Source organism: Xanthomonas sp. 3793 (assembly GCF_024806835.1).
Lineage (GTDB): Bacteria > Pseudomonadota > Gammaproteobacteria > Xanthomonadales > Xanthomonadaceae > Xanthomonas > Xanthomonas arboricola_F.
Genome location: NZ_JANTYU010000001.1, coordinates 517,088 through 574,758 on the forward strand (window position 1 = coordinate 517,088; position 57,671 = coordinate 574,758).

Genomic DNA, 57,671 nt, shown 5'->3' on the forward strand with positions numbered 1-57,671 from the left:
TGCCGGCTTCCTGCTAGACTGCAGCCTAACGCCTGGTTTGCCGGGTGCCGTTCCCCGTCACGATGTCCGAAGACGACAGTAGCCATACCTCAGAACCCTCCGAAAAACGCCGCAGCTGGCTCGAACGCCTGAGCGCGGCCTTCTCCGGCGAACCCCACACCCGCGACGAACTGGTCGCGTTGCTGCGGACTGCCGAGCAAGACGGTCTCATCGCCGCCGACACCTTGCGCATGATGGAAGGCGCGATTTCCGTGTCCGAGCTCACCGTGGGCGACGTGATGATTTCACGCTCGCAAATGGTCTCGCTGCCGGTGGAAGCGCGCTTCATCGACCTGATGAAGCAGGTGGTCGAATCCGGCCATTCGCGCTTCCCGGTACACGGCGAGAACAAGGACGAAGTGCTCGGCATCCTGCTGGCCAAGGACCTGTTGCGCGGCGTGGTCGCCGACAACGGGCCTGGCAACGTGCGCGAGCTGCTGCGCCCGGCGGTGCTGATCCCCGAATCCAAGAAGCTCAACGTCCTGCTCAAGGAATTTCGCCTGTCGCGCAACCACATGGCGATCGTGGTGGACGAGTACGGCGGCGTCGCCGGCCTGGTCACCATCGAGGACGTGCTGGAGCAGATCGTCGGCCAGATCGACGACGAGCACGACGATGCCGAAGAAGAAAATTCGCTGATCGCGATCCAGGCCGATGGCCGCTACGTGGTCGATGCGCTGACGCCGATCGAAGACTTCAACGAGCGCTTCGGCGCCGAGTTCCCGGACGACGAGTACGACACCGTCGGAGGGCTGGTCACCGATGCGATCGGGCACCTGCCGGAGACCGGCGAAGAGCTGACCCTGGGCCGATTTGCGTTCCGCGTGGCCAAGGCCGACGCGCGCCGCGTGCACGCCTTCCACGTCACCATCCTGCCGCCCGACCCGCAGGACGACGCTTGAACCTCGCACGCCGTTCCGCCACGGTGCGCTACCGCCGTGGCGCCTGGCAATGGGTCGCGTGCTGGGCGCTGCTCCTGCTGACACTGCTGGTAGCACCGCTTGCCTCGGCGCAGGCTCTGCCCACTGCTGTGCCGACCAGCGCACCGCCACCGCGCGTCGGCGTGGTCACCATGCAACCGGGCGAGGTGTTCTTCGAACGCTTCGGGCATGACGCCATCGTGGTAGTCGACCCGCTCACCCAGCAGGCCACCTCGTACAACTTCGGCTTCTTCGACCCGAGCGAACCGGACTTCGTGCCGCGCTTTGCGCGTGGCGAAATGATGTACTACCTGGTGGCGCTGCCGCTGCAAGAAGACCTGTCGCAGTACCGCAACGTTGGCAGGGGCGTCAGCATCCAGTGGCTGGATCTGCCGCCGGAGCAGGCGCGCGCGCTTGCCGATGGGTTGGCGGTCCGCAGCCGGCCGGAAAACGCCCGGTATCACTACGATTATTTCGAAGCCAACTGCGCCACCATGGTGCGCGACACCCTGGACCGTGCGATGGGCGGCGCGCTCAAGTCGCAACTGGCCGGGCGCTCGCGCGGCAATACCTTCCGCAGCGAAGCGGTGCGCCTGGCCTCCCCTGCCCCGTGGATGTGGCTGGGCTTCGACCTGGGGCTGGGGCCGTATGCCGATCGCCCCTTGTCGCGCTGGGAAGAAGCCTTCGTGCCGATGCGCTTGGCCGACAGCCTGGCCCAGGTGCACAACAGCGCCGGCCGCCCCTTGGTGCAAGCCACACAGGTGCTGCTGCCGCATCGCATCGCGCCGGAGCCTGCCGAACAACAGCGCCATTGGTGGCCGTGGTTGTTGACCGGGCTGATCGTTGCCGCCGGCGTGCTGGCGCTGCGCCGCAAACCCCGATTACTGGCCGGCCTTGCGCTGCCATTCTGGCTACTGTGCGCCATCGGCGGCGGCTTGCTGGTGTATCTGTGGGGCTTCACAGCGCATCAGTCCGCATGGGCCAATCGCAATCTGTTGCTGGTCAATCCGCTGTGCGCGTTGCTGTTGATCGGCAGCCTGCAGTCGCTGCGTGGTCGCCGGCCCGGACGCTGGTTCGATGGGCTGCGCTGGGTGGTGGCTGCCGGGGCGTTGCTGGCTCTGGTCATTCACTGGCTCTCATTCCAGGCGCAGGACAACCTGCAATGGGTGATGCTGCTGTTGCCGATCCATGTCGCGCTCGCGATCGCTCTGCAGCCGCGCGACTTGTCGCTGCGTACGCGCTGATCCAGGATGCGCCCATGAACAATCACGGTCGCCATCCAGACAACCCGTCCTGCGTCATCACCTGCGCCTACTACGACGGCGACGGCAAGCGGCACGACATCAGCCTGGAGCAGATCAGCGATGTGCTGCAGCGCCCGGACGGCTTCGTCTGGGTTGGCTTGTACGAGCCGCAGGAGTCGGTGCTGCACAAGCTGCAGGAGGAATTCGGCCTGCACGACCTGGCCATCGAGGATGCGCTCAAGGCGCATCAACGCCCCAAGGCCGAGAGCTACGGCAATTCGTTGTTCGTGGTGGTCAACACCGCGCAACTGGTCAACGAACGCATCCGCTACGGCGAAACGCATGCGTTTCTGGGCGCACGCTTTTTGCTCACCGTGCGCCACGGCGCGTCGCTGTCTTACACGCCGGTGCGGCACCGGGTCGAACGCGAACCGGCGATGCTGCGCATGGGCGCGTCGTTCTGCCTGTACGGCGTACTGGACTTTGTGGTCGACAACTATCTGCCGATCATGGACGAGTTCCGCGACACGCTGGAGGGCCTGGAAAAAGACATCTTTGCCGACAATTACAAGCGCGAAACCGTGGTGCGCCTGTATGAGCTCAAGCGCGAACTCAACAAGATGCGCCTGGTGGTCGCCCCGCTGCAGGACGTGTTGTCGCACCTCAAGCGCAATCCGGGCTCGCTGATCCATGACGAGGTCGGCATCTACCTGCGCGACGTGCTCGATCACGCCGTGCGCATCAACGACGCCATCGATACCTTGCGCGAGATGCTGGGCACCGCCTTGAGCGTCAACCTGTCGATGGTGACGCTGGCACAGGGCGAAACCGTCAAGCGCCTGGGCGCCTGGGCCGCCCTGCTCGCCGCTCCCACGCTCATCACCAGCTGGTACGGGATGAATTTCACCCACATGCCCGAACTGGACAAGCCCTACGCCTACCCGTTGCTGGTAGGCGGTGTGGTGGCCTCGTGCCTGGTGCTGTATCGCCTGTTCAAGCGTGCGCGGTGGCTTTAGGCCGCTTTGCGGCCCGGGATTCGGGAGTGGGGATTCGGGATTGGTTAGAGCGGGTTACTGACTGCTGATTGTTGTTTTGGCACTGAACTGCTCGAGGTTCCCGCACTGCAAGGGCGCGCCAGCTCTGTACTGGCTGATTTGAAGGCATCGGCATCATCGTGTGCTGCCCGTGCCCTCATCCGCCCTTCGGGCACCTTCTCCCGAGGGGAGAAGGAAGGCCTGCTCTTACGAATCCCCAATCCCGAATCCCCAATCCCCGCCCTCAAGCCACATAGATCGTCTTGATGTTCATGAACTCGTGGATGCCGTGATCGGCGAGCTCGCGGCCAAAGCCTGAGCGTTTGATGCCGCCGAACGGCAGCCGTACATCGCTCTTGACCACCGAATTGACGAAGGCGGCGCCGCACTGCAGTTGCTGCGCCACGCGTTCGCCGCGCTTGGCATCTGCGGTCCACACGCTGCCGCCCAGGCCGAAGGTGGTGTCGTTGGCCACGCGTACCGCGTCGGCTTCGTCGGCCACGCGGATGATCGAGGCCACCGGGCCGAAAAATTCTTCGTCGTACGCCGGCATGCCGGGGGCGACCTGGTCGAGGATCGTGGCCGGGTAGCCCGCATGCGAGCCCGATACTGGTTCGCCGCCAAGCAATACCTTGGCGCCCTTCTGCACGCTGGCCTGCACCTGCTTGTGCAATTCGTCGCGCAGGTCGGCGCGTGCCATCGGTGCGAGCGTGGTGCCTTCCTGCTGCGGGTCGCCGAGCACGCGCTTGGAGGCAGCGGCGACGAAGCGTTCGATGAACTGGTCGGCGATGGCATCGACCACGATGAAGCGCTTGGCTGCGATGCAGGTCTGCCCGCTGTTGTCGAAGCGCGACTGCACTGCCGATTGCACGGTGTGCTCAAGGTCGGCGTCTTCCAGCACCACGAAAGCATCGCTACCGCCCAGCTCCATCACGCATTTCTTCAGCTGATCGCCGGCATTGGCGGCCAGCGAGCGGCCAGCACGTTCGCTGCCGGTCAGCGTGACTGCAGCAATGCGGTCATCGCGCAGCACATCGGCGGCCTGATCATTGTCGATGTGCAGCACGTCGAACACGCCCGGCGGGATTCCGGCAGCGTCGAGCACCTGCTTCATTGCATCGGCGCAACGCGGCACGTTGCTGGCATGCTTGAGCAGCGCCACATTGCCGGCCATCAGACCCGGTGCAATAAAGCGAAACGCCTGCCACAGCGGGAAATTCCACGGCATCACCGCAAACACGCAGCCCAGCGGTTCGTAACGCACATAGCTGGACTGCGCTTCGGTTGGAATCTCGCGCGGCGCCAGGTACGCGGCGGCATGCTCGGCGTAATACGCGCAGGCCTGCGCGCACTTGTCGACCTCGGCCAGCGCCTCACCGCGCAGTTTGCCCATCTCGGCGGTCATGATGCGCTGCAGATCGTCGCGCCGCTTGGTCAACTCTTCGCCGACCCGGCGCAGCAGTGCACCGCGCTCGACCAAGGGCAGCGCTGCCCACTGCGGAAACGCCTTGGCCGAAGCAGCAAGACGCGCCTCGATGGCGGCGGCGTCCAGCGTCTGCTGGGTGTGTTCGACCTGGCCATTGGCCGGGTTGACGGTGTCGTAGGACATGATGGTCTCCTGTTACAGACCCCTCATGCTAGTCGCCGGGAAGTTGCAGCCGCGTCACAACTCCCTGAAATCTGTGCAACGCTGTGTTTACCGGCGCCGCGACGCAATGCCGCACCTCCAGCGCGCAGCCCGCGCACGAACAGCAGCGGGGATCACACTCCGGACAAGGCCATGAAAACCGCCCTGCCCTGTTCCAACGGTCCAACGGTCCTACGGTCCAACGGTCCAAGATGCTCTAGCATTGCGCAGTGGCATAGCTATTCATTCATGGAAGACCACCACGATGCGCAGGGATCTCATTGTTCTGGTTGTACTTGGCAGCAGCGCGTGCCTGCCTGGATGCGCCGCCTTCCAGGACCTGTTGCGTGGCCCGCGTCCCGGCCCGGCTGGGTTTGTCACTGTGAGCTGCACCAGCCTGCAGGCCGATCCCGCGCAACCCTGCGAGGACGAAGCACTGCGTGCGTGCTCGGACACGGCCATCCGCCAACTCATCACCGCGCAGTCGTCGCCGAACTTGGTCACGATCTTTCCAGATAAGCGAAAGTCCAAGGACGACAACAAGAACGACCGCAAGGACCGCGCCGACGAACAACCCCGAGTCGAGCAACACGGCTATGACATCCGGGCCGAATATCAGTGCTACCTGACCAAACCGGAGCCCTGGGACAACGGTTACACGCCACCAGCCAGGTAAGAGCCGCACATCGAATTGTTGCGCGCATCGGCCAGCAGACACGTCGAGCGGCCTGACGCGACGTGCAGCCTTCGCACACGTCGGTGGCTCAAGCGTTTGCGTCTATCCGGCAGCGGGCCTCCGCGGTTCATCGGCAGGCTGGCGCTGGCGCGCGCTCAGGGAATAGCTTGCTGCGCCAGTTGCGCATCGCGCTGCCGGCGTTTTTCGCTGCGCGCCAGCAGCCACCACCCGATGACCGCCGCAACCGACACCGCCAGCACCATGACCGTGGCCAGTGCGTTGATCTTGGGGCTGATGCCCAGCCGCACCGAGGAGAACACCTTGATCGGCAGCGTGGTGGAACTGGGCCCGGCCAGGAAGCTGGCGATCACCACATCGTCCAGCGACAGCGTGAACGCGAGCAGCCAGCCTGACGCCAGCGCGGGAGCAATGATCGGCAAGGTGATCAGGAAGAACACCTTCAGTGGGGTGGCACCCAGATCCATCGCGGCTTCTTCCAGCGAGCGATCCAGCTCCTGCAGGCGCGAGGAAATCACCACGGTGACGAACGAGACGGTGAAGGTGACATGCGCCACCCAGATCGCCACCGCACCGCGCGGGGCGATACCGAGCACGCCGCCCATCGAGACCAGCAACAACAGGATCGACAAGCCGATGATCACCTCCGGCATCACCAACGGTGCGGTGATCAGCGCGCCGAACAACGTCTTGCCGGGAAACCGTCGCATGCGCACCATCGCCATCGCCGCCATCGTGCCCAGCACCGTCGACGCACAGGCGGTCCAGAACGCGACTTCCAGGCTGACCCAGGCCGCCTCCAGCAACTGGCGGTCGCGCAGCAGCTCGCCATACCAACGTGTCGAAAATCCGCCCCACACCGTGGCCAGGCGCGAGGTGTTGAACGAGTACACCATCAGCAACAGGATCGGCAGATACAAAAAGCCGAACCCCAGCGCGAGCACGCTGCCGCCCAGCACGCGCCCACCGCGCGAGGCGCGCATCATGTCAGCCGCCCTTCCAGCTCGCGCTGCTGGTAACGGTGGAAGATCACGATCGGCGCGAGCAACAGCACCAGCATGACGGTGGCCACTGCAGCAGCCACCGGCCAATCGCGATTATTGAAGAACTCGCCCCACAGCACGCGGCCGATCATCAAGGTGTTCGGGCCGCCCAGCATCTCGGGAATCACGAACTCGCCCACCGCCGGGATCATCACCAGCATGCAGCCTGCCACGATGCCGTTGCGCGACAGCGGCAAGGTGATGCGCACAAACGCCTGCCACGGACGCGCGCCCAGATCGTAGGCCGCTTCCAGCAAGCGGTTGTCGTGCTTGACCAGATTGGCGTACAGCGGCAACACCATGAAGGGCAGATAGCAGTAGACGATGCCGATGTAGGCGGCGATGGGCGTATACAGCAACTGCAATGGCTGCTTGATCACGCCCAGTGCCAGCAGCGCCTGATTGAGCAGGCCGTTGCCATCGAGTATGCCGATCCACGCGTAGACGCGAATCAGGAACGAGGTCCACGACGGCAGCACCACCAGCATCATCGCCACGTTGCGCGTGGCCAGCGGCAGGCGCGCGATCACATAGGCCATCGGATAGCCTAGCAGCAGCGCCAATGCGGTGGAGATGGCCGCGATCCTGATCGAGCTCAGGTAAGCGGCCACGTACTGGCTGTCGCGCAGCAGTGCCAGGTAATTGCCCAGATGCAGCTTGACGCTGACTGCGCCATCGGCCGCATACGCGAACAGCGGCGTATACGGCGGCATCGCAGTGGCGCGTTCGGCAAACGAAATCTTCAGCACGATCAGGAACGGAATCGCGAAGAACACCAGCAGCCACAGGTAGGGCGCGGCGATCACGCCCCAACGCGCACCCGGCAAGCCGCGACGGAAAAGACGCGGCCTCATGCGGTGAGCACCACGCCATCGTCCTCGCCCCACCCCACCCACACCGCATCGCCCCAGGTCAGCGCTTCGCTGGCCCAGCGCTGGCGATTGGCGAAGTTGGCCATCAGCTTGACCCCACTGGGCAGGCGCACGTGGTAGACCGAATGGCTGCCGAAATAGGCGATATCTTCGATCACGCCCTGCGCCTTGTTGCAGGCCTGCGCAGGCTCGTCCTTGCCGATGGACAGTTTTTCCGGGCGCAGCGCAAACGCCACCGCCTGTCCTTCGAACCCGGTGATGCCGTGGCCGATGCGGATACGGGCGTCGAAGGCCGGCGTCTTCAAGGTGACGTAGTCGGGCGCGTCTTCGGCGATGACGGCGTCGACCAGATTGACCGAGCCGATGAATTCGGCGGCAAAGCGATTGGCCGGTTGTTCGTAGATTTCATCGGGCGTGCCGACTTGCTGGATCCAGCCCTGATCCATCAGCGCGATGCGTGTGGCCATGGTCATCGCCTCTTCCTGGTCGTGGGTGACCATCACGCAGGTAACGCCGGAGGTTTCGATGATGTTGACCAGTTCCAGTTGCATCTGCGAGCGCAGTTTCTTGTCCAGCGCGCCCATCGGTTCGTCCAGCAGCAGCAGCTTGGGCCGCTTGGCCAGCGAGCGCGCGAGCGCAACGCGCTGCTGCTGGCCGCCGGAGAGCTGATGCGGCTTGCGCCTGGCCAACGCGCCCAGCTGCACCAGCTCCAGCATCTCGCCAACGCGCGTGGCGATGGCGGCCTTCGCCAAGCCTTCCTGCTTCAGGCCGAAGGCGATGTTCTGCTCCACGCTCATGTGCGGAAACAGCGCGTAGGACTGGAACATCATGTTGATCGGACGCTCGTACGGCGGCAGCGCGTCGATCGGCTGGCCATCGAGCACGATGCGCCCCTTGGTGGGTCGCTCGAAGCCGGCCAGACAGCGCAGCAAGGTGGATTTGCCGCTGCCCGACCCGCCCAGCAACGCGAAGATCTCGCCCTTGCGGATCTGCAGGCTGACATCGTCCACCGCGACAAAACCATCGAACTCCTTGCGGACCTCGCTGATGGACAGGTAGCCGGCATCCACAGGGCTGGACAGGGGCGGCAGGGCGTCGGTCAGTGACATGGTTCCTCTCGATGACGGCGAGCGCAGACTCCGGGGCCAGAGCCTGCGCGCCATGATGGCAAAAGCGTGTGTCGGCTGCCGGGCGCGTACAGGTCTGCGCGTCTACGGCTGAGAGTGACGGTCAGGCGGCATTGCGGCAAGAGCACGTGACTGTCTCGCTGGTGCCCTGCTTCGATTGCCGCAGACATCGACGGGCATGCCAGTCAATCAAGCGCAGCCAGCGCTGAAGTTGGTCTGATCAACCGCCTGTCCGGATGCAAACCGCACGCCGTCCGAGCCTATGGCGATGCGCAGACCGGCATGTAGGTCGTCATCGTCCGTGCGTGTTTCACTCCAGCAACGTCCAGGCCCAACCACTGATTGACGCGGCGTCTGCCCCCCCATCAACCGACGGCATCCGTGCGACCAAAGACCGCACTGTCGACCGCACGCGCAACCATCACGGACGGGCGGCAATGGGTTTGGGAGCGCAGGCATCCATGCTGGAGCGCTTCATCGACAATCGGCACTCAAGGCGTCTGCTCCGGCGCCTGGCTCCAACCCAGGCCCAGGCTCTTCTGTAGCGCGACATAATTGACCAGCAACTGCACCTGCGCCTGCGCGGCCGCGTCCTGCGCGGACAGTTGCTGGCGCTGTACGTCGAGCAGATCGATCGACGACGTCGCTCCGGCATCGCGCCGTTGTTGCATCAGCCCGGCCGAGCGCGTGGCCGACGCTTCGGCCTGGCGTGCGACCACCAGTTGCTTGCGCGCCGAGCCGAAACGCGACAGCGCGGAGTTGGCGTCCTGCAACGCCGCCAGCACCGCACCCTCGTAGGCCGCCTCGCGGCCGGCGTTGCCGGCACGCGCCTGCTCCACCTGCGCGCGGGTCTTGCCGAAATCGAAGATCGACCAACGCAGCATCGGCACCGCCAGCGTGGTCAACGCGTCGGAGTTGAAGTCGCTGGGCGAGCCGGCGACCCAGCTCAGGCCGCCCAGCAAGGTCACCTGCGGGAAATAGCCATTCAACGCCTCGCCGATCTGCGCGCTGGACGCCGCCAGCTCGCGCTCGGCCTTGCGCACATCGGGGCGGCGGCGGATCAACGCGCCGGCATCGTCCACGCGCACGTCGGTGGGCAACATCGGCAGCGGCCGCACCGCAGCCAGTTGCGCGTCCAGCGCACCCGGCTCGCGGCCGACCATCAAGGCGAGCTGGTCCAGCGCTTCCTGCAACTGCATGTCCAGCGGCAGGCGCTGGGCTTGCTGCTGCTGCACTTGGGTGGCGATCTGCTCGACCTGCAGGTCCGAGGCCGCACCGCGCTCGCGGCGCTGCCGGGTCAGCGCCAGCGATTGGCCGATCTTGTCCAGGTTGGCATCGGCAATGGCCAGCCGTGCCTGCAGCCCGCGGTAGTTCAGATACACCTGCCCCACTTCGGCAGCCAGTTGCACCTGCGCATCGGCCAGCTCGGCTTCGGAGGCCTGCGCTTGCGCCAGCGCACCTTCGGCGGCACGACGGCGGCGGCCGAAGAAATCCAGCTCCCAGCTGGCATCGAAGCCGGCGCTGTAGATCTGGGTCTTGTCCAGATCCAGCGCCTCGCTGCCCTGTGCCGGTGGCTGGCCGTTCTCACCGTTCTGCAAGCCGCCCAACGTGTCGACGATGGTCTGCGGCGGCTCGGCATACGCATACACCGCGCTCGCGTTGAGCTTGGGCAGACGCTCTGCACGGCGCTGGCTGGCCAGTGCACGGTTGGCGCGCAGCCGTGCCTGCGCCGCACGCAGGTTGGGACTGTCGGCCAGGGCCTGGGTCACCAGCTGGGTAAGCTGCGCATCGTTGAGCTGCTCCCACCAGTGATTCAACGGCGCGGCGGCAACCACGTCGGCGCCACCGGCGCGATGCAATGCGGGCGCCTGAATCGCCGCATCGGCCACGGGCGGTGCCTTGGTGTAGTTGGGGCCGAGCATGCAGCCGCCGAGCAACACGGCGCTCAACGCCGCCGCCAGCGGCATGCGGACCAGGCGCATGGAATCAGTGCATTGCAAGGTGCGCCCCCTTGGGTAACGGCTTGAGCAAAAAGGCCAGCGGAATCGTGCAGACCACGATCACGCCGAAGATCCAGAACAGGTCGCTATAGGTCATCACCAGCGCCTGCTGCTGCACCAGGCGCGCCAGCTGCGCGACCGAGCGAATGGCCGCCTCGCCGCCGGCGCTGCCCTGCATCTGCGCAGTCAGGCCGGACAGAAACTCCTGCGCGCGTGTCGCATTGGCGGTGATCGCGCTGCCGATGGTTTCGGTGTGAAAGGTCATGCGGCGCTCCTGGAAGGTGGAGATCAACGCAAGCCCCACCGAGCCGCCCAGGTTGCGGCCGGCGTTGAACAGGCCTGACGCATCGCCGGCCAGCTCCGGCGGTACCGAGGAGATGGCCGCCTGGTTCAGCGACATCATCGCCAGCGCCAGGCCGCAGCCCTGCAGCAACTGCCCGGCGACAAAATGCGTGCCGACGGTGTCGGCGGTCAGCGACAGGTTGACGAAACAGGCCGCGGCAAAACAGATCAGCCCGGCGATCACCAGGATGCGTACGTCCACCACCTCCAGCAGCTTGGGCATCATCGGCATCAGCAGCACGGTCGGCAGACCCGAAAGCAGCAGCACATAGCCGGCCTGCTCGGTGTTGTAGCCGGAGATCACCGCCAGGAACTGCGGAATCATGTACATGACGCCGAACAGGATCATGCCCACTGCCATGATCATGATGAACACTGCGCCGAAACTGCGGTGCAGCAGCAGCGACAGGTGAATCACCGGCGGCCGCTTGCGGAACTGGCCGATCACCAGGGCGATGAAGCCGCTCAAGGCGATCACGCTCAGCATGTTGATCTCGCTGGATTCGGACCAGCGCTCGCGCTGGCCTTCTTCCAGCACCACGGTAAGCCCGCCCAGGCCGGCGGTCAGGCCGTAGATGCCCAGCCAGTCCGCATTGAGCAGGCCGGCCCAGTCGCCTTTTTCATGCTTCAGGCCGAGCAGCAGCAAGGCCACCAGGCCCACGCAGATCGGCACGTTGATGAAGAACGCGTAGTGCCAGCTGACGTTCTCGGTGAGCCAGCCGCCGAGCAGCGGGCCGATCACCGGGCCCATGATCACGGTCATGCCGAACAAGGCCGTGCCCATGGTCTGCTGGCTCGGCGGCAGCCGGGTCGCAACGATGGTCAGCGCGGTGGGAATCAGCGCGCCACCGGCCAGGCCCTGCCCCACGCGGCCGATGATCATCATCGTCAACGAGGTCGACAGCCCGCACACCACCGAAAACGCGGTGAACATCACCGCGCAGATCAGCAGAAAATTACGCAGGCCCAGCGTGCGCACGAACCAGCCGGTCAGCGGGATCATGATGATCTCGGCCACCAGGTAAGCGGTGGAGATCCAGGTGCCTTCGGTGCCGCTGGCGCCGACCTCGCCCTGGATGGTCGGCAGCGCCGCGTTGACGATGGAGATATCCAGCGTCGCCATGAACGAGCCGATGGTGCCGGCCAGCACCGCCAGCCAGGCGCCCGGCTCGGCCTTCTCGCTGGCAGCGCTGCCGCCAGCGCTCTGGCCGGTGGCTGCCGCTGCACTCACTGCGCGCGCTCCTGCTCCTGCACGCGGTCGGATTCTGCTTCGGCCCGCTGCTTGGCGTCCTTGGCCGAGCGCGTATCCACCGTCACCTCCACCGACATGCCCGGCACCAATACCTTGCGCGCCTCTTCGCCGGCCAGCACACGAATGCGCACCGGCACGCGCTGCACCACCTTGGTGAAGTTGCCGGTGGCATTTTCCGGCGGCAACAGCGCGAACTGCGAGCCGGTACCGGGCGAGAGGCTTTCGACCTTGCCGTGCAGCTTCACGCCGGACAGCGCATCGACCTCGATTTCGGCCGGCTGGCCGGGACGCATCAGGCCGACCTGGGTTTCCTTGAAGTTGGCGATCAGGTACAGCGATTCCTGCGGCACGATGGTCATGGTGCGGGTGCCTGCGGCCAGGAACTGCCCAACCTGCACGGTCTTGTCGCCGACGCGGCCGTGGATACGACTGGTCAGGCGGGTGTCTTCCACCGCGATGCGGGCCTGGTCGGCGTCGGCGGTGGCCTGCTTCACGCCGGCCTGGGCCTGCTCCAGCTGCGCGGTGCTGGCCTGGATCTGACTCTGCGCTGCCTTGGCCTGCGCCTGGGCGGCGTCGTACTGGGCGCGGGCGCGGGCCAGGTCGTGCTGCAGGCTTTCCTGGTGCTCGTGCGTGTCCGCGCCGGAGGCCGCCAGCGGCGCGAAGCGCTTCACCTCGGCCTGGGCAAACGTGAGGCTGGCAGCGGCGGCAGCGACCTGGGTGCGCGCCTGCACCAGCGACGATTCCTGCGCGGACACATTGGCCGTGGCGGCAGCGATGTCGGCCTGGCGCGCGGCGATCGCGGCCTCGGCCTGCTGCAGCGTGGCCTGGTAGGTGCGGTCATCGATCTGCAGCAACGGCTGGCCGGCGTCCACGATCTGGTTGTCGCCCACCATCACCCGGGTCACATAGCCGCTGACGCGCGGCGCCACCGCCACCGAATCGGCCTGCAGATAGGCGTTGTTGGTGTCCTGCATGTAGCGGCCCTTGATCAGGTAATAGGCCAGCCAGACCACCAGCAAGACCAGCACCAGCACGCCCACCAGGATCAGCGTCCACTTGACCTTGGGGTTCTTCAAGGGTGAAGGCTTCTGCTCCTGGTCGTCGTGCGCGTCTGCGGCCTGGCTGCGGCCATCGTTGGACTGGCGGTCTTCTTGGTTGCTCAAAGGAAGCGTCCTGTAGGTCGTGGGCGAGGCGCGCGGCGACATGCCGGATCAGCGGCAGGGCGAAAGCGGCAGAACCATACAATTATTTGAACCCACCAGTACAGGTTGCGTGACGAGCCCAGTCAGCTGGTGCTGAGGCTGGCCGGACGTGCGCTATCGGTCGGTTGATTCACGTCGGCCAGCCGCGTGCTGCGCGCCGGCACGCGCTCGCAGTGCAATCGATGACGATGGCCCAGCTGCGCGCTGCCGCGACCGGGTTTACAGTCTCTCAGCCAATGATTGGCGATTGATGAAGATGCGGCCACCTGCGCCGCATCGTCGCCCCGCCCCAGCTCAACGGCCGGTCTTGATCTCGGTCCACAGCCGCGTGTACAGGCGATCGACGTCCGGCGAATTGATCGCATAGGTGAACATCTTGGCGGTCACCTCCGGCGGCGGGTAGATGGTGGGGTCGTTGCGGATCGCCGCATCCACCAGCGGCGTGGCGGTGCGCACCGGGTTGGCGTAGTGGATGAAGTTGCTGTTGGCCGCGGCCACCTCCGGCTTCAGCAGGTAATTGATGAAGGCGTAGGCGTTGTCAGGATGCTTGGCATCCTTGGGGATGGCCAGCATGTCGAACCATTGCGGCGCGCCTTCCTTCGGAATGGCGTAGGCCACATTGACGTTGTTGCCGGCCTCCTTGGCACGGTCGCGCGCCTGGATGATGTCGCCCGACCACCCCACCGCCAGGCAGGTATTGCCGTTGGCCAACGAGGTGACGTATTGGCTGGAGTGGAAGTTCTGCACGTACGGGCGGATGGTCTTGATCAGCGCCGCGGCTTTCTCGATCTCGGCCGGCACGCTGCTGTGCGGGTCCAGGCCCAGGTAGTTCAGCGCGATCGGGATCATGTCCGAGGGCGTGTCCAGAATGGTCACGCCGCAATCCTTCAGCCTGGACAGATTCTCCGGCTTGAACACCAGATCCCAGCTGTTGGCGACATCGGTGCTGCCGAAGATCGCCTTGAGCTTGTCGACGTTGTAGCCGATGCCGGTGGTGCCGATCATGTACGGCACGCCATAGGCATTGTTGGGGTCCTGTGCGGCGATGCGGCGCATCACGTCAGGATCCAGATTGGCCAGATTCGGGATCTTGCTCTTGTCCAATGGCAGGAACACACCGGCCTGGATCTGCCGGCCGAAGAAGTTGAGCGTGGGCACCACCACGTCGTAATCGCTGCCACCGGCCAGCAACTTGGTTTCCACCATCTCGTCGCTATCGAACACGTCGTAGGTGACCTTGATGCCGGTGCTCTTTTCGAACGCGGGGATGGTGTCTTCGGCGATGTAGTCGGAGTAGTTGTAGACGTTGAGCACCTTGGCCTGCGCATCGGCCTTGCCCGGGGCGCCACCGCCGCCGCAGCCGGACAACAGGGTGATGGACAGGGTCAGTGCGAGCAGTCGCAGCGTCATGTGGGTCTCCAGGGCAGCGCGATGGGGCGGCCCGGCATCGCGGCCGGTCTGCGCCCAGCCTACCCACCGCGCCCGGGTTTGCACAGCGTGCGGTGTGTGGGCGGAGGTGCACGGCGGCGATGCGCTGCAGCGTCGTGATTGGCGAAGGTCATCGCCGTCGGTGGCGCTTGCTGCGCGGCAGCTACGCGGCCCTGGGGCCGAAGGCATGCCGCCGCGGCTTACCTGCCCAAGGCCTGGGTGGTATCGTCCAACGCCGCCCAGGCCTTGTCGAACAGCTCATCGACCTGGTCGCAGGTGATGATCAACGGCGGCGACAGCAGCATCGCATCGTAGGTCGCGCGCAGGATCAGGCCCCGCCGCAGCGCGAAGTCGCGACACATCGCGCCGACCCGTCCGCGCCCGGGGAAATACCTGCCGCGCCGGCGCTTGTCCGGCACCAGTTCCAGCGCCCCGACCAGGCCCGCAATCCGCGCCTCGCCGACCAGCCGATGCGCGCCCAGCTCGGCCCAGCGCTGCGCCAGATACGGCGCGATCTGCGTGCGTGCGGTGTCCACGATGCCTTCGTCCTGCAGCAGGCGCAGATTCTCCAGCGCCACCGCCGCGCACACCGGGTGCCCGGCATAGGTGCCACCATGCGCCAACTCGCCGCCCTGCTGCTTGAGCACCCCGGCCACGCGATCGCTGAACATCGCCGCCGCCAGCGGGATGTAGCCGGAGGTGATGCCCTTGGCCAGCGTCATCACATCGGGCTGGAAGCCGAAGTAATCGGCGCCGAACCATTCGCCGGTACGTCCGAACCCGCATATCACCTCATCGGCCACCAGCAACACGTCATAGTGCCGGCAGATGCGCTGGATTTCCGGCCAATAACTGCGCGGCGGGATGTACACCCCGATCGCACCCATGATGGGTTCGCCGATGAAGGCCGCCACGTTTTCCGGCCCGATCTCGAGAATCCTGGCTTCCAGACGGCGCGCGGCAAGCAGCCCGTAGTCCTCCGGCGCCATGTCCCCGCCATCGCCGAAATGATTGGGCGGCTCGATATGCACGATGCCCGGTATCGGCAACCCGCCCTGCTTGTGCATGCCCTGCATGCCGCCCAGGCTGGCACCGCCCATGGTGGTGCCGTGATAGCCATTGTGGCGACCGATGAAGACCTGTTTCTGCGGCTGCCCCTGCACGGCCCAGAAATGCCGCACCAGGCGCAGGATGGTGTCGTTGGCCTCCGATCCGGAATTGGCGAAGAAGGCATGATTCAAGTCGCCCGGCGTCAGCTCCGCCAGCTTGGCGGCCAGATGGATGGTGGGCTCGGTGGTGCACTGGAAAAAGCTGTTGTAGTAGGCCAGCTGCTCCATCTGCCGCGCCGCGGCCTGCGCCAGTTCGGTACGCCCATACCCCACATTGACGCACCACAACCCTCCGAACGCATCCAGCAGTTTGTTGCCGTCGGCATCCCACACATACACGCCCTCACCGCGCGTGAGGATGCGCGTGCCCTTGCCCGCCAGGACCGCGTTGTCGTTGAACGGATGCAGATGATGCGCGGCATCGAGCTGCTGCAACGACCTGAGCACAGAAGAATCCACGACCTGCTCCACGCATGAGGAACCAGGAGCATACCCACGCCCTGTTGCCGGACCGTGGACGGCACTGCAGAGTGCCCCGCCAATCCCCTGCATGCCCGACAGACAGGTGGGCCACGAGAACTCGCCCTGCCACCGACGTCGCCCTCATCCGCCCTTGGGGCACCTTTTCCCCATGAAGTAGGACAATGTCCCGATGGGAGAAGGAAACGTCTGACGACGTAGGTGGCCTGCACATTTCGACTACGCTTCCGGCCTCCTGCCCGGCACTGCCTGGCCTGCGCATGGCATCGCCGCACCTTCAAGCGGCGCCAGTTGCAGCGCTTGCCTCGCCTTGCTTTGCCCTGCCCTGCCTTGCTTTGCTTGCGCTTTTCCGGGGCCCCATACCACAGCGGCAAGGCCGGCAGATACAACCCGCAGGGCGGCGCGCATGGATGCGCGACGTTTTTGTAAGGGACAGGGATGTCCCTTACAAAAATTTCTGCCGGACTTGCGCACCCGCAGCGCCGAAGGCGCGCAGGGCGCGAGGACGGGGTGTGCTTTCTTTTTGGTTACTTTTTCTTTGCACAAGCAAAGAAAATAGTGACTCGCGCCCGAAGGGCGTGAAAGCTCTGCTTTGGGTTCAACTATCCAGAACATCCCAATGGAGGTGAAGCCCTGCTCTGTTTTAAACCCCCAGAACCGCGCAAGCACACAAACCACGCCACGCTTCAACATCACCCAGCGCCGTACCCTCATCCGTCCTTCGGGCACCTTCTCCCGGCGGGAGAAGGGAAACGCCCGGCACGGGCTTCGACTACGTTGCTCACACATTCAACAACAGGAATTCGCGCTCCCAAGAGCTGATCACCCGGAAGAACGTCTCATATTCCTTCCGCTTCACCGAGATATAGGCCCGCACAAACCGTCGCCCCAACATCTCCTGCAACGCATCGCACCGCTCCAGCCCATCCAGCGCCTCGCCCAAGGAGCGCGGCAGATCGTAGCCCTGCTCCTTGCCGTTGCTGCTGATCGGCGCGGTCGGCTCCAGCTTTTCGCGGATGCCCAGCAACCCGCAGGCCAGGGTCGCCGCCATCGCCAGATACGGATTGGCATCGGAGCCGGCAAACCGGCTTTCCACCCGCATGTTCTGCGGCGCATCGATCGGCACCCGCAACCCGCAGGTGCGATTGTCGAAGCCCCACAGCACATTGCTTGGCGAGACTTCGCCGAACATCAGCCGCCGGTACGAATTGACGTTGGGCGCCAGCAGCCCCATCGCCAGCGGAATGTATTTCTGCAGCCCGCCCAGATAGTGCGCGAAGGTGTCGCTGAACCCGCCCTCGCGCTTGCCGCTGAACACGTTCTTGCCGGTGCCGGCATGCAGCAGGCTCTGGTGGATATGCATAGCACTGCCCGGCTCGGTTTCCATCGGCTTGGCCAGAAACGTGGCATAGACGCCGTGTCGCAACGCGGCCTCGCGCATGGTGCGCTTGAACAGGAATACCTGATCGGCGCGCGACAAGGCATCGGCGTGGGTGAAATTGACTTCCAGCTGCGCAGCGCCGGATTCGTGGATCAAGGTATCCACGTCCAGCTCCATCGCATCGCAGTAGTCGTACATCAGGTCCAGGATCGGGTCGAACTCGTTGACCGCATCGATCGAGTACGACTGCCGCGCGGTTTCCGGGCGTCCGGAGCGCCCGGCCGGCGGCAGCAAGGGGAAATCCGGATCGGTGTTCTTCTGCACCAGAAAGAACTCCAGCTCCGGCGCCACTACCGGTTGCAGCTTGACCTGCGCATACGCATCGAGCACGCGACGCAGCACATTGCGCGGTGCCAGCTCGTGCGGCTGGCCATCCTTGGTGTAGCAATCGTGGATGACCTGCGCGGTCGGGTCGGCTGCCCACGGCACCATGCGCACGGTGGACGCGTCCGGGCGCAGATGCATGTCCGAATCCGATGGCGAGGTCAGCGCGTAATAATCGTCTGGGAAATCGCCGGTGACGGTGGTGGCGAAGATGCCTTCCGGCAAGCGCGTGCCGTAGTCGTGCGAGAACTTGTCTGCCGGAATGATCTTGCCGCGCGCATTGCCGGTGATGTCCGGCACCAGGCATTCGACCTCGGTGATGTGGCGGTCCTTGAGCCAGCGGCGCAGTGCGCTTTCCGGCTGCCTGGGTGTGGATTTGCGCGAACGTGTGCGGATCGACATACAACCTCACTGACCGCGCTGAGCGGCATAACGGCGACAGGCCGCGCCGAAGGACTGGAAGATGGCACGGTAGAACGGATGCTGTGTGACACGCCATTCCGGATGCCACTGCACGGCAAGCAAGAATCCCGGTCCCGGGCCGCGAAAGGCCTCGATCAGGCCATCGGGAGCGGTCGCCTCGACCAGCAGGCCATCGGCCAGCGTGGCGATGCCCTGCCCATGCAGGGAATTGACCCACACCTCGGCTCCATCGCTCATCCCGGCCAGCCAGCCGCCGGGCTGCAGCTGCAGCGGATGCGCGGGGCCGTATTGCACCTCCAGCGCCGCGTTGCTGTCTTCGCGATGGTCGGCCAGTCCCGGCACCGCATGCACGCGTTGATGCAGGCGCCCGCCAAGCGCGACATTGACCTCCTGCAGGCCACGGCAGATCGCCAGCACCGGCAGGCCGCGCGCCAGCGCCTGCGGAATCAGCCCCAGGCTGGTGGCATCGCGCGCCGCATCGTGCGGGTTGCCCTCCCAGCTGGATTGGTCGCTGTAGTGGTGCGGTTCGATATTGCTGACCGCCCCGGTCAGCAACACGCCGTCCAGCCGATCCAGCCACACGCCGGCATCCAGGCTGGGCTGCAGGCTCGGCAGCAGCACCGGCATGGCACCGGCCGCGTCCACGACCGCGCGGATGTATTTTTCGCCGGCCGCCAGAAACGGATGCGGCCCTTGCGCGATGCGATCGGTCGGCAATCCGACCAGCGGTACGACAGCCATGCAGACATCCCGATGCGGTGCGTTGAACGGCAGATGCGTTCGAACTTACCGCGCCGCTGCCGCCATTGCCACCGGCCGCGCCCTTGCCTGGCCGCAAAAGATCACGCGTGCTTTGCTAGGCTGGGCGGCGACTTCGCAGGTGGTGCCCATGGCTTCCGAGACTTCCGTCGCATCGCTGCCCGCTGCCGATGCCGCCACCCTGGCGCGCATCGCAGGCTGCCACTCCGTCGACCTGTTGTTGCCCGACACCAACGGCGTGCTGCGCGGCAAGCGCGTCACTGCCGATGTGCTGCACAAGGTCTACCGCGATGGCGTGTGCCTGCCGATGTCGCTGATCGCCACCGACATCACCGGCAACACCGTGGAAGAAACCGGGCTTGGCTATGCCATCGGCGATGCCGACCGCATCTGCCGGCCGATCCCCGGCTCGCTGCGCCCGGTACCGTGGGCGCCGCAGCCGATGGCGCAGCTGCTGCTGGCGATGCACACGCCGGACGGCAGCCTGTTCGAGGTCGCACCGCGCGCAGTATTGCAGCGGGTGGTGCAAGGCTTTGCCGCACTCGGGCTGACCCCGGTGGTGGCGGTGGAGCTGGAGTTCTACCTGTTCGATGCGGTGCCCGATGCGCAGGGACGCCCGCAGACGCCGCGCGACCCGGTCACCGGCATCCGCGGCGACAGCACGCAGGTGTATGCGTTGCAGGACCTGGACGATCACCGTGGCTTTACCGATGCGGTCACCGCTGCATGCCGCCAGCAAGGCATTCCCGCCGATACTGCCGTGGCCGAGTACGCACCGGGCCAGTTCGAGATCAACCTGCAGCATCGCGCCGATGCGGTGGCCGCCTGCGACGAGGCGATCCTGCTCAAACGCACCATCAAGGCCATCGCGCAGCAGCAGCGCATGCTGGCCAGCTTCATGGCCAAGCCCTTTCCCGGGCAGGCTGGCAGTGGCCTGCACCTGCATGTCAGCCTGCTCGATGCCGCCGGGCACAACGTGCTGGCCGGCCCGGCCCAGATGCCTGCCGAGAGCCTGCGCCACGCCATTGCCGGGCTGCAGCGGCATGCAGACGCGTCGCTGCTGTTGTTTGCCCCGCACGCCAACAGTTACCGACGCTTCGTCAGCAACGCCTTCGTGCCGCTGGATGCCAGCTGGGGCTTCAACAACCGCACCGTGGCGCTGCGTATCCCGCATAGCGATGCCCGCAACACGCGTATCGAACATCGCATCGCCGGCGCCGATGCCAACCCGTATCTGGCCGCGGCCGCGGTGCTGGCGGCCATCCTGGATGGCCTGCAGCAACCCGCCGAGCCCACGCCGCCCATCAGCGGCAATGCCTATGCGCAAGAGGTCTTCGAGCCACGCACCTGGCAGGGCGCGGTCGATGCGTTCGTGTCCAGCGAGTTCATCGGCACGCAGTTGGGCACACAGTTCCGGCATGTGTTCGGGCAGCAGAAGCAACGCGAGCTGCTCGACTATCAGGCGTTGGTGCCGGACATCGATTACGCCCGGTATCTGCGGACCGTGTGATGGGCAGCCCGGCCAACCCGCTGCCGCATGCCGACACCGCGGTTGGCGGCTATCCGGACAGCTGGTACGCGCACAGCGCACCTGCCCTGCCCGCGCAGCCACGCCTGCGCGGCGCCGAACGCGCCGACGTCTGCATTCTCGGTGCCGGCTATACCGGCCTGACCGCAGCGCTTGTGCTGGCCGAAGCCGGCTACCGGGTCGTCGTGCTGGAGGCACGGCGCATCGGCTGGGGCGCTTCCGGTCGCAACGGCGGCCAAGCCATCGTCGGCTACGGCTGCGAACAGGAAACCCTGGAAGCACTGGTCGGCGATGCAGATGCGCGGCTGCTGTTCAATTTCTCGCGCGATGGCATGCGCCTGCTGCGCCAGCGCATCGCGCGCCATGCCATCGCCTGCGACTGGCGCGATGGTCATGCCCATGTCCCGCTCAAGCCGCGCCAGGTGCGGGCACTGCAGCACGGCATCGTGCGCATGGCCGAGCGCTACGACTATCCGCTGGAGTGGTGGGACCGCGCCCGCACCCGCCAGGTGCTGGACAGCCCGCTGTATCTGGGTGCGATGTTCGACCCCGCCAGCGGCCATCTGCATCCGCTGGCCTACGCCTTCGGCCTGGCGCGGGCGGCGCTGGCGGCCGGCGTGCGCATCTTCGAGGACGCGGCGGTGACCCGGCAGGACGCTGGTGCACAGGTGACGATGCACACCGCCGAGGGCAGCGTCGCCGCGGACTTCGGTGTGATTGCCGGCAACGCCCTGCTGCACGGCATCGCCGCGCCGCTGGAGCAGCGCATCATGCCGGTCGGCACCTATGTCGGCGCCACCCCGCCGCTGGGCCAGGCGCGTGCGCGTGCCCTGATCGGCAACGACATGGCGGTGGCCGATACCAACTGGGCGCTGGACTATTACCGGCTCAGCGCCGATCACCGGCTGCTGTTCGGCGGGCGTGCCAGTTATTCCTCGCGCCCGCCACCAGGCCTGCAGCGCCTGATGACCCGGCGCATGCACACCGTCTTCCCGCAGCTGCGCGATGTGGGGCTGGAGACCGTCTGGGGCGGCTATGTGGACATTTCGCGCAACCGCGCGCCGCATTGGGGGCGGCTCGCGCCGAATGTGTATTTCGCCCAGGGCTTCTCCGGCCACGGCGTGGCGGCCACGGGTCTGGCCGGCCAGGTGATCGCCGAAGCCATCGCCGGCCAGAGCCAACGACTGGATGTGTTTGCACGTATCCCGCACCGCCCGTTCCCTGGCGGGCAGCGGCTGCGCACCCCGCTGCTGGTGGCGGCCATGAGCTGGTACCGCCTGCGCGATGCGCTGTGGTGACCGCCATCGGGAGAATCGCAAGCTGCGACGAAGCGCTCAAGTTTTGACGAGCAGAGCCGTTAGCTGATCTGACGGTTCGATCCACACGGCCAGCCGATGTCCCCAGGTACCCTACATCGCAATAGTGAGAGCGCAGTCCTGCCGCAACGCGTGTTGCTGGTGGAGAACTCGCGCACGTTCACCAGCATGCTGCGCGAAGCCATCGAGCAACGTGTGGAACTGCCGGTCACGGTCGTATCGACCCTGGCCGAAGCCGCACGCGTGCTCGACGAAGAAGACGGTTGGTTCCTGGTCCTGACCGGCCTGGTGCTGGTCGACGGCGACCGCGACAAGGTGGTGGAGTTCTTCCTCTCGCGCAACCTGCCGACCGTGGTGGTCAGCGGCGTGTACGACGAGGATCTGCGCCAGCGCGTGCTGCAGCAGCAGATCATCGACTACGTGCTCAAAAACGCACCGGGCAGCATCGAATATCTGGCCTGGCTGGTGCAGCGCCTTGAACGTAATCGCCGCATCGGCGCGCTGGTGGTGGACGATTCCTTGTCTGCTCGTACGTATGCCGCCGCCCTGCTGTCGATGTACGGCTACCGCGTGGTGCTGGCCGCCGACGGCGCCGCCGGCCTGGAAGCGATCGAACGCGACCCCGGCATCCGCCTGACCATCGTCGACCAGGAAATGCCGGGCATGGAAGGCGTGGAATTCACCCGCCGGTTGCGGGCGCTGCGCTCGCGCGACAAGGTTGCGGTGATCGGCATTTCCGGCAACAGCGACTCGTCGTTGATTCCGCGCTTCCTGAAGAACGGCGCCAACGACTTCCTGCGCAAGCCGTTCTCGCGTGAAGAATTCTTCTGCCGCGTCTCGCAGAACGTGGACCAGCTGGAATTGATCGGTACGCTGCAGGACCTGGCCACCCGCGATTTCCTCACCGGCCTGCCCAATCGGCGTTATTTCCTGGAACAGAGCCAGCGGGTGATCCCGCAGTTGCTGTCGCAGGACCAGACGGTGACCGCGGCCATGCTGGACATCGACCACTTCAAGCACATCAACGACACCTGGGGCCACGAAGCCGGCGACCAGGCGTTGCGCGCGGTGGCCGCATCGGTGTCGGGGCATGCCCGCCCGCAGGACCTGGTGGCGCGTTTCGGTGGCGAAGAATTCTGCCTGCTGGTGCCGGGGCTGGATGCAGCCAATGCCACCAGCTACTTCGAAGCCCTGCGCGAAAGCATCAGTGCGCTACGTGTGCGCATCGGCGACGACACGCTGAGCATGACGGTGAGCATCGGCGTGTGCATCGCGACCGAAGGCGACCAGTCGCTGCACCACCTGTTGAACGAAGCCGACAAATATCTGTACCTGGCCAAGGCCGGCGGACGCAACCAGGTGCGCCTGGCGAGCTGAGCGCCGCACGCCCGCACCAACAAGGCCGCTGGCCTGGACGCAGGTCAAAGTGCGTCTTATCCAGCACCGCAGGAGCGCAGCGGGGCGCGACCAGGCGTTAGCGATCACCCACCATCTCAGGCCGACACCCGCGCTTACCGCAATCGCGTATCGAAGAGCATCGAGCGACGCGAACGCCGCGCCACCATCAGCGCGAGCAGGCTCAGCACCGCGGCTGCGCCAAGGTAGTAACCCACCGCCTGCACCCCGTAGCGTCCCGCCAATTGCGTGGCCACGTACGGCGCCGGTGCCGCGCCCAGGATGCTGGCCAGATTGAAGGACAACGACGCGCCGGTGTAGCGCACCTCGGTGGGATACAACTCCGCCAGCAAGGTGCCGCAGGGACCATAGGTCAGCCCCATGAAGAAGAAGCCCAGCCCAAGGAAGGCCAACACCTGCAATGGGTGATGGGCCTGGAACAACGGCGCAAACGCCAGCCCGAACGCAATGATGGCGACGCTGGCCAGCATCATCGCCAACGGTGCGCCGTGCCGATCGCCGAACCTGGCCGACAGCGGGATGCCCAGCGCAAAGAACACGATACCGGCCATCTGCAGCAGCAGGAATTGTTCCTTGTCGTAGCCCAGCGTCTTTGTGCCATAGCCCAACGCGAACACGGTCATCAGATAGAACAGCACGAAGGTGGCGAACGCGCCCAACGTGCCAATGATCAACGCCGGCCAGTGCTGCGAGATCACGGTACCCAGCGGCAGCCGCACGCGCGTCTTGCGATCCAGGGCTTGTTGAAAGTCCGGCGTTTCGGTGATGCTCAGGCGTACCCACAGGCCGGTGATCACCAACAGGGCGCTGGCCAGAAACGGCACCCGCCACCCCCATTGCATGAAGGCCGCATCGTCCAGCAGCGCGCCCATCCCCAGGAAGGTGCCGGTGGACAGCAGAAAGCCCAACGGCGCACCCAGCTGCGGAAACATGCCGTACCACACGCGCTTGCCCGGCGGTGCGTTCTCGGTGGCGAGCAACACCGCTCCGCCCCACTCGCCGCCCAGGCCCAACCCCTGACCGAACCGGCACAGCGCCAGCAGCAGCGGAGCCCAGACCCCGATCTGCGCATAGCCGGGCAACAGACCAATGGCGACCGTGGACAGGCCCATGGTCAACAGCGCCGCCACCAAGGTGGCCTTGCGGCCTACCCGATCGCCGAAGTGGCCGAAGACGGCCGAGCCCACCGGACGCGCGATGAAGGCCACCGCAAAGGTTGCCAGCGACTGCAGCATCGCCGCACTGCCGTCGCCGGCAGGAAAGAACAAGGTCGGGAACACCAGCACCGCAGCGGTGGCATAGATGTAGAAATCGAAGAACTCGATGGTGGTGCCGATCAGGCTGGCGAACAGCACGCGCGCGGGTGAATTGATGGGTGTGGCGAGCGGCGCGGCGGCAGTCATCGTTGATCGGCATCCAGACAAGACAAGACGGCCGATTCTGGCAGATCACAGCAGTGGTTTGCGCAGGCCAACCTGCCTGCAAAAAGTTACAGACGTGACCGCTTGTTTTGTCGACAGCAAGGCAATGAGATCTCGGTTGTCTTGGGGGTAATCGGAGTGCGGATAGATCACTTGCGAAGCGGATGGTCTGCGACCTGGCTGCAGGGTCCTCGTCTGCCGCCCACCATCGCGGGACCCGCCGCACGTAAGGGGCGTTTATACAAAGCAGATAGGTCACTTGTAGAGCCGATGATCTGCGGTTTGGCTGCAGGGCCCTTGCCCGCCCACCATCGCAGGACACGCTGCAAGTACGTCCTTGTAAGCTCTTACGCGGCATCCATGCCGCGTAAGGTCCCGCGACGGTGGGCGGGCAAGGACCAGTCGAGAGGGTCGGTGTGCATGGTTTCAGTAAACAGCCAGCAAACTGTCTGGCGCGGTGTCCTCACCGATTGCGGGACCGTTGGCGGCATGGATGCCGCCATCGAGCCTCCACGGACGGATTCACGGCGTGTCCCGCAAGCGGTGAGGGCATCGCGCCCTCGACGCTGTGAGTTTGCTGCAGGGCCTTCACCCGTCCACCATCGCGGGACACGCTGCAAGTACGTCCCTGTAGCTCTTACGCGGCATCTATGCCGCGTAAGGTCCCGCGACGGTGGGCGGGCAAGAGCTGGTCAAGATGGTCGGTATGCATGGCTTTCAACAAAACAGCCAGCAAACTGTCTGGTGCGGTGTCCTCGCCGCTTGCGGGACCGTTGGCGGCATGGATGCCGCCATCGAGCCTCCACGGACGGATTCACGGCGTGTCCCGCAAGCGGTGAGGGCACCGCGCCTTCGACTGACCAAGCTTTCAACCCTAGCCGCCAACGATCCCACGATGGTGGCTGGGCAACCAGCACATTGCTCAGTCGACGTTTGGCGCGTGCGCCGTCCCGCGCTGCACATGCGCTGCCAACCCAGCGGGCGTCAACACTGCAAATTGCCGCTCATTGCGGTCTTCCACCCGAATCCAGCCCGGACCGGGCTGCCCATCCAGACTGGCACTGCCCAGCCATGCCAGTGTTCGCAACAGCACGCTCATGCGCACGCCTAGCTGTTTGCACAGCCGCGCCAGCGACACGCCGTCGGGCGTGTCAGCCAGCGCGGTGAGCAACTGTGCTGTGAGCTGTGGATCAGCGGACAAGCACCGCTCCGATATCGCGCGGCGCCGCATCGGCAGTCTCGGCGCGATGCGGCAGCACGATCACCGGAATCGACTTGGAGGTGGGCGTGCGCGCTTCGTCGGCGAAGCTGGACAGCGGCACCAACGCGTTGGTTTCCGGGTAGTACGCCGCCAGGCAGCCACGCGGGATGTTGTAGTCTACCAGCAGGAAACGCCTCGCCTCGCGGCGTACGCCGTCCTCGCACAGGCTTTCCAGGTCCACCCAGTCGCCGGCCGTCATGTTCAACGCGGCAATGTCGGCGCCGTTGATGAACAGTACGCGGCGCTCGCCAAAGACGCCGCGGTAGCGATCGTCCAGCCCGTAGATGGTGGTGTTGTATTGGTCGTGCGAGCGCGTGGTGGCCAACGTGAAAACCATCTGATCGCCACGCGAACGCCGCGCACGATGGATCGGGTTGTCGGTGGGCACTGCGTGCGATTTGAACACCGCACGCTGTTCGGGCGTGATCCAGTTGCGGTCGCGCGCGGTGTTGGACAGGCGGAAACCGCCCGGCGTGCGCACACGCTGGTTGAAGTCGGCAAAGTCCGGGAACACCTGCGCGATGAGGTCGCGGATGCGGTCGTAGTCGCCCACCAGCCAGCGCCAGCGGATCGCACTGCGCGCCCCTAGGGTGGCTTCGGCCATGCGCGCCACGATCGCCGGCTCGGACAGCAGGTCCGGCGAGGCCGGCGGATTGATGCCGGCCGACAGGTGCACCATGCTCATCGAGTCTTCCACCGTCACGCCCTGCGAGCCGGCGTCCTGGATATCGATTTCGGTACGCCCCAGGCACGGCAGGATCAGCGCATCGCGTCCATGTACCAGGTGGCTGCGATTGAGCTTGGTGGTGACGTGGACGGTGAGCTCGCAGTTACGCAGCGCACGATGCGTGGCATCGGTATCCGGCGTGGCGGCGGCAAAGTTGCCGCCCATCGCAAAGAACACCTTGCCGCGCCCGTCCAGCATCGCTTCGATCGCGCCAACGGTATCGAAGCCGTCTTCGCGTGGCGGCGCAAAGCCGAACACCGACTGCAGCTTGTCCAGGAATGCGGCCGGCGGTTTTTCGTAAATCATCATCGTGCGGTCGCCCTGCACGTTGCTGTGCCCGCGCACCGGGCACACGCCTGCGCCGGGACGGCCCAGGTGGCCGCGCAGCAGCAGCAGGTTGGTGATCATGTGGATGGTGGCCACCGAGTGCTTGTGCTGGGTGATGCCCATGCCCCAGCAGGCGATCACGCGCTCGGCCTTCAGATAGATCTCGCCGGCCTTGCGCAGCGCCGCCTCGTCCAGACCGGACTCTTCGACGATGGTGCTCCAGCTTTCCGCATGCACATCGGCAGCGAATGCCTCGAAATTGGCAGTGTGCTCGGCGATGAAATCCAGATCCAGCAGACGCGGCGTGCCGTCGCGCTGGGCCTGCGCATCGCGCTCCAGCACATGCTTGATGATGCCCTTCAATGCCGCCAGGTCGCCGCCGATCTTGAGCTGGAAATAATCCGAGGCGATGCGGGTGGAGCCGTTGTGCAGCATCTCCAGCTTGTCCTGCGGGTCGGCGAACTTCTCCAGCCCGCGCTCGCGCAGCGGATTGAACGCCGCAATCGCCGCGCCGCGCTTGGAGGCCTGGCGCAATTCGCCGAGCATGCGCGGGTGATTGGTGCCGGGATTCTGGCCGAAGATGAAGATGGCGTCGGCCAGTTCGAAATCGTGCAGCGACACCGTGCCCTTGCCCACGCCGATCTGCGACCGCAGCGCGGTGCCGGACGGTTCGTGGCACATGTTGGAGCAGTCCGGGAAGTTGTTGGTGCCGAATTCGCGCACGAACAATTGATACAAAAACGCCGCTTCGTTGCTGGTACGCCCGGAGGTGTAGAAGATCGCCTCATCCGGCGTCGCCAGGCCGTTGAGATGGCCGGCGATCTGCGCAAACGCGTCGTCCCAGCTCACCGGCACGTAGTGGTCGGTGGCGGCGTCGTAGCGCATCGGCTGGGTCAGCCGGCCCTGCCCTTCCAGCCAATAGTCGCTGTACTGCGACAACAGGCTGACGCTGTGCGAGGCGAACAGTTCCGGCCCGGCCCGGCGCGCGGTGGATTCGGCGGCCACGGCCTTGGCGCCGTTTTCGCAGAACTCGAAGGTGGAGGTATGGTCGCGGTCCGGCCAGGCGCAGCCCGGGCAATCGAAGCCGTCCGGCTGGTTGGCGTGCAGCAGCGTCTTGGCGCCCTGCACCGCGATGTCCTGTTCCATCAGGTGCTTGGCCACCGAGCGCAATGCGCCCCAGCCGCCCGCGGGATTGTCGTACTGCTTGATGGTTTTCTTGCTCATGCGGGCTCTCCCACGGCAACGCCCAGATCCAGGCGTTGTGGATGGCTGTAAACGACACAATCGTGATTGCGGGCAAACCCGATCAGGGTCAGTCCCGCGCTGTCGGCCAGGCTGATCGCCAGCGCGGTCGGCGCGGAAATCGCTGCCAGCAGCGGAATCCGGGCCTGCGCGGCTTTCATGGCCATTTCGTAACTGGCGCGGCTGGTGACCACCGCAAACCCTTGCGATGCATCGATGCGCGCGCGCGCCAATGCACCGATCAATTTGTCCAGGGCGTTGTGGCGCCCGACGTCTTCGCGCACGAGCTGCACCACCCCATGCGCATCGGCCCAGCCGGCCGCATGCACCGCGCCGGTCTGCGCGGCAATCGGCTGCTGCGCATGCAACGCGTCCAGCGCACGCGCCAATGCATCGGCATCGATCTGCAGCGTCGACTGCAGCCGCGGCGGCACGCGCAGCACCGCCTCGATCGATTCGTTGCCGCACACGCCGCAACCGCTGCGTCCATCCAGGTTGCGCCGCCGCTGATCCAACGCGGCCGCGCGCTCGGGCGGGATTTCGATCTGCAACGAAGCGCCTTCCAGAAAGGTTTCCACCGCGACCACGCGCAGGTCCTGCGCATGGTTAACGATGCCCTCGCTCAATGAGAAGCCGAGCGCGAAATCCTCCAGGTCCTCCGGCGTGGCCATCATCACCGCGAACGGCACCTGGTTATAGATCAGGGCAACCGGCATTTCGGCCGCCACCATGTCCTGCACCGTGGCACCGCGACCGCCACGGTGGCGGACCACCGTGCGCACCACACTACCGGGGCGCACTGCGCGGGAAGACGGACTGGTCATCTCACCTCAATGGAACAGCACGAAGGCTTTCTGCAGCGTCACCCAGATACCGAACGCCATCGGGATGCCGACCACCAGCCAAGCGAACGCGACCAGCGCGGGATTGCCGCCATGCCCGATGCGCGCCATCTGTTCCGGCGGCAGCACCGCATGCCCGCTGCGGTCGACCTTCTCGTGCGCCAGCTGCTTTTCGCGTGCCAGTTCTTCCGGCGTCATGAAATGACGCGCGGCCACCGGGCGCACCAACAGATTGCAGATCAGGCCGAGCACGAGCATGCCGGCGAGGATGTACATGGTGGTGTTGTAGACCTGTGACGGCGGGCTGCCGTGCGCCAGCTGGTACTCGCGCATGTACCCCACTACCACCGGGCCCAGGATGCCGGCGGTGGCCCAGGCGGTCAGCAGACGGCCATGGATGGCGCCCACCATCTGGGTGCCGAACAGGTCGGCCAGATACGCCGGAATGGTGGCGAAGCCGCCGCCATACATCGACAGGATGATGCAGAAGATGCCCACGAACAGCGCAATGCCGCCCACGCCACCGGCCGACGGCGCCGCCGCATACAGGCAGATGCCCAGCACGAAGAACAGCGTATAGGTGTTCTTGCGGCCGAGCTTGTCGGACATGCTGGCCCAGAAGAAACGTCCGCCGATGTTGAACAGGCTGAGCAGGCCGGTGAAGCCGGCCGCGATCGCCGCGATGCTGGCCAGCTGGGTCGGATCCAGGCTGCCGAAGCCGATATCCACGCCGATCAGGCGGCCGCCGAACACTTCCTGCAGCATCGGCGAGGACATGCCGATCACGCCGATACCGGCCGAGACGTTCAGGCACAGCACGCCCCACAACAGCCAGAACTGCGGGATGCCCCAGACCTTTTTCACGTGCACGTGATTGGCGGTGATCATGGCGTTGTTGCTGGCTACCGGCGCGGTCCAGCCGGCGGGCGTCCAGCCGCTCGGCGGCACGCGGTAACCGAAGGCGCCGGCCATCATGAACACGAAATACAGCGCAGCCATCACCAGGAAGGTTTCCATCACGCCCACCGAGGTCGGCGTGGCGAAGTGGCGCATCAGCGCATCGGCCAGCGGGCTGCCGATCATCGCGCCACCACCGAAGCCCATGATGGCCATGCCGGTCGCCATGCCGCGGCGGTCCGGGAACCATTTGATCAGGGTGGACACCGGCGAGATGTAGCCCAGGCCCAGACCGATGCCGCCGATCACGCCCGAGCCCAGCCACAGCATCCAGATCTGATGGAAGTGGATGCCGGCTGCCGAGATCACCAGCCCGCCGCACCAGCACAGCGCCGAGACCACGCCGGCCTTGCGCGGACCGGCGCGTTCCAGCCAGCCGCCCCAGATCGCCGCCGAACAGCCCAGCAGCACGAAGAACAGCGTGTACATCCACTGCAGCTCGCTGATCTTCCAGTCGCAGGTGGTCGCCACCATGCGCGCGAACAGGCCCATGTCGGCCGGACACGCGATCGACTCGGTGATGCCCAGCGCCTTGGACAACGGCAGCCAGAACACACTGAAGCCATAGGCCATGCCGATGCACAGGTGGATCGCCAATGCAGCCGGCGGCACCAGCCAACGATTGAACCCCGGACGCGCAACGATGCGCTCCTTGGACAGCAGACCGGCGTCAGCGCCGCTGGCTGTCGCCACGGTGGACCCTTGCGTCATTCCCATTTCCCCAAATAAAAGTGCGATGAACTGCGATGAATACGATTGACGGCTGCGATGGAGTGGCGTGCTGCGATCAGGCCGGCGACAACAATCAGCCCCGACAGGCGCCGGTCTGGCGCATCATCGGCGATCCTCGCGTCATTGCAATGCTCGGCATCGCCTCGCAGCGTTCCATCGCGCTGCCACAGCCGCGCCACGCAAGCCTTCCTTGACGTTAGCGGCAGGCCTTGCGACTAATTGACTAGTTCTTATGGACTAGATCGCGCGCCCCGCCCGGCCCGGCTGGTGCGGTGCCGCGGTCGGCCAGGGTGACCGGCACCGCACAGGCTGCCGTAGAGTCGTGCCATTCCCGTCACGGAGCCCGCGATGCACGACCACCCTTCGCACGATACCGCCGGCGCGCTGGCGGCGACGTCGCAGCTGGATGCATTCTGGATGCCGTTCACCGCCAACCGCCAGTTCAAGGCGCGCCCTCGCCTGCTCGCCTCGGCCGCGGGCATGCATTACCGCGATGTCGACGGCCGGCAGATCCTGGATGGCACCGCCGGCCTGTGGTGCTGCAATGCCGGACATGCGCGCGAGCGCATCGTGGCGGCGATTCGCGCACAGGCCGGTACGCTGGATTTCGCCCCGACCTTCCAGATGGGCTCCCCGCTACCGTTCGAACTGGCGCAACGCCTGGTCGCCATCGCACCGCCCGGCCTGGGCCATGTGTTCTTCACCAACTCCGGCTCGGAGGCGGTCGATAGCGCGATGAAGATCGTGCTGGCCTACCACCGCCTGCGCGGCGAAGGCCAGCGCACCCGTTTCATCGGCCGCGAGAAGGCGTACCACGGGGTCGGCTTCGGCGGCATGTCGATCGGCGGGCTGCCCAACAACCGTAAGTGGTTCGGCCCGCTGCTGGCCGGCACCGACCATCTGCGCCACACCCTGGACCTGCAGCGCAACGCCTACAGTCGGGGGCTGCCGGCGCACGGCGCTGAGCTGGCCGACGACCTGGAGCGGCTGATCACCCTGCACGACGCCTCCACCATCGCCGCGGTGTTCGTCGAACCGGTGTCCGGCTCGGCCGGGGTGATCCTGCCGCCGGAGGGCTACCTGCAACGGCTGCGCGCCATCTGCGACCGCCACGGCATCATCCTGGTGTTCGACGAGGTGATCACCGGCTTCGGCCGCGTGGGCGAGGCGTTTGCCGCGCAGCGCTTCGGCGTCACGCCCGACATCATCACCGCCGCCAAAGGGCTGACCAGCGGCACGGTGCCGATGGGCGCGGTGCTGGTGGCCGATGCGATCCATGACGCCTTCATGCACGGGCCGCAAAACGCCATCGAGTTGTTTCATGGCTATACCTACTCCGGCCATCCGCTGGCCTGCGCGGCCGCGATTGCGACCCTGGACACCTATGCCGAGGAAGGGTTGTTTTCGCGTGCGATCACGCTGGGCCCGCAGTGGGAAGACGCGCTGCACAGCTTGCGCGGGCTGCCGCACGTGATCGATATCCGCAATATCGGCCTGATCGGTGCGATCGAGCTGGCGCCACGCGACGGCGCGCCCGGGGCACGCGGCTATGAGGTCTTCGAGCGCTGCTTCCACGACGGCGGCCTGCTGGTGCGCGTCACCGGCGATGTGATCGCACTGTCGCCACCGTTGATCGTCACCGCCGAGCAGATCGGGCAGATGGTCGAGACCCTGGCCGGCATCCTGCGCCAGGTGGACTAGTGCGGCGGCCGGCAGGAGTGCGCTGCAGCCGGTGACAGGCGGTCACTGATCGAGGCCGCATGGCCGCGTCGCACTGCTCACGGCACACGCGCCGATTTGCTGGCCAGCCCCACCGCGGCGCGTCGAGGCCGCGCCCGACGTCGCTCGCGTGTCACGGCGCGGGTACCACGTCAAGCGCGCAAAGCCGGAGCAGGCTCTCTACAATGCCGGCCCCGCACTCCCCCGCAGTTGCCCCATGAACCTCGTTGTCAAAGAAGAACTCAAGGCCTACATCGACCCGCTGACCCCCGACGAGCACGAGGCGCTGGAGCGCAGCCTGCTGGCCGAAGGCTGTCGCGATGCCTTGGTGTTGTGGGGCGATGTACTGGTGGACGGCCACAACCGCTACGGCATCTGTCAAAAGCACGGGCTGCCGTTCCAGACCGTGCAGAACCCGCGCTTTACCTCGATGCAGGACGTGCACCTGTGGATGATCGAACAGCATCTTGGCCGGCGCAGCGTGTCGGACTTCCAGCGCGGCGTACTGGCGCTGCGCAAGCGCGAGATCCTGGCCGCACGCCAGCGCAGCCAGCGCGACGCCGATGCCGCCGCCGAAGCGCCGGTGGTGGACGCCGAACAAGCCGACACCGGCCTGGACGACAGCGCGGCCCGTGTGGCCGACGACACCGACAGCCCACCGTGGGAGGAAACCTCCACCCCGGTGAGCCGCGCCGAGCTGGCACGCGAAGCGCGCCTGAGCAGCAACCAGGTGGTGATGATCGAGCGCATCCACAAACAGGCCGCACCGGAAGTGGTGCAGGCAGTGAAGGCCGGCGAGATCTCGATCAGCGCCGCGGCCGCCGTGGCCACCTTGTCGGAAGACGAACAGCGCGCTGCCGCGCAGGCCGGCAAGGCCGAACTCAAGCAGGCCGCCAAGCGCGTGCGCGATGCCAAGCGCAAGCCCAAGCCGGACGAGGTCGAAGGCGGCGAAGCCGAGCGCCGCGACGTCAAGGCCTTGCAGCGCCGCGTCACCGAACTGGAAAACGAAAACGCCGCGTTGCAGGCCAAGGTAACGGCATTGCAGGCGCAGCTGGAGCGCCTGCGCGGCTGAGCGCGCGCCCACCGGCCAACCGCATCCCGTAGGAGCGCACCTGGGCGCGACAGGCCATCCCGATAAAGCCCCTCGCGCCCAGGTGCGCTCCTACAACGGCAAGAGTCTCGTGGTCGCTCCGTTGCAAACGCAGCTATTACATCGGCGCAGCTGAGCACACCCCCGCCCGCCAACCGCATCCCGTAGGAGCGCACCTGGGCGCGACAGGCAGTCCCGATAAAGCCCCTCGCGCCCGGGTGCGCTCCTACAACGGCAAGAGTCTCGTGGTCGCTCCGTTGCAAGCGCAGCTATAACATCTGTGCGGCTGAGCGCCCCCGCCCGCCAATCGCATCCTGTAGGAGCGCACCTGGGCGCGAGGGGCAGTCCCGATAAAGCCCCTCGCGCCCGGGTGCGCTCCTACAACGGCAAGAGTCTCGTGGTCGTTCCGTTGCAAGCGCAGCGATTACATCTGTGCGGCTGAGCGCCCCCGCCCGCCAATCGCATCCCGTAGGAGCGCACCTGGGCGCGAGGGGCAGTCCCGATAAAGCCCCTCGCGCCCGGGTGCGCTCCTACAAAGGCAACAGATACCTGCTCGCCCCGTTGCGAGCGCAGCTGGAGCACAGGCACGGGATGCTCGGCCACCACCAACCGCGTGCGACCGCGCCATCTGCCGTGGACATGCCTTGGTCAAACGACTGGGTACACTTCGCGGATGGAACCCAGCCTCAGCGCTCCGCGCCCCATCGATCCCCGTCGCGCCCAGCTGCAGCGCATGAAGCTGCTGGCGGTGGCCTTGCTGCTGGCGATGTTCGCCGGCTTCGTCGTCAGTCACCTGATGGGCGAGCAAGGCATCTGGGCGTGGGTGTCGGCCTTCTGCGAAGCGGCCACCGTCGGCGCATTGGCCGACTGGTTTGCGGTGGTGGCGCTGTTTCGCCGCCCGATGGGGCTGCCGATCCCGCACACCGCCATCCTGCCGCGCGGCAAGGAACGATTGGCCGACGGGTTGGCGGTATTCGTGCGCGACCAGTTCCTCGCCCCGGCTGCGTTGATGGAAAAACTGCGCGTGTTCGACCCCGCCACCCGCCTCGGCGAATGGCTGGCCAAGCCCGAGCAGGCGCGCATGCTCGCGCAGATGGCGCGCGGCTGGATGTTGCAGGCGCTGGAGCTGCTGGACGAAGCCGCGGTACGCCGCGCCATCCAGCGCTTCGTGGTCGATCGCCTGCGTAAATGGAATGCCGCCGCCACTGTCGGCGATGTGCTGGCTTTGCTGACCACCGACGGGCGCCATCAGAAGTTGCTGGACGAAGTGCTGCTGCGGCTGGGCGAATGGCTGGACCAGGAACAGGTCAAGACGCGCGCGTCTGCATTGATCGTGCGGTATGCGCGCCGCGAGTGGCCCAAGCTGGTCGGCACGGTGAACTGGGTCAAGCCGATCGAGGAGATCGGCGACAGCCTGGCCGACCGCATGGCGCGTGCGGCCATCGAAGAACTGCAGGACATCCTCAAAACGCCCGAGCATCCAATCAGGCTCGACTACGAAGCGTGGTTGCAAGGCTACATCGCGCGCCTGCGCGACGAGCCGGACATGGCTGCGCGCGTCGAAGAACTCAAGCAACGTGCGATCGAACATCCCGCGCTGCAGGAATACGTGCAGGGCCTGTGGGGCGAGATCCGCGATGCGCTGCGCAACGATCTGGCACGTGAGGACTCGTCGATGGCCGCGCACATGGAGCGCTCCATGCAATCGCTCGGCCAGGCCTTGGCGCAGGATCCGTCGCTGCGTGACGCACTCAACCAGCATATGCTGCAGGCAGCCGACAAACTCACCACGCGCCTGCGTGCATCGGTGACCGACCATATTGCATCGACAGTGAAAAGTTGGGACGAACGTCACCTCGTCGAACAATTGGAATTGGGTGTGGGACGCGATCTGCAATACATTCGCTTCAATGGGACCTTGGTCGGTGGATTGATCGGCCTTGCCCTTCACGCATTATCGATCTGGCTGTCGTTCTGATGCATTGAGATGACGTTGATCGCCCAACAGGCCGGCATGCAGCGACTGGGGACACTGCACGCAGCAGGATGATCGTCAGGCGGTACCACGAGGTCGACGTTGCCGTCGGCCAGCACACTGGGCACGCAACAGGCAAGGCGAAGGAACGAAAATGCCGAATGGCCGCTGGGATCTGCGCAGGAAATACGGGCGCCGCGCCTTTATCAGCGCACTGGTGATCCTTACCGCAGGTTTGATCGCCGCCATCGTGACCGGTGTCTGGCTGCAGCGGCATAACGAGCTCGAGCGCGAGCAACGCTTCCAGTATGTCGTGCGTGCCCTGGCGCGTAACATCAGCGAACGCATGTACACCTTCGAGCACGGCTTGCGCGGCGCCCGCGGCGCGGTGATCGGTGCCGGCAGCGGGGTGATCAGTCGAGAACGCTTCACCCTGTACAGCCGTTCGCGCGATTACGCACGCGAGTTTCCCGGCGTACTGGGCTATGGCTATATCCATCGGGTTGCGCCTGCCGATGAAGAGGCGTTTCTGCAGACCGCGCGAGCCGACGGTGCGCCGGATATCCATCGCCGCGTGCTGGCACCGTGGGATGGGGAGCGCTACATCGTGCTGTACTTCGAACCGGAGTCCTCGGGCAACCGTCCCATCGGCCTGGACATCGCGTCAGAACCCCGCCGCCGCGCCGCCGCATTGCAGGCCGCGCGCAGCGGCGAGCCGATCATGACCTCGCCGATCTCGCTGTCGGGCTATCGCGTTCCCACCGAGAGCGGGTTTCTGGTGGTATTGCCGGTGTATCGCGAAGGCATGCCGTTGCAAACGCCGCAGCAGCGCATGGCCGCCACCAACGGCTGGGTGTACGCGCCTTTCAGCGTCGAGCAGATGGTGCAAAGCGCGCTGGGCGAACGCGACGACGTAGCGCTGGACCTGTCCGACCGCAACGAGCCCACGCATAACTTCTACCGCAGCGGCACCCCGGCCGCCGCCAGCGCGCGCTGGCGGCCGGTGGTGCAACAGTTGCCCATCTATGGGCGCACCTGGATCATCACCGCCCACCCCACGGCCAGCTTTGTGGCATCGCTCAATCAGACCTCGCCGTGGCTGGTGGGCAGCCTGGTCATGGCAGCGTCCGCCTTGTTTGCCGCGTTGCTGGGGCTGTACTTCAGCAACGGGCTGCGCCGCGAAGAAGTCTTGCGCAAGCAGATGGAGCTGGCCGCACTGGTCAGCCACTCCAGCGAAGCCATCGTGGCCGAAACCCCGGATGGCCGCATCACGCACTGGAATCCGGCCGCGGAAGCGATGTTCGGTTACACCGCCGAGGATGCGATCGACCAGGACCTGACCCTGCTGCTGTCGCCGCAACCGTATGCGATGCCGCGCATCGACCACGCCGATGAAGCGTTCCCGGCCAATCCCTCGGCTGCGCAGAGCATGCGGCACCGCGATGGTCATCACGTGCATGTGCTGGCGAGCAAGGCGCCGATCATTGAACCGGATGGCACGCTCAGCGGGCACTCGCATTTTTTCCGCGACATTTCCGAGCGGGTGCGCTCGCATCAACGCATCCTCGACCTCAATGCCTCGCTCGAACATCAGGTGGCCGAGCGCACCAGCGAACTGGTGAAGTTCTCGGTCCTGCAGCGCGCGATCCTGGCGCATGCCGGGTACGCCATCATCGCCACCGATTCCAGCGGTTTTGTCACGCTGTTCAATCGCGCCGCAGAAAAGCTGCTCGGCTATCACGCAGAGGACGTGATCGGCCGGCGCAAGGCCAGCCAGTTCGTCGAACCGGAAGAACTGCAGGAACGCGCGCACCTGCTGTCCGAGCAGACCGGGGTGCCGGTGGCGCACACGCTGGAAGCGGTGGCCGCCCTCACCAGCCTGGGCCGCAGCGACACCAGCGAATGGACCTATGTCGGTCACGACGGTCGCCGCCTGCCGGTGCTGCTGACCTTGAGCACGCTGCGCGACGACAACGATCAGGTGATCGGTTACCTCGGTGTTGCGGTGGATCTCACCGAGCAGAAGATGCACGAACAACAGCTGCGTCTGGCGATGGATGCGGCCAAGAGCGCCAATCAGTCCAAGTCCGATTTCCTGGCCAACATGAGCCACGAAATCCGCACGCCGATGAACGCCATCCTGGGCATGCTGTACCTGCTTCAACGCAGCGAGCTGCCTGGCGCGGCGCAGGACATGGTTACCAAGATCGACCGCTCCGCACGTACGTTGCTGGAAATCATCAACGACATCCTGGACTTTTCCAAGATCGAGGCCGGGCGCATCGACCTGGAACGCGCACCGTTCGATCTCAATCAGTTGTTCGACAACATCGCCGACTTGATGCGCTCCTCGCTCAGCGCCAAACCGGTGGAGATGATCGTCGAGCCGTTGCCGCGCGACAGCCGCTGGCTATTGGGCGATGCGCTGCGGATCAACCAGGTGCTGGTCAATCTGGTCGGCAACGCGATCAAGTTCACCGAGCAGGGCGAAGTGGTGCTGTCGGTGCGACGCTTCCCCAGCGGCGATCCGAACAAGGTCAAGCTGCTGTTCTCGGTGCGCGACACCGGCATCGGCATTTCAAAGGAAAAGCAGAGCCTGATCTTCTCGCCGTTTCTGCAGGCCGACACCTCTACCAGCCGGCGCTATGGCGGCAGCGGGCTGGGGCTGACCATCAGCCGACGCCTGATCGAACTGATGGGCGGCGAGCTGGAAGTGGAAAGCGTGCCCGGCCGCGGCAGCGAGTTCTATTTCGTGGTGACCCTGGAAAAGGCCGCGCCACCCAAGACGCAGCAGGACCTGCCTGCGCTGCCGCCGGAAGCGATGCCGCGCGTGCTGATCGCCGACGACCACGATGCCGCGCTCAGCAATCTGGTGCGCATCACCACCGACCTGGGCTGGCGCGTGGACGCAGTGGCCAGCGGCCAGGCCGCGCTGCAGGCGATCGAACAGGCCAGCGAGCCGTACGACATCTTCCTGCTCGACTGGCGCATGCCCGACATCGACGGTGTGGCGATCGCACGTGAAATCCGCGCACGTGCCGCCCCTGGCCCGCATCCGGTGATCGTGATGGTCACCGCCTACGAGCGGCGGTTGCTGGAGCAGCATCCCGAACAACAGGATCTGGACGCGGTGATGACCAAGCCGGTGACCAGCGCCGCACTGCATCGCCTGGTGGAGCAATTGGTCGACGAGCGCCCGGGCGCGCGCCCGGTCACGCCTACCTTCGTGAGCCGACGGCTCGAAGGCACGCACCTGTTGCTGGTCGACGACAGCGAGATCAACTGCGAAGTGGCGCAGCGCATTCTCGAAGGCGAAGGCGCCATGGTCACCGTCGCCCACGATGGCGAGCAGGCGGTCAGCACGCTCAAGCGCGCGCCGGATCTGTTCCATCTGGTGTTGATGGATGTGCAGATGCCGGTGGTGGATGGCTACGAAGCCACCCGGCGGCTACGGCAGATCCCTGCCCTGGCCAGCCTGCCGGTGATCGCGCTGACCGCCGGCGCATTCCGCCCGCAGCAGGAAAAAGCGCTGGAGGCAGGCATGAACGGTTTCATCGCCAAGCCGTTCAACGTCGAGGAACTGGTCACCGCCATTCGTCACTTCATGCATCCCGGGATCAAGCGCATTCCCTCGCTGCCGCACGAAACCGACCTGGCCAACGGTCCCGAGTGGCAGCACGACGACCCCGAGCTGCTGGACGCTGCGCGCGCGCGCAGCCTGTGGCGCGAGCGCGAGCCGTATGCGCGTTACCTGAGCAAGCTGCTGCGCGACAATCCGGACCCGGCCGAGGTCGCGGCCGAGCACCTGCGCCGCAACGAGTTGTCGGCCATCGGCGCAATGGCGCACAAGTTGCGCGGTGCGGCGGGGTCGCTGGCGCTGCCGGCGCTGGCCGGGGCGGCAAGCGACCTGGAAACGCGCATCGAAGACGGTCACGACATCAGCGCGTCGCTGATCGCGCTCAAGGACGTCATGCGCCGCACCGCCGAGGCGATTGGCGCCTTTCTGCAACACGACCAAGCCACTGCAGCAGCCAACGAAGACGATGTCGCACTGGACGCCAGCAGCCTGCAGATCCTGGAGGCCGCCCTGTCCACCGACGACGCCGACAAGATCGACCAGGCGCTGCTGACGTGTGCGCCGCACCTGCCACCGACGTTGCAGGAAGAACTGCAACGCGCCGTGGAAGATTTCGACTTCCGCCGTGCCCAGGCCACCCTGCACGACTGGCAGGCCACCCACCCACGCTGACGGCGATCTCGCGTGCCGTCGGCAAGGACTTCCCATGCCGTCCCGTCCCCTGCTGTGTGTCGACGACGAATCCAGCAACCTGGCGACCCTGCGCCAGCTGTTGCGTGACGACTTCCCGCTGGTGTTCGCCAAGACCGGCGGCGAAGCGCTGGATGCGGTGGCGCGGCATGCGCCTGCGTTGATCCTGCTGGACGTCGAGCTACCGGACATGGATGGCTACGCGGTGGCACGCACGCTCAAGCAACATCCCTCCAGCAATGCCATCCCGATCCTGTTCGTGACCTCGCGCAACAGCGAACACGACGAGCGTGCCGGGCTGGACGCCGGCGCGGCCGATTACGTCAGCAAGCCATACTCGCCGGCCCTGCTCAAGGCACGCATCAACACCCAGCTCAGGCTGGCCGAAAATGCGCGCCTGGCACAGCAATACCGCGATGCGATCCATCTGCTGGGCACTGCAGGCCAGGGTCAGGACGCTGACACCGGCGCGCATATCTGGCGCATGGCGGTGTATGCACGCGTGCTGGCCGAAGCCGCCGGCTGGTCGCCGCAACAGGCGCAGACACTGCAGGATGCCGCACCGCTGCACGACGCCGGCAAGATCGCCGTGCCCGGCAGCATCCTGCACAAGCCTGACGCACTGGACGAACACGAACGCTCGGTGGTGCGGCAGCACCCGCAGGCCGGGCACGACCTGCTGCGGCACGGCCGTGGACCGGTTTTCCAGCTAGCCGCCGAAATCGCGCTGCATCACCACGAATGCTGGGACGGCAGCGGCTACCCCAGCGGCCTGGCCGGCGAGGCAATTCCGGAATCGGCCCGCATCATCGCAGTGGCCGATGTCTTCGACGCACTGTGCGGACGGCGCGCATACAAGGCGCCGTGGACGGTAGAAGACGCAATGCGCAAGCTCGAAAGCATGTCGGGCAAGCAACTGGAACCGCGCCTGGTGCAGCACTTCCGCAATGCCCTGCCACGCATCCTGGAGATCAAGGACGCCTGGGACAGCCGGAGCGCGCAGCGCTGATCCAGCGCTTCAAGCTGCATATTGCGTGGTCCGTAGTACTTGCTGCTTTGTACTTGCTGCTTGCTGCTTGCTGCTTGTTACATGGTGCAAGATGCTGGGCGGTGAGTGCTCGCGAGCGAGCCACGATCGGCATGCACATCACTCCCCTTCTCCCAGCGGGAGAAGGTGGCGCGTAGCGCCGGATGAGGGTACGACGCAACCATCGTCCCCCTCGTCCCCCGACATCGCCCTCACGCAATACGGTCGCTTCGCCGTACACGCTGCCGCACGACCGCCCGAACGCTGGCAGCTCCATTCGGCTGAGAACAGGACCGAGGCGACAAAGAGCCAGCGATCCAGCGCGCTTCATCAAGCCCTTGAAGACCGACCCACCGCGCCTACGCCACTCAGCGGCTCGCCCACCAGCCAGCGGGCAACCGCGCTCTCAAACGCACGCAGCGTTGCCGACACGCGCTTGAACCACGCGCCACACCGGCGGACAATGCATATGTTGCGCCGCACAACACCGTGCGACGCGGGCCGATCCAGCGCTGTCAGGTGCCATGGACACGGCCCGGCAACCGAGAGTCCGATGTCTTCCAGCGTGTCCGAGGCCGGCGTGACGCCGCCGCGTTATCCCGATTACCGCATCATTTCGCTGATCCTGGCGTGCGCCATCTTCATGGAGCAGATGGACGCCACGGTGCTGGCGACCGCGCTGCCGACGTTGGCGCGTGACTTCGGCGTGGCCGCGCCGGCGATGAGCATCGCCATGACCAGCTATCTGCTGGCGCTGGCGGTGCTGATCCCGGCCAGCGGCGCCATCGCCGACCGCTTCGGCCTGCGCCGCGTGTTCGGCGCCTCGATCTGGGTGTTCGTGGGTGGCTCGATCCTGTGTTCGCTGGCCGACAGCCTGCCCACCATGGTGGCCGCACGCGTGCTGCAAGGCGCCGGCGGCGCGATGATGGCCCCGCTGGGACGGCTGATCCTGCTGCGCACCGTGCAGCGCCGCCATCTGGTGTCGGCGATGGCCTGGACGCTCGTCCCCGCCTTCATCGGCCCGATGCTGGGCCCGCCGCTGGGCGGCTTTTTCGTGTCGTATCTGGATTGGCGCTGGATCTTCTACATCAACGTGCCGATCGGCATTGCCGGCTTTTTGCTGGTACGCCGTTTCATCCCGGAAATTCCCACCGAAACCGCGCCGGCACGTTTCGACCTGCGTGGTTTCGTGCTGTGCGGCACGGCGCTGGGCTGCCTGCTGTTCGGCCTGGAAATGGTCAGCCAGCAGGACGGCATCGGCATGGCAAGCTGGTTGCTGGCCATCGGCGCCGCCGCGTCCGTGGGTTATCTGTGGCATGCGCGTCACCACCCGGCGCCGCTGCTGGATCTGACCCTGCTGCGCATCGATTCATTCCGGCTGTCGGTGATCGGCGGTGCGCTGATGCGCATCACCCAGGGCGCGCACCCGTTCCTGCTGCCGTTGCTGTTCCAGATCAGCTTCGGGTTCAGCGCCGCACACAGCGGGCGGCTGATTCTGGCCACCGCACTCGGCGCGTTGCTGATGCGCAGCGTCACTCCGCAATTGCTGCGCCGGTTCGGCTACCGCAACAGCCTGATCGGCAACGGCATCCTGGCCAGCCTGGGGTACATGGTGTGTGCGCTGTTCCGGCCCGACTGGCCGCCGGCGCTGATGTTCGGCCTGCTGCTGTGCTGCGGCGCCTTCATGTCGCTCCAGTTCGCCGCCTACAACACCATCGCCTATGAAAACGTACCCGCATCGCGCATGAGCCGCGCCAGCAGCCTGTACACCACCTTGCAGCAGCTGATGCTCTCGGTCGGCGTGTGCGCCGGCGCGATGATCCTCAAGCTGGCGATGCTGGCCGGCGATCACACCCAACCGGCGCAACGCGATTTTTCGCTCGCGTTCTGCGTGGTCAGCCTGATTTCGCTCAGCGCCACCTGGTGGCATGTGCGCTTCGACAAGAACGCCGGGCAGGAAATGAGCGGACACCGGGCTTCGCGTGGCTGACACAGCTGTTGCGTAAACGGCGGGCTGCAGTGCCGTCAGCCGGCCTTCGCGTGTCCTCCGCAGCTGCTGCACTCCGCCAGCATCCTGGATTGCCAGGTGCCCAGCACCGTGGGTCAGCCACCCATGGCACCTGCGCATGCCCATCGATTGCATGACGGTACCCACCGGGTGCCGTCATGCCTCGATCAACGCGCGTGGTTGGCGCGTCGCTGCGCCGCTTCGGCACGCGTCACCAGCAAAAACGCCAGCGGAAACGCGATTTCGATGGCAACCGCCGGGAAGATACCGGCGTTGACATGCCCGGCCGCCCATTCCGACACGCCCAACACTGCCAGCAACAGGCACGCGGTGGCAAAGCCGGCAATCACCGCGCTGCGCCCCGGCGATGGCGGCGCAGCGCGTACAAGCAACAGCATCACGCCGATGGCCGCATACATCGGCGCGGCGCGTCGGCCGACCACGCCCAGCGCATCGCTGTCGAAGGCGACGCCCCAGTTGGCGAGCATGCTTGCAGGCGCCAGCAGCCAGGCCGCGCCCAATGCAAAAAACAACAGTGCCGACAGCGTGGCCAGGTAGCGGAATGCACGCGATGCAGTTGGCGCGCTCATGCGTTCACATCCACGACCGTGCGCCCCTGCACCTTGCCGTCCAGCAGCTGGGCGGCAGTCTGCGCGACCTCTGCCAGAGCGATGGTCGTGGTGGTCAATGCCAGCTTGCCCAGCTCCAGGTCGTGCGCCAGACGCGACCACGCCTGCAGGCGTACCGCCTGCGGCGCGTTGACCGAATCGATGCCGGCCAGCGTGACGTTGCGCAGGATGAAAGGCAGCACCGAGGCCGGCAATTGAACGCCTTGTGCCATGCCGAACGAGGTCACCACGCCGCGGTACTGCGTCTGCGCAAGCGCATTGGCCAGCGTGTGGCTGCCCACCCCATCCACCACGCCTGCCCAGCGCTCCTTGCTGATCGGCGCGCCGGGTTCGGACAGAGTGCTGCGGTCGATGACCTCGGCAACGCCCAGGCTGTGCAGATATGCGGCCTGTTCCGGCCGGCCGGTGGAAGCGACCACGCGATACCCCAACCCTGCCAGCAAGGCGATGGCCACCGAACCGGCGCCGCCATTTGCGCCGGTGACCAGGATGTCGCCGCGTTCGGGCGTCAGCCCGCCGTGCTCCAGCGCCATCACCGCCAGCATGGCGGTATAGCCGGCCGTGCCGATCGCCATCGCATCGTGGGTGGAGAACGCCGCTGGAATCTTGATCAGCCAGTCGCCGGGCAGCCGCGCCTTTTGCGCATAGCCGCCGTGATGGGTCTGGCTCAGGCCCCAACCATTGACCAGTACCCGGTCTCCCGTCGCAATCCCGGGGTAGCTGGACGCTTCGACCACACCGGCAAGATCGATACCGGGAATCAGCGGAAAGCGGCGAATGATCGGGCCACGTCCGGTGACCGCCAAGGCATCCTTGTAGTTGACGGTCGAGTACTCGACGGCGATCGTCACCTCGCCTGGCATGAGGTCGTCGTCGTCGAACTGCACGCGCTTGGTCACGACGATGTCGTTGGTTTGCGTGGCGAGCAATGCAGTGAAGGTCATTGTCTTCTCCTGTCTGGATGGAGGCCGCCGATCACGGCGCCCCTGATTGCGGTGAGTGACCGGTTGGCGTCGCGCCGCGGCTGAGTGAGATGGCTGTGCGGTGCGGAATCCAGCGGCGATTGCAGTGCAAGGCTTCTTGAGTTGTTGCGGCAGCAGGCGTGCCCGCGTCGGCCTGAAATGGACGGTGTCGATCGCCTGCAACACTTGCCAGGGTCGTTTGCGTGTTTGCAGGTTCGCGATGCAGCAGCGGCGCGCCAGGCAGATGACGCTCCCGAGGGATCTGCACGAACGCTCTCGCGTTACATGGCGTGTCAGGCGCGTGTGTATTGCTCAAACGCTCCTTACCGGCCAAACCCGCGATACGCGGCGCGCTGATGGATCGCTCTCGGCTAGTTGGACGGTTGCAACGACGACAGGACCCGGTCGCGGCACACCGCAATGATTTCGTCGGCCAGTGGCGAATCGTCCGGGCACGACCGCGACAGCACGATGGCGCCGATGGCGTGCGCCATCATGTCCAGGTTGCTGGCGCGCTCCTGCGTCGCCTCGGCAGTGCCGGGCGCAGCGCCGCTGCGGTCGAGCGCAGCCAACAGGTTTTCGACCCCCACAGCAAACGCTTCGCGCACTTCCTGTGGCTGACGTGCGGCGTCGGCGCCCAGCGCAGCCATCGTGCAACCGGTGGCGGGGCTATCGCGATGCCCGCGCGACAGATAGAAGTTCACGAAATCGGTCTTGTCCACGTGCTCGGACTGCGCGGCGATGTTGGCCAGACCGCAGGCGGCCGACTCGGCCATCAGATCCGCCTTGGAGCGGAACTGCTTGTAGAACCCACCGTGGGTGAACCCGGCAGCGGCCATCAAGTCGGCGATGCCGATCCCTTCATAACCGCGCTCGCGAAACAGCGACGAGGCTGTTTCGACGACGTGCGCGCGATTGGCCTGCGCCTGTGCCTTGGTCACTTTCATCGTTGGACCCTCCGTGGGGTGTTCGGGCTGGGGAGAGCTCCAGCATACTTTGATGTCGCCTATCATCAAAGAATTGACATTTTAGATTTTGGTCGTAATCTTTGATGCGCTTCTTCCACGCGTTGCCACGGCGCCACGTTCGGCCATTCGATCCCACGCCATGGGCAACCTGCCCCTGGCCAACCGCAAGGAACTTCCATGCCCACACTTCCCGCTGTCCTCATCACTGGCGCCTCCACCGGTATCGGTGCGGTCTATGCCGAGCGCTTCGCCCAACGCGGCCACAACCTCGTGCTTGTCGCTCGCGACAAGCAGCGCCTGGACACCCTGGCAGCGCGCCTGCGCGACAGCCACCGCGTCAGCGTCGATGTGCTGCAGGCCGACCTGACCCAGCCCGCCGACCTGACTGCCGTGGAAACCCGCCTGCGCGACGATGCGCTGATCGGGATCCTGGTCAACAACGCCGGCATCGCGCAATCGGGCGGCATCGTGCAGCAGGACGCTACGGCGATCGATCGCCTGATCGCACTCAACATCACCGCGTTGACACGCCTTTCTGCCGCCGTTGCGCCGCGCTTTGCGCAATCCGGCAGCGGCGCCATCGTCAACCTCGGATCGGTCGTGGGGCTGGCGCCCGAATTCGGCATGAGCGTCTATGGCGCCACCAAGGCCTTCGTGCTGTTCCTGTCGCAGGGCCTGCATGTGGAGCTTGGAGCCAAGGGCGTGTACGTACAGGCTGTCCTGCCGGCCGGCACCCGCACCGAGATCTGGGAGCGCGCCGGTATCGACATCAACACGCTCAGCGACTTGATGGACGTTGGCGAACTGGTCGATGCCGCGCTGGTCGGCTTCGATCGCCGCGAACTGGTCACCATTCCGCCGTTGCACGTGGCCGAACGCTGGGACGCACTGGATGGCGCGCGCCAGGGGTTGTTGTCGGACATCCGGCAGGCCAGTGCCGCAGAGCGCTATCAACCGGCGGCCTGAGCGACTTCGACGCAGCGCCGGTCTCGATGGCCAGCGCTGCGCGCCTGCGGCATCGGCCGTGCACGCGCAGCGCTGCACGACTCATGACCCGCACCAGCCCGCATGCAATGACGCAAAAGGCCGCCCTCGGGCGGCCTTTTGCGTCACAGACAACAACCTCATCCTGACCGACAACGCGACGGTAGAGCGAGCGCTCCACCGTCGCGTCGCGGCACGCAATCACACCCCGTGCGCGGCCAACTGGCCCAGCCGCTGCACCGCCACCGACACGGTCGGATAGTCCAGCGTCTTCTGCTCGGCCACGTCGGCGAGCATGGCCAGGGTGAAGCGCAGGCTGGAATCGTCGCGCGCCAGCCAGTTGGCCACCTTGTCCTCGGCACTGCTGCCGGACATGGTCAGCACCTGACCCACCAGCGCACGCTGATGCGCGGCCAGTTCGTCGCGCAGCACGCCACGCGCCACCGCATGCCAGCGGCCGTTGACCTCGAGCGCGTCGATCTGCTCGAACAACCACGGCAGCCGCAGCGCATCGCCCAGGCGGAAATGCACCTTGGACACTTCCACCGGCTTGAGCTTGCGGGTGCGCGCGGTCTCGATGATGTCGAAGGCCGGTTCCAGATAACGCAACTCGCACAGCTGCTGCGCCAGTTGCGGTGGCAGGCCCTTGTCCTGCCACTCCCTCACACTGCCTTCGTACTGCGGACGCTGCGCATCCGACAACACGCCCGAGGCCACGCGGATATCGTTGAACGGGCCGTGATAACGCTCCACCGCCGCAGTGATGCCCGGCATCTGGCCCGGACGCAGCAACAACCAACGCACGAACGAGCGTTGCAGGCGCCAGATCACTTCCAGTGCATCGATCTGCACCGACTCGGGCACCTTGCCGTCCAGCGCATCGATCTGCGTCCAGAGCGCGCGCGCATCCAGCGTTTCGCGGCTGATGGTGTAGGCCTTGGCGACCTCGCCGATGCTGCGACCGGTGTCTTCCTGCATGCGCATCAGGAAGGTGGCGCCCATGCGGTTGATGGTGGTGTTGGTGACCGCGGTGGCGATGATCTCGCGCTTGAGGCGATGGCGCTCCATCGCATCGGCGTACTTCTTCTGCAGCGGCTGCGGGAAGTAGCGTTGCAATTCCTTGGACAGGTACGGGTCTTCGGGAATATCCGATTCCAGCAGCTGCTGGAACGCCACCAACTTGGAGTACGACAACAGCACCGACAGCTCCGGCCGGGTCAGGCCCTGCCCGCGCGCCTTGCGTGCGGACAGTTCGGCATCGGACGGCAGGAACTCGATCTGGCGGTCCAGCAGGCCCTGCAGTTCCAGCGTGCGGATGAAGTGCTGCTTGGAACCCAGGCGCTTGACGCTCATGCGCTCCATCAGGCTGATCGCCTGGTTCTGCCGGTAGTTGTCCCACAGCACCAGGTCGGCGACTTCGTCGGTCATCGATGCGAGCAGTGTGTTGCGCGCGTCGTAGGTGAGCTTCTTGGCCTGCACCATGTCGTTGAGCAGGATCTTGATGTTCACCTCGTGATCGGAGGTGTCCACGCCGGCCGAGTTGTCGATGAAGTCGGTATTGAGCAACACGCCGGTCTGCGCCGCTTCGATGCGGCCGAACTGGGTCAGGCCCAGGTTGCCGCCCTCGCCCACCACCTTGCAGCGCAATTCGCCGCCATTGACGCGCAGGCCGTTGTTGGCGCGGTCGCCCACATCCGCATGCGACTCGCTGGACGCCTTGACGTAGGTGCCGATGCCGCCGTTCCAGAACAGGTCCACCGGCGCCTTGAGGATGGCATTCATCAGCTCGTTGGGCGAAAGCTGCTTGACGCTGGCTTCCAGGCCCAAAGCCTCGCGCACCGGCGCACTGATGTCGATCGACTTGAGCGTACGCGGATAGATGCCGCCACCGGCGCTGATCAGCCTGGCATCGTAATCGGCCCAGCTGGAACGCGGCAGCTTGAACAGGCGCTCGCGCTCGGCGAACGAGGCAGCCGCATCCGGCGACGGGTCGAGGAAGATATGCCGGTGATCGAACGCGGCCAGCAGGCGGATATGCCTTGAGAGCAGCATGCCGTTGCCGAACACGTCGCCGGACATGTCGCCGATGCCGACCACGCTGAAATCCTGGCCCTGGCAATCGCGGCCCATCGCACGGAAATGGCGCTTGACCGATTCCCATGCGCCGCGCGCGGTGATGCCCATGCCCTTGTGGTCGTAGCCCACCGAGCCGCCGGAGGCGAACGCATCGCCGAGCCAGAAGCCGTGATCCAGCGCCAGCCCGTTGGCGATGTCGGAGAACGTGGCGGTGCCCTTGTCGGCGGCAACCACCAGATACGGGTCGTCCTGGTCATGGCGCACCACCTGCGGCGGCGGCACGAGCTTGCCGCCGACGATGTTGTCGGTGATGTCGAGCAGGCCCTGGATGAACAGCTTGTAGCAGGCGATGCCTTCGGCCTGGATCGCATCGCGGTCGCCACCCACCGGCGAGCGCTTGACGTAGAAACCGCCCTTGGCGCCGACCGGCACGATGACCGTGTTCTTGACCATCTGCGCCTTGACCAGGCCCAGCACCTCGGTGCGGAAATCCTCGCGTCGGTCCGACCAGCGCAGGCCGCCACGCGCGACCGCTCCAAAGCGCAGGTGCACACCTTCCACGCGCGGGCCGTAGACGAAAATCTCGCGGTACGGGCGCGGCTTGGGCAGGTCCGGCACCAGTGCCGAATCCAGCTTGAAGCTGATGCAATGGCCGTGCTTGCCGTATTTGTCGGTCTGGTAATAGTTGGTGCGCAAGGTCGCATCGATCACGTCGATGAAGCTGCGCAGGATGCGGTCTTCGTCCAGGCTGGACACGCGGTCCATCAGCTTGAGCAAGGTGGCGCGGGTGGCCTCCTGCTGCGCGGCGCGGTCGCTGCCGCGTGCTTCCAGCACCGGCTCCAGTGCCTTGAGCGTGGCTTCGTCGCTGCCTGCCAGTGCGGACAATTCTTCGCGCAGGCGCTCCTGGCCGGCGAAGATCTGCGCCTTGGTTTCCGAGCCGGTGGACGGGTCGAAGCGCGCTTCGAACAGCTCCACCAGCAGGCGTGCCAGCAGCGGATAGCGGGTGAACGTGGCTTCCACATAGGCCTGCGAGAACGGTACTGCGGTCTGCAGCAGGTACTTGCAGTAACCGCGCAGCAGCGCGACCTGGCGCCAGTGCAGGCCAGCGGCCAGGATCAGACGGTTGAAGCCGTCGTTTTCGGCGTCGCCATTCCAGATCCGCTCGAACGCTTCGCCGAAGCTGGCATCGGCGCTGGCTGCATTGATCTTGCCGGCGGTCGATTCGACCTCGAAATCCTGGATATACACCGGCGTCTCGCCTACCTGCAGCCGATACGGCCGCTCGGAGATCACGCGCAAGCCCATGTTTTCCATCATCGGCATCGCATCGGACAACGGGATGTCGTCGAGCTGGCGATACAGCTTCAAACGCAGGCCTTCGCCGGCATCCAGCCGCATACCGTCATCGCGGCGGATTTCCTGCAGGCTCAGATGCAGATCGTCCGGGCCATCCAGGGTTGCCAGATGTTCGACGTCGGACACCGCCGATTCGATCGAGGAGTCTTCGATATAGCCGGCCGGCAACGCACGGCCGAAATTGGCCGCCATGCGCAGGCCGTTGGCTTCGCCATGCCGCGCCACCAGCGCCTCGCGCAAGGCGTCGCGCCAGTTGCGCAGCAGATGCGCCAGCCGCGATTCGAGCTCGGTGGTATTGAATTCCAGCGCTTCGCCGCTCTTGGGCCGCACGATCAGATGCAGCTGCGCCAGCGGCGACTCGCCCAGCACCACCGACGAGTCGATGTATTCGCCGTGCAACGCATCTTTCAACAAGGCTTCGATGCGCAGACGCACATCGGTGTTGAAACGCTCGCGTGGGATGTACACCAGCGCCGAGATGAAGCGGCTGTACTTGTCGCGGCGCAGGAACATGCGGCTGCGCACGCGCTCCTGCAGGCCGAGAATGCCGATCGCGGTGCGATACAGCTCTTCCTCGTTGGACTGGAACAGCTCCTCGCGCGGCAGCGTCTCAAGGATGTGCCGCAGCGCCTTGCCGCTGTGGCTGCTCGGGGTCAGCCCGGACTTGCTCATCACATATTCGTGGCGCTGCCGCACCAGTGGAATTTCCCACGGGCGGCGGTTGTAGGCGCTGGAGGTGAACAGGCCCAGGAAACGCTGCTCGCCGACGATGCGGCCCTTGGCGTCGAATTCCAGGATGCCGATGTAATCCATGTAGCCAACACGGTGCACGCGCGAGCGCGCATTGGTCTTGGTCAGGATCAACGCGTCCTTGAGCTTGGACGAGGCGTTCAGGCCGTGCGCCGCCAGCGTGGTGACCGGGCGTGCCGGCGAGGTGTCGTGGCCGCGCATCAGGCCCAGGCCGGTTTCTTCCACCGGTGCCAGCACGTCCTGGCCATCCTGCTTTTCCACGCGGTATTCGCGGTAGCCGAAGAAGGTGAAATGGTCGGCAGCGGCCCAGCGCAGGAACTCCTGCGCTTCGTGACGGCTGATGTCGTCGATCGGCAGGCGGCGGGTGGCCAGGTCGTCGGCCAGCATCACCATCTTTTCGCGCATCGATGCCCAGTCGTGCACGATGGCGCGCACTTCGCCCAGCACCTTGCGCACCGCCGCTTCCACCTTGGCCATCTCATCGGCGGGCTGACGGTCGATCTCCAGCACCATCAGCGACTCGCTCTTGCCCTCGCCCACGGCGGTCAGCTTGCCGGCCTTGTCGCGCGCGATGCGCAGCACCGGATGGCCGAGCACATGCACGCCGATGCCCAGGTCCGACAAGGTCATGCTGACCGAATCCACCAGGAACGGCATGTCGTCGTTGACGATCTGCAGCAGCGTGTGCGGCGACTCGTAACCGTGGCTCTTCAGGGTGGGGTTGAACACCCGTACATTGACCGTACCGGCCTTGCGCACGCGCGCAAATTCCAGCATGTCGGCCGCCAGCGCCGCCCACTGCTCCGGCGGATGGTTCGGGAACTCGTCCTCTTCCATCCGCCGGTAGAAGTCGGCGGCGAACGCCTGCACTTCGGCCTGGCGGGCGGCCGGGTAGCGCTTGCGCAACGCGGCAAACACCGGCTCCAGGGTGACCGCCTGCGGTTCGGTGGCGAGCACGGGGACGGCACGTTCGGCGACCGGTTTGACCGACGTCGTGGACGATTTCGAAGCGGCTTTCTTGGCTGTCATGAGAGAGCTGGGATGCTCGGTGGAAAACCTGAATTGTACCGATGCACCGTGACAACGCCTTGCTGCATAGCGCAAATGCCGAGCCTCCAGCAGGCGCGACAGCGGCGCCAAAGCATTATGGCTCTGTAGTTCCCACACGCTTGGCCGGTTGACGGGTCGCTGGATCGCCAGATCCGGCAAAGTCCGGCCCAATGCTTGGCACACAAGGCGTTGCGCAGACCAAACTGCGATCGTCAAGGCTGTTTAAAAACTAAACTGGACGGTATAGTCTACCGCCATGACCCCTCGTTCCCCCCGTGCTGCCCGGCGTTCGGATTGCGATCGCCGCATCCATGCTGCCGTGCATACCTTGCTTGCCGAGCGCGGAATGCGGCTGAGCATGGACGCGGTGGCCGAACGCGCCGGTTGTTCCAAGCAGACGCTCTACAGTTATTACGGATGTAAAGAGAATCTGCTGCGCGATGTCCTTCAGGACCACGTGCACCTGGCCACGGTGCCGCTGGGCGCAGTGTCCGGCGATCTACGCGAGGATCTGCTGGCCTTTGCACTGGCCCATCTTGACCGCCTCAACAGCCCGGATGTGTTACAGACCTGTCGTTTGGTGGAGGCTGAGTCGCACCGGTTCCCCGATCAGTCGCAACAGATCTTCCATGAGGGCGTCGTCGGCATGCAGCAACGCCTGGCGCATCGCTTCGAGCAAGCGATGGCCGCCGGCCAGCTGCGCCATGACGATCCGCACTTCATGGCCGAACTGCTGCTCAGCATGATCGTCGGCCTGGATTTCGACCGCCAACGCTTCCAGGTACCCCACCGCGCCGGCCTTGCCGCCAGGCAGCAGTGGGCGCAGTTCGCCGTCGAGACCTTTTTGCGGGCGTTTGCCGCGGCCAATGCCGCGCCTGCGCCGGCCCCGCTTGCTCTTCTCTCTTCAAGACCCTAACGGAGTTCCTCCTGATGATTGCCCCGCTCCGCACCTTCGGCCTGGCCTTGGCCATCACCGTGGCGCTCGCTGCCTGCAGCAAGCCCGAACAACAGCAGGCGCCGCCGCCGCCGGAAGTGTCGGTGCTGGAAATGAAGCCGCAGACGCTGCCGCTGGAACGCGACCTGGTCGGCCGCCTGTCGGCGTTCCGCTCGGCCGACGTGCGTGCCCGCGTGGACGGGGTGCTGCTCAAGCGCCTGTACACCGAAGGCACCGACGTCAAGGAAGGCCAGCCGCTGTTCGAGATCGATCCCATGCCGCTGCGTGCCTCGTTGCTGCAGGCCCAGGGCCAGCTGGCCGCCGCCGAGGCGACCTACGCCAACGCCCAGATCGCCGCCAAGCGCGCGCGCAGCCTGGCGCCGCAGCAGTACGTCTCGCGTGCCGACATCGATAACGCCGAAGCCACCGAGCGCTCTTCCGGCGCCAGCGTGCAGCAGGCGCGCGGCGCGGTCCAGGCCGCCCGGATCCAGCTCAGCTTCGCCAGCGTCACCTCGCCGATCACCGGCCGCGCCGGCATCCAGCGGGTGACCGAAGGCGCGCTGGTCGGCTCCGGCGAAGCGACCCTGCTGACTACGGTGGACCAGATCGACCCGTTGTACGTCAATTTTGCGATGAGCAGCGAAGAACTCGCCGCGCTGCGCCAGGCGCAGAGCAGCGGCAACGTGCAGCTCAGCGGCGACGGCAAGTCCACCATCAACGTGGAGCTGGGCAACGGCACCCTGTACCCGCACCCAGGTACGCTGGACGTGTCGGCGGTGACGGTGGACCCGAGCACCGGCGCGGTGTCGCTGCGCGCGACCCTGCCCAACCCGGAGCTGGCGCTACTGCCGGGCGCGTTCGTGACCTTCAAGGCCAGCCTGGGCCAGCGCAACAACGCCTACCTGCTGCCGCAGCAGGCGCTGCAGCGCGATGCGACCGGCGCCTATGCGCTGGTGCTGGGCAAGGACGGCAAGGTGGTGCGCAAGAACCTCACCGTCGACGGCCAGCAGAAGGGCCAGTGGATCGTGACCGGCGGCGTGACCCCGGGCGACCAGGTCATCGTCGATGGCGTGCAGAAGGCCAAGGAAGGTCAGCCCGCCAAGGGCGTGCCGTGGGATCCGAACAAGCCGGCCGCCGGCGCCCAGCCGGGTCAGCCCGGTGCAGCTGGCGCGGCGCCCGCCGCAGGCCAGGCCGGCGATGCCAAGGCCGCATCGGCTGCCAACGCTGCCGATGCCGCAGCACCGGCAGCGCAGGAGCAGCCCAAGCAGGATGCGGCGGCGCAGCCGGCCGACTCCCAGTCCAAGCAGCAGTGACGGAACCCGGACATGCCTAAGTTTTTTATCGAACACCCGATCTTTGCCTGGGTGGTGGCGATCCTGATCTCGCTTGCCGGCGTGATCTCGATCCTGAATCTGGGTATCGAGTCGTACCCGACGATCGCCCCGCCGCAGGTCACCGTCACCGCCAACTTCCCCGGCGCCAGCGCCGATACCGCCGAAAAGGCGGTGACCCAGGTCATCGAGCAGCAGCTCACCGGTATCGACCACCTGCTGTACTTCAACTCCTCGTCGGCCTCCAACGGCCGCGTGACCATCACGCTGACCTTCGAAACCGGCACCGACGCGGACATCGCGCAGGTGCAGGTGCAGAACAAGGTGTCGCTGGCCACGCCGCGCCTGCCCTCGGAAGTCACCCAGCAGGGTGTGGTGGTGGCCAAGGCCAACGCCGGCTTCCTGATGGTGGCCGCGCTGCGTTCGGACAACCCGTCGATCAACCGCGACGCGCTCAACGACATCGTCGGCTCGCGCGTGCTAGAGCAGATCTCGCGCGTGCCCGGCGTCGGCAGCACCAACCAGTTCGGCGCCGAATACGCGATGAACATCTGGTTGAACCCGGAAAAGCTGCAGGGCTACAACCTGTCGGCCACCCAGGTGCTGACTGCGGTGCGTAACCAGAACGTGCAGTTCGCGGCCGGCTCGGTCGGTGCCGACCCCACGCCGGACGGCATCAGCTTCACCGCCACGGTGTCGGCGGAAGGCCGTTTCAGCTCACCGGAAGAGTTCGAGAACATCATCCTGCGCACCGACAACAACGGCGCCACCGTGCGCCTGAAGGATGTGGCGCGCGTCACCGTGGGGCCGAGCAACTACGGCTTCGACACCCAGTACAACGGCAAGCCCACCGGTGCCTTCGGCATCCAGCTGCTGCCGGGCGCCAACGCACTGAACGTGTCCGAGGCGGTCGGGGCCAAGCTCGACGAGCTGCAGCCCACCTTCCCGCAGGGCGTGACCTGGTTTGCACCGTACGAGTCGACCACCTTCGTGCGCATCTCCATCGAGGAAGTGGTGCACACGCTGGTGGAAGCCATCGTGCTGGTGTTCCTGGTGATGTTGCTGTTCCTGCAGAACTTCCGCGCCACGGTCATCCCGACCCTGGTGATTCCGGTGGCGCTGCTGGGCACGTTCTTCGGCATGTACGCCATCGGCTTCACCATCAACCAGCTGACGCTGTTTGCGATGGTGCTGGCGATCGGCATCGTGGTGGACGACGCGATCGTGGTGATCGAGAACGTCGAGCGCATCATGAGCGAGGAACATCTGGAGCCGAAGGCCGCCACGCAGAAGGCGATGACCCAGATCACCGGTGCGGTGGTGGCCATCACCGTGGTGCTGGCGGCGGTGTTCATCCCCTCCTCGCTGCAGCCCGGTGCCTCCGGTGCGATCTACAAGCAGTTCGCGCTGACCATCGCCATGTCGATGGGCTTCTCCGCGTTCCTGGCGCTGACCTTCACCCCGGCGTTGTGCGCCAGCTTCCTCAAGCCCACCCATTCGGACAAGAAGAACTGGGTCTACCGCACCTTCGACAAGTACTACGACAAGCTGGCGCATCGCTATGTCGGCGTGGTGGGGCACACGCTGAAGCGCTCGCCGCCGTGGATGATCGTGTTCGTGGTGCTGGTGGTGCTGTGCGGCTTCCTGTTTACCCGCATGCCGGGCAGCTTCCTGCCGGAAGAAGACCAGGGGTTTGCGGTGGCCATCGTGCAGCTGCCGCCGGGCGCCACCAAGATCCGTACCAACGAAACGTTTGCGCAGATGCGTGCGGTGCTGGAAAAGCAGCCGGCGGTGGAAGGCATGCTGCAGATCGCCGGCTTCAGCTTCCTGGGCTCGGGCGAAAACGTCGGCATGGGCTTCATCCGGCTCAAGCCGTGGGAAGACCGCGACGTCACTGCCGAGCAGTTGATCCAGCAACTCAACGGTGCCTTCTACGGCATCAAGGGCGCGCAGATCTTCGTGGTCAACCTGCCCACCGTGCAGGGCCTTGGCCAGTTCGGCGGCTTCGACATGTGGCTGCAGGACCGTTCCGGCGCAGGCCAGGAAGCATTGACCCAGGCGCGCAACATCGTGCTGGGCAAGGCGGCGCAAAAGGCCGACACCATGGTGGGCGTGCGCCCGAACGGCCTGGAAAATTCACCGCAGCTGCAGTTGCACGTGGACCGCGTGCAGGCGCAGTCGATGGGCCTGGAAGTCAGCGACATCTACAGCTCGATCCAGCTGATGCTGGCGCCGGTCTATGTCAACGATTACTTCTCCGAAGGCCGCATCAAGCGCGTCAACATCCGTGCCGACGATCAGTTCCGTACCGGCCCCGAGTCGTTGCGCAACTTCTTCACTCCCAGCAGCACCGCCACCGGTGCGGACGGGCAGCCCGGCATGATTCCGCTGAGCAATGTGGTCAAGGCCGAATGGACCTACGCCTCGCCGGCGCTGAATCGCTACAACGGCTATTCGGCGGTGAACATCGTCGGCAACCCTGCCCCGGGCGGTAGCTCCGGCCAGGCGATGACGGCGATGGAAGAGATCGTCAACAACGATCTGCCGCCAGGCTTCGGCTTCGACTGGAGCGGCATGTCGTACCAGGAAATCATTGCCGGTAACGCGGCGACGCTGCTGCTGGCGTTGTCGGTGGTGGTGGTGTTCCTGTGCCTGGCCGCGCTCTACGAGAGCTGGTCGATTCCGGTGGCGGTGCTGATGGTGGTGCCGATCGGCGTGCTGGGTGCGATCGTGTTCTCGATGCTGCGTGGCCTGCCGAACGATCTGTACTTCAAGATCGGCATGATCACGGTGATCGGCCTGGCGGCGAAGAACGCGATCCTGATCGTGGAATTTGCCGTGGAGCAGCGTGCGGCGGGCAAGACCCTGCGCGAGGCGACGCTGGAGGCGGCGCACCTGCGTTTCCGCCCGATCCTGATGACCTCGTTCGCCTTCATCCTGGGTGTGTTGCCGCTGGCGATCTCCACCGGTGCCGGCGCCAACTCGCGTCACTCCATCGGTACCGGCGTGATCGGCGGCATGGTGTTCGCCACCGTGCTCGGCGTGATCTTCATCCCGCTGTTCTTCGTGGTGGTGCGGCGCATGCTGGGCGACAAGCTGGACGAACAGTCCAAGGAATACCTGACCGCGCAGAACGACTCGGGTACGCATCGTCCGGATCGCTAAGCCAGGCGTTTGTTGCAAGCCAAAAGCCCCGGCAGTGCCGGGGCTTTTTTATGCCACCCACCAGGACCCCGTAGGAGCGCACCCGGGCGCGACGGGCCTTATCGATCGTGATCACGCTATCGGCAAGCCCCTGTCGCGCCCGGGTGCGCTCCTACGGTTCGCTGCGGCGGTGCGCGGCGTTGGTTGGCAAGCGAGTAGCAATACAGATGCGCTACTGACGCCGGAGCGCAACGCCACTGTAGGAGTGGGCG

General features: G+C 65.7%; 39 protein-coding genes and 1 pseudogene. 18 read left to right on the top strand and 22 right to left on the bottom strand.

What is annotated here, in order from left to right:
- Positions 1–62 precede the first annotated feature (62 nt).
- From FHY18_RS02180 to FHY18_RS02190, 3 genes are read left to right on the top strand one after another with little or no spacing between them, the layout of a single operon-like run.
- Positions 63–941: a transporter associated domain-containing protein gene (locus tag FHY18_RS02180; RefSeq protein ID WP_005989773.1), complete on the top strand. Its 879-nt coding sequence runs from the start codon at positions 63–65 to the stop codon at positions 939–941.
- Positions 938–2,203: a DUF4105 domain-containing protein gene (locus FHY18_RS02185; protein WP_259150699.1), complete on the top strand. Its 1,266-nt coding sequence runs from the start codon at positions 938–940 to the stop codon at positions 2,201–2,203. Before FHY18_RS02180 ends, FHY18_RS02185 begins: the two co-directional genes overlap by 4 nt.
- A gap of 14 nt (positions 2,204–2,217) precedes the next feature.
- On the top strand, positions 2,218–3,219 hold the full coding sequence (locus tag FHY18_RS02190; RefSeq protein ID WP_259150701.1) for a magnesium and cobalt transport protein CorA: 1,002 nt from the start codon (positions 2,218–2,220) through the stop codon (positions 3,217–3,219).
- Positions 3,220–3,481: 262 nt separating this feature from the next.
- Here the strand turns inward: FHY18_RS02190 and FHY18_RS02195 are convergent, their stop codons facing one another.
- A complete protein-coding gene (locus FHY18_RS02195) occupies positions 3,482–4,846 on the bottom strand; it encodes an NAD-dependent succinate-semialdehyde dehydrogenase (protein ID WP_259150702.1) in 1,365 nt (454 codons plus the stop codon).
- Between the two features lie 283 nt (positions 4,847–5,129).
- On the opposite strand from FHY18_RS02195, the gene FHY18_RS02200 reads away from it, so the two are divergent.
- A complete protein-coding gene (locus tag FHY18_RS02200) occupies positions 5,130–5,540 on the top strand; it encodes a hypothetical protein (protein ID WP_259150703.1) in 411 nt (136 codons plus the stop codon).
- A gap of 155 nt (positions 5,541–5,695) precedes the next feature.
- On the opposite strand, the gene FHY18_RS02205 is transcribed toward FHY18_RS02200, so the two are convergent.
- The 11 genes from FHY18_RS02205 to FHY18_RS02255 form a co-directional block, all read right to left on the bottom strand.
- The gene (locus tag FHY18_RS02205) at positions 5,696–6,544 is read right to left on the bottom strand and encodes an ABC transporter permease subunit (protein WP_259150704.1); all 849 of its coding nucleotides are present in this window, start codon (positions 6,542–6,544) and stop codon (positions 5,696–5,698) included.
- Positions 6,541–7,455, bottom strand: a complete 915-nt coding sequence (locus FHY18_RS02210; RefSeq protein ID WP_259150705.1) for an ABC transporter permease subunit — start codon at positions 7,453–7,455, stop codon at positions 6,541–6,543. Before FHY18_RS02210 ends, FHY18_RS02205 begins: the two co-directional genes overlap by 4 nt.
- Positions 7,452–8,582: a polyamine ABC transporter ATP-binding protein gene (gene potA, locus FHY18_RS02215; protein WP_259150706.1), complete on the bottom strand. Its 1,131-nt coding sequence runs from the start codon at positions 8,580–8,582 to the stop codon at positions 7,452–7,454. Before potA ends, FHY18_RS02210 begins: the two co-directional genes overlap by 4 nt.
- Before the next feature lie 509 nt (positions 8,583–9,091).
- Positions 9,092–10,582, bottom strand: a complete 1,491-nt coding sequence (locus FHY18_RS02220; RefSeq protein ID WP_259150709.1) for an efflux transporter outer membrane subunit — start codon at positions 10,580–10,582, stop codon at positions 9,092–9,094.
- A 4-nt stretch (positions 10,583–10,586) separates the two neighbouring features.
- A complete protein-coding gene (locus FHY18_RS02225) occupies positions 10,587–12,173 on the bottom strand; it encodes an MDR family MFS transporter (RefSeq protein ID WP_259150710.1) in 1,587 nt (528 codons plus the stop codon).
- Positions 12,170–13,357 carry an HlyD family secretion protein gene (locus FHY18_RS02230; protein ID WP_259150713.1) on the bottom strand — a complete coding sequence of 396 codons (1,188 nt, stop codon included), beginning with the start codon at positions 13,355–13,357 and terminating at the stop codon, positions 12,170–12,172. Before FHY18_RS02230 ends, FHY18_RS02225 begins: the two co-directional genes overlap by 4 nt.
- 333 nt (positions 13,358–13,690) lie before the next feature.
- On the bottom strand, positions 13,691–14,806 hold the full coding sequence (locus FHY18_RS02235; protein WP_259150715.1) for a polyamine ABC transporter substrate-binding protein: 1,116 nt from the start codon (positions 14,804–14,806) through the stop codon (positions 13,691–13,693).
- Between the two features lie 218 nt (positions 14,807–15,024).
- Positions 15,025–16,392 carry an aspartate aminotransferase family protein gene (locus FHY18_RS02240; protein WP_259150717.1) on the bottom strand — a complete coding sequence of 456 codons (1,368 nt, stop codon included), beginning with the start codon at positions 16,390–16,392 and terminating at the stop codon, positions 15,025–15,027.
- 240 nt (positions 16,393–16,632) lie between these two features.
- Positions 16,633–17,106: a hypothetical protein gene (locus tag FHY18_RS02245; protein ID WP_259152571.1), complete on the bottom strand. Its 474-nt coding sequence runs from the start codon at positions 17,104–17,106 to the stop codon at positions 16,633–16,635.
- 88 nt (positions 17,107–17,194) lie between these two features.
- Positions 17,195–18,580, bottom strand: coding sequence for a glutamine synthetase family protein (locus FHY18_RS02250; protein WP_259150719.1), 1,386 nt, complete (start codon positions 18,578–18,580; stop codon positions 17,195–17,197).
- A 6-nt stretch (positions 18,581–18,586) separates the two neighbouring features.
- Positions 18,587–19,342, bottom strand: a complete 756-nt coding sequence (locus tag FHY18_RS02255) for a gamma-glutamyl-gamma-aminobutyrate hydrolase family protein (protein ID WP_259150721.1) — start codon at positions 19,340–19,342, stop codon at positions 18,587–18,589.
- A gap of 148 nt (positions 19,343–19,490) precedes the next feature.
- Between FHY18_RS02255 and FHY18_RS02260 the strand changes: the two genes are divergently transcribed.
- The 3 genes from FHY18_RS02260 to FHY18_RS02270 all read left to right on the top strand — a co-directional run bounded on the left by FHY18_RS02260 (position 19,491) and on the right by FHY18_RS02270 (position 23,581).
- A complete protein-coding gene (locus FHY18_RS02260; protein ID WP_259150724.1) occupies positions 19,491–20,870 on the top strand; it encodes a glutamine synthetase family protein in 1,380 nt (459 codons plus the stop codon).
- Entirely contained in the window at positions 20,870–22,186 is a 1,317-nt protein-coding gene (locus FHY18_RS02265) for an FAD-binding oxidoreductase (protein WP_259150725.1), read from the top strand. Before FHY18_RS02260 ends, FHY18_RS02265 begins: the two co-directional genes overlap by 1 nt.
- Positions 22,187–22,282: 96 nt before the next feature.
- Complete coding sequence (locus tag FHY18_RS02270) at positions 22,283–23,581, top strand: diguanylate cyclase (RefSeq protein ID WP_259150727.1); 1,299 nt, start codon at positions 22,283–22,285, stop codon at positions 23,579–23,581.
- A 134-nt stretch (positions 23,582–23,715) separates the two neighbouring features.
- Here the strand turns inward: FHY18_RS02270 and FHY18_RS02275 are convergent, their stop codons facing one another.
- The gene (locus FHY18_RS02275; RefSeq protein WP_259150729.1) at positions 23,716–25,023 is read right to left on the bottom strand and encodes an MFS transporter; all 1,308 of its coding nucleotides are present in this window, start codon (positions 25,021–25,023) and stop codon (positions 23,716–23,718) included.
- 664 nt (positions 25,024–25,687) lie between these two features.
- Between FHY18_RS02275 and FHY18_RS22050 the strand changes: the two are divergent.
- Positions 25,688–25,880 (top strand): annotated as a pseudogene (locus FHY18_RS22050) (hypothetical protein).
- Positions 25,881–25,963: 83 nt separating this feature from the next.
- On the opposite strand, the gene FHY18_RS02280 reads toward FHY18_RS22050, so the two are convergent.
- From FHY18_RS02280 to FHY18_RS02300, 5 genes are read right to left on the bottom strand one after another with little or no spacing between them, the layout of a single operon-like run.
- The gene (locus FHY18_RS02280; RefSeq protein WP_259150732.1) at positions 25,964–26,242 is read right to left on the bottom strand and encodes a hypothetical protein; all 279 of its coding nucleotides are present in this window, start codon (positions 26,240–26,242) and stop codon (positions 25,964–25,966) included.
- Positions 26,232–28,580, bottom strand: coding sequence for an FdhF/YdeP family oxidoreductase (locus tag FHY18_RS02285; protein ID WP_259150733.1), 2,349 nt, complete (start codon positions 28,578–28,580; stop codon positions 26,232–26,234). Before FHY18_RS02285 ends, FHY18_RS02280 begins: the two co-directional genes overlap by 11 nt.
- Complete coding sequence (gene fdhD / locus FHY18_RS02290) at positions 28,577–29,422, bottom strand: formate dehydrogenase accessory sulfurtransferase FdhD (protein ID WP_259150735.1); 846 nt, start codon at positions 29,420–29,422, stop codon at positions 28,577–28,579. The genes FHY18_RS02285 and fdhD overlap by 4 nt, the downstream gene beginning before the upstream one ends.
- A gap of 6 nt (positions 29,423–29,428) precedes the next feature.
- Positions 29,429–31,108, bottom strand: a complete 1,680-nt coding sequence (locus FHY18_RS02295; RefSeq protein WP_259150736.1) for an OFA family MFS transporter — start codon at positions 31,106–31,108, stop codon at positions 29,429–29,431.
- The gene (locus FHY18_RS02300) at positions 31,105–31,308 is read right to left on the bottom strand and encodes a hypothetical protein (RefSeq protein WP_259150740.1); all 204 of its coding nucleotides are present in this window, start codon (positions 31,306–31,308) and stop codon (positions 31,105–31,107) included. The genes FHY18_RS02295 and FHY18_RS02300 overlap by 4 nt, the downstream gene beginning before the upstream one ends.
- A 169-nt stretch (positions 31,309–31,477) precedes the next feature.
- Between FHY18_RS02300 and FHY18_RS02305 the strand changes: the two genes are divergently transcribed.
- The 6 genes from FHY18_RS02305 to FHY18_RS02330 all read left to right on the top strand — a co-directional run bounded on the left by FHY18_RS02305 (position 31,478) and on the right by FHY18_RS02330 (position 43,197).
- Positions 31,478–32,830: an aspartate aminotransferase family protein gene (locus FHY18_RS02305; protein ID WP_259150741.1), complete on the top strand. Its 1,353-nt coding sequence runs from the start codon at positions 31,478–31,480 to the stop codon at positions 32,828–32,830.
- A gap of 235 nt (positions 32,831–33,065) precedes the next feature.
- On the top strand, positions 33,066–33,920 hold the full coding sequence (locus tag FHY18_RS02310) for a plasmid replication/partition related protein (RefSeq protein WP_259150742.1): 855 nt from the start codon (positions 33,066–33,068) through the stop codon (positions 33,918–33,920).
- A gap of 691 nt (positions 33,921–34,611) precedes the next feature.
- Complete coding sequence (locus FHY18_RS02315; RefSeq protein WP_259150744.1) at positions 34,612–35,916, top strand: DUF445 family protein; 1,305 nt, start codon at positions 34,612–34,614, stop codon at positions 35,914–35,916.
- Between the two features lie 151 nt (positions 35,917–36,067).
- Positions 36,068–40,162 carry a CHASE domain-containing protein gene (locus tag FHY18_RS02320; RefSeq protein WP_259150745.1) on the top strand — a complete coding sequence of 1,365 codons (4,095 nt, stop codon included), beginning with the start codon at positions 36,068–36,070 and terminating at the stop codon, positions 40,160–40,162.
- 34 nt (positions 40,163–40,196) lie between these two features.
- The gene (locus FHY18_RS02325) at positions 40,197–41,189 is read left to right on the top strand and encodes an HD domain-containing phosphohydrolase (protein ID WP_259150746.1); all 993 of its coding nucleotides are present in this window, start codon (positions 40,197–40,199) and stop codon (positions 41,187–41,189) included.
- Between the two features lie 571 nt (positions 41,190–41,760).
- On the top strand, positions 41,761–43,197 hold the full coding sequence (locus FHY18_RS02330; RefSeq protein WP_259150747.1) for a DHA2 family efflux MFS transporter permease subunit: 1,437 nt from the start codon (positions 41,761–41,763) through the stop codon (positions 43,195–43,197).
- A gap of 185 nt (positions 43,198–43,382) precedes the next feature.
- On the opposite strand, the gene FHY18_RS02335 is transcribed toward FHY18_RS02330, so the two are convergent.
- The 3 genes from FHY18_RS02335 to FHY18_RS02345 all read right to left on the bottom strand — a co-directional run bounded on the left by FHY18_RS02335 (position 43,383) and on the right by FHY18_RS02345 (position 45,753).
- Positions 43,383–43,805 (bottom strand): hypothetical protein, encoded by a 423-nt coding sequence (locus FHY18_RS02335; protein WP_259150748.1) that lies wholly within the window; start codon positions 43,803–43,805, stop codon positions 43,383–43,385.
- Entirely contained in the window at positions 43,802–44,788 is a 987-nt protein-coding gene (locus tag FHY18_RS02340) for an MDR family oxidoreductase (protein ID WP_259150749.1), read from the bottom strand. The genes FHY18_RS02335 and FHY18_RS02340 overlap by 4 nt, the downstream gene beginning before the upstream one ends.
- Before the next feature lie 389 nt (positions 44,789–45,177).
- A complete protein-coding gene (locus FHY18_RS02345) occupies positions 45,178–45,753 on the bottom strand; it encodes a TetR/AcrR family transcriptional regulator (RefSeq protein WP_259150750.1) in 576 nt (191 codons plus the stop codon).
- A gap of 198 nt (positions 45,754–45,951) precedes the next feature.
- On the opposite strand from FHY18_RS02345, the gene FHY18_RS02350 reads away from it, so the two are divergent.
- Positions 45,952–46,740 (top strand): SDR family oxidoreductase, encoded by a 789-nt coding sequence (locus FHY18_RS02350; RefSeq protein WP_259150751.1) that lies wholly within the window; start codon positions 45,952–45,954, stop codon positions 46,738–46,740.
- Positions 46,741–46,959: 219 nt separating this feature from the next.
- On the opposite strand, the gene FHY18_RS02355 is transcribed toward FHY18_RS02350, so the two are convergent.
- Entirely contained in the window at positions 46,960–51,969 is a 5,010-nt protein-coding gene (locus FHY18_RS02355; RefSeq protein WP_259150752.1) for an NAD-glutamate dehydrogenase domain-containing protein, read from the bottom strand.
- Between the two features lie 277 nt (positions 51,970–52,246).
- Between FHY18_RS02355 and FHY18_RS02360 the strand changes: the two genes are divergently transcribed.
- From FHY18_RS02360 to FHY18_RS02370, 3 genes are read left to right on the top strand one after another with little or no spacing between them, the layout of a single operon-like run.
- Positions 52,247–52,906: a TetR/AcrR family transcriptional regulator gene (locus FHY18_RS02360; protein WP_259150753.1), complete on the top strand. Its 660-nt coding sequence runs from the start codon at positions 52,247–52,249 to the stop codon at positions 52,904–52,906.
- Between the two features lie 14 nt (positions 52,907–52,920).
- On the top strand, positions 52,921–54,237 hold the full coding sequence (locus FHY18_RS02365) for an efflux RND transporter periplasmic adaptor subunit (protein ID WP_259150755.1): 1,317 nt from the start codon (positions 52,921–52,923) through the stop codon (positions 54,235–54,237).
- 12 nt (positions 54,238–54,249) lie between these two features.
- On the top strand, positions 54,250–57,420 hold the full coding sequence (locus tag FHY18_RS02370) for a multidrug efflux RND transporter permease subunit (RefSeq protein ID WP_259150756.1): 3,171 nt from the start codon (positions 54,250–54,252) through the stop codon (positions 57,418–57,420).
- Positions 57,421–57,671: the final 251 nt, after the last annotated feature.

Excerpts from the sequence above, each read along its gene's own strand:
- FHY18_RS02180 (WP_005989773.1), top strand. The coding sequence starts at position 63 with ATGTCCGAAGACGACAGTAGCCATACCTCAGAACCCTCCGAAAAACGC.
- FHY18_RS02190 (WP_259150701.1), top strand. The coding sequence starts at position 2,218 with ATGAACAATCACGGTCGCCATCCAGACAACCCGTCCTGCGTCATCACC.
- FHY18_RS02195 (WP_259150702.1), bottom strand. The coding sequence starts at position 4,846 with ATGTCCTACGACACCGTCAACCCGGCCAATGGCCAGGTCGAACACACC.
- FHY18_RS02200 (WP_259150703.1), top strand. The coding sequence starts at position 5,130 with ATGCGCAGGGATCTCATTGTTCTGGTTGTACTTGGCAGCAGCGCGTGC.
- FHY18_RS02205 (WP_259150704.1), bottom strand. The coding sequence starts at position 6,544 with ATGATGCGCGCCTCGCGCGGTGGGCGCGTGCTGGGCGGCAGCGTGCTC.
- FHY18_RS02210 (WP_259150705.1), bottom strand. The coding sequence starts at position 7,455 with ATGAGGCCGCGTCTTTTCCGTCGCGGCTTGCCGGGTGCGCGTTGGGGC.
- potA (WP_259150706.1), bottom strand. The coding sequence starts at position 8,582 with ATGTCACTGACCGACGCCCTGCCGCCCCTGTCCAGCCCTGTGGATGCC.
- FHY18_RS02220 (WP_259150709.1), bottom strand. The coding sequence starts at position 10,582 with ATGCGCCTGGTCCGCATGCCGCTGGCGGCGGCGTTGAGCGCCGTGTTG.
- FHY18_RS02235 (WP_259150715.1), bottom strand. The coding sequence starts at position 14,806 with ATGACGCTGCGACTGCTCGCACTGACCCTGTCCATCACCCTGTTGTCC.
- FHY18_RS02245 (WP_259152571.1), bottom strand. The coding sequence starts at position 17,106 with ATGTTGAAGCGTGGCGTGGTTTGTGTGCTTGCGCGGTTCTGGGGGTTT.
- FHY18_RS02250 (WP_259150719.1), bottom strand. The coding sequence starts at position 18,580 with ATGTCGATCCGCACACGTTCGCGCAAATCCACACCCAGGCAGCCGGAA.
- FHY18_RS02255 (WP_259150721.1), bottom strand. The coding sequence starts at position 19,342 with ATGGCTGTCGTACCGCTGGTCGGATTGCCGACCGATCGCATCGCGCAA.
- FHY18_RS02260 (WP_259150724.1), top strand. The coding sequence starts at position 19,491 with ATGGCTTCCGAGACTTCCGTCGCATCGCTGCCCGCTGCCGATGCCGCC.
- FHY18_RS02265 (WP_259150725.1), top strand. The coding sequence starts at position 20,870 with ATGGGCAGCCCGGCCAACCCGCTGCCGCATGCCGACACCGCGGTTGGC.
- FHY18_RS02270 (WP_259150727.1), top strand. The coding sequence starts at position 22,283 with ATGTCCCCAGGTACCCTACATCGCAATAGTGAGAGCGCAGTCCTGCCG.
- FHY18_RS02275 (WP_259150729.1), bottom strand. The coding sequence starts at position 25,023 with ATGACTGCCGCCGCGCCGCTCGCCACACCCATCAATTCACCCGCGCGC.
- FHY18_RS02285 (WP_259150733.1), bottom strand. The coding sequence starts at position 28,580 with ATGAGCAAGAAAACCATCAAGCAGTACGACAATCCCGCGGGCGGCTGG.
- fdhD (WP_259150735.1), bottom strand. The coding sequence starts at position 29,422 with ATGACCAGTCCGTCTTCCCGCGCAGTGCGCCCCGGTAGTGTGGTGCGC.
- FHY18_RS02295 (WP_259150736.1), bottom strand. The coding sequence starts at position 31,108 with ATGACGCAAGGGTCCACCGTGGCGACAGCCAGCGGCGCTGACGCCGGT.
- FHY18_RS02305 (WP_259150741.1), top strand. The coding sequence starts at position 31,478 with ATGCACGACCACCCTTCGCACGATACCGCCGGCGCGCTGGCGGCGACG.
- FHY18_RS02310 (WP_259150742.1), top strand. The coding sequence starts at position 33,066 with ATGAACCTCGTTGTCAAAGAAGAACTCAAGGCCTACATCGACCCGCTG.
- FHY18_RS02315 (WP_259150744.1), top strand. The coding sequence starts at position 34,612 with ATGGAACCCAGCCTCAGCGCTCCGCGCCCCATCGATCCCCGTCGCGCC.
- FHY18_RS02320 (WP_259150745.1), top strand. The coding sequence starts at position 36,068 with ATGCCGAATGGCCGCTGGGATCTGCGCAGGAAATACGGGCGCCGCGCC.
- FHY18_RS02325 (WP_259150746.1), top strand. The coding sequence starts at position 40,197 with ATGCCGTCCCGTCCCCTGCTGTGTGTCGACGACGAATCCAGCAACCTG.
- FHY18_RS02330 (WP_259150747.1), top strand. The coding sequence starts at position 41,761 with ATGTCTTCCAGCGTGTCCGAGGCCGGCGTGACGCCGCCGCGTTATCCC.
- FHY18_RS02335 (WP_259150748.1), bottom strand. The coding sequence starts at position 43,805 with ATGAGCGCGCCAACTGCATCGCGTGCATTCCGCTACCTGGCCACGCTG.
- FHY18_RS02340 (WP_259150749.1), bottom strand. The coding sequence starts at position 44,788 with ATGACCTTCACTGCATTGCTCGCCACGCAAACCAACGACATCGTCGTG.
- FHY18_RS02345 (WP_259150750.1), bottom strand. The coding sequence starts at position 45,753 with ATGAAAGTGACCAAGGCACAGGCGCAGGCCAATCGCGCGCACGTCGTC.
- FHY18_RS02350 (WP_259150751.1), top strand. The coding sequence starts at position 45,952 with ATGCCCACACTTCCCGCTGTCCTCATCACTGGCGCCTCCACCGGTATC.
- FHY18_RS02355 (WP_259150752.1), bottom strand. The coding sequence starts at position 51,969 with ATGACAGCCAAGAAAGCCGCTTCGAAATCGTCCACGACGTCGGTCAAA.
- FHY18_RS02360 (WP_259150753.1), top strand. The coding sequence starts at position 52,247 with ATGACCCCTCGTTCCCCCCGTGCTGCCCGGCGTTCGGATTGCGATCGC.
- FHY18_RS02365 (WP_259150755.1), top strand. The coding sequence starts at position 52,921 with ATGATTGCCCCGCTCCGCACCTTCGGCCTGGCCTTGGCCATCACCGTG.
- FHY18_RS02370 (WP_259150756.1), top strand. The coding sequence starts at position 54,250 with ATGCCTAAGTTTTTTATCGAACACCCGATCTTTGCCTGGGTGGTGGCG.